General features: G+C 40.0%; 45 protein-coding genes and 2 pseudogenes (1 of these 47 running past the window's edge). 31 read left to right on the top strand and 16 right to left on the bottom strand.

The window, feature by feature from the left end:
* A protein-coding gene (locus H3001_RS06715; RefSeq protein ID WP_181214466.1) for a PliI family lysozyme inhibitor of I-type lysozyme crosses the window boundary here: on the top strand, window positions 1-151 show its end. 470 nt of this gene lie to the left of the window's left edge; 151 of the gene's 621 nt are visible here — the last part of the coding sequence; its start codon lies beyond the left edge, outside the window; its stop codon occupies window positions 149-151.
* Between the two features lie 132 nt (window positions 152-283).
* On the opposite strand, the gene H3001_RS06710 is transcribed toward H3001_RS06715, so the two are convergent.
* Window positions 284-2,812 carry a serine/threonine-protein kinase gene (locus H3001_RS06710; protein WP_181214465.1) on the bottom strand — a complete coding sequence of 843 codons (2,529 nt, stop codon included), beginning with the start codon at window positions 2,810-2,812 and terminating at the stop codon, window positions 284-286.
* A gap of 398 nt (window positions 2,813-3,210) precedes the next feature.
* Between H3001_RS06710 and H3001_RS06705 the strand changes: the two genes are divergently transcribed.
* Both H3001_RS06705 and H3001_RS06700 read left to right on the top strand, forming a co-directional pair.
* Window positions 3,211-3,951, top strand: a complete 741-nt coding sequence (locus H3001_RS06705; RefSeq protein WP_181214464.1) for an NADAR family protein — start codon at window positions 3,211-3,213, stop codon at window positions 3,949-3,951.
* Window positions 3,952-3,988: 37 nt separating this feature from the next.
* Window positions 3,989-5,056, top strand: coding sequence for a leucine-rich repeat domain-containing protein (locus H3001_RS06700; RefSeq protein WP_181214463.1), 1,068 nt, complete (start codon window positions 3,989-3,991; stop codon window positions 5,054-5,056).
* A gap of 251 nt (window positions 5,057-5,307) precedes the next feature.
* Here H3001_RS06700 and H3001_RS06695 read toward each other — a convergent pair whose 3' ends face one another.
* The 3 genes from H3001_RS06695 to H3001_RS06685 form a co-directional block, all read right to left on the bottom strand.
* Entirely contained in the window at window positions 5,308-5,811 is a 504-nt protein-coding gene (locus H3001_RS06695) for a hypothetical protein (protein ID WP_181214462.1), read from the bottom strand.
* 168 nt (window positions 5,812-5,979) lie between these two features.
* A complete protein-coding gene (locus H3001_RS06690; RefSeq protein ID WP_181214461.1) occupies window positions 5,980-6,696 on the bottom strand; it encodes a WG repeat-containing protein in 717 nt (238 codons plus the stop codon).
* Window positions 6,697-6,811: 115 nt separating this feature from the next.
* A complete protein-coding gene (locus H3001_RS06685) occupies window positions 6,812-7,960 on the bottom strand; it encodes a LacI family DNA-binding transcriptional regulator (protein ID WP_246368515.1) in 1,149 nt (382 codons plus the stop codon).
* A 74-nt stretch (window positions 7,961-8,034) separates the two neighbouring features.
* Between H3001_RS06685 and H3001_RS06680 the strand changes: the two genes are divergently transcribed.
* The 20 genes and pseudogenes from H3001_RS06680 to H3001_RS06590 all read left to right on the top strand — a co-directional run bounded on the left by H3001_RS06680 (window position 8,035) and on the right by H3001_RS06590 (window position 36,319).
* Entirely contained in the window at window positions 8,035-9,411 is a 1,377-nt protein-coding gene (locus tag H3001_RS06680; protein ID WP_181214460.1) for an MFS transporter, read from the top strand.
* Between the two features lie 45 nt (window positions 9,412-9,456).
* Window positions 9,457-10,503: an NAD(P)-dependent alcohol dehydrogenase gene (locus tag H3001_RS06675; protein ID WP_181214459.1), complete on the top strand. Its 1,047-nt coding sequence runs from the start codon at window positions 9,457-9,459 to the stop codon at window positions 10,501-10,503.
* 29 nt (window positions 10,504-10,532) lie between these two features.
* A complete protein-coding gene (locus tag H3001_RS06670) occupies window positions 10,533-11,420 on the top strand; it encodes a carbohydrate kinase family protein (protein ID WP_181214458.1) in 888 nt (295 codons plus the stop codon).
* Between the two features lie 607 nt (window positions 11,421-12,027).
* Entirely contained in the window at window positions 12,028-13,236 is a 1,209-nt protein-coding gene (locus tag H3001_RS06665) for an AAA family ATPase (RefSeq protein WP_032945678.1), read from the top strand.
* 12 nt (window positions 13,237-13,248) lie between these two features.
* A complete protein-coding gene (locus H3001_RS06660; RefSeq protein WP_032945676.1) occupies window positions 13,249-13,821 on the top strand; it encodes an RloB family protein in 573 nt (190 codons plus the stop codon).
* 35 nt (window positions 13,822-13,856) lie between these two features.
* A pseudogene (locus tag H3001_RS19420) lies at window positions 13,857-14,132 on the top strand (MobV family relaxase); the annotation flags it as partial.
* Window positions 14,133-14,273: 141 nt separating this feature from the next.
* Window positions 14,274-14,483 (top strand): helix-turn-helix transcriptional regulator, encoded by a 210-nt coding sequence (locus H3001_RS06655; RefSeq protein WP_032945672.1) that lies wholly within the window; start codon window positions 14,274-14,276, stop codon window positions 14,481-14,483.
* Between the two features lie 125 nt (window positions 14,484-14,608).
* On the top strand, window positions 14,609-16,984 hold the full coding sequence (locus tag H3001_RS06650) for an N-6 DNA methylase (RefSeq protein ID WP_032945671.1): 2,376 nt from the start codon (window positions 14,609-14,611) through the stop codon (window positions 16,982-16,984).
* Window positions 16,965-17,954 carry a hypothetical protein gene (locus H3001_RS19415; RefSeq protein ID WP_223805067.1) on the top strand — a complete coding sequence of 330 codons (990 nt, stop codon included), beginning with the start codon at window positions 16,965-16,967 and terminating at the stop codon, window positions 17,952-17,954. The genes H3001_RS06650 and H3001_RS19415 overlap by 20 nt, the downstream gene beginning before the upstream one ends.
* A gap of 22 nt (window positions 17,955-17,976) precedes the next feature.
* A complete protein-coding gene (locus H3001_RS06640) occupies window positions 17,977-20,556 on the top strand; it encodes a type I restriction-modification system subunit M (protein WP_117597251.1) in 2,580 nt (859 codons plus the stop codon).
* Window positions 20,557-20,562: 6 nt separating this feature from the next.
* Window positions 20,563-21,771, top strand: a complete 1,209-nt coding sequence (locus tag H3001_RS06635) for a restriction endonuclease subunit S (protein ID WP_181214457.1) — start codon at window positions 20,563-20,565, stop codon at window positions 21,769-21,771.
* 92 nt (window positions 21,772-21,863) lie between these two features.
* A complete protein-coding gene (locus tag H3001_RS06630; protein WP_246368514.1) occupies window positions 21,864-22,634 on the top strand; it encodes a GIY-YIG nuclease family protein in 771 nt (256 codons plus the stop codon).
* A gap of 2 nt (window positions 22,635-22,636) precedes the next feature.
* Window positions 22,637-24,571, top strand: a complete 1,935-nt coding sequence (locus tag H3001_RS06625; protein ID WP_032946559.1) for a DUF262 domain-containing protein — start codon at window positions 22,637-22,639, stop codon at window positions 24,569-24,571.
* On the top strand, window positions 24,561-27,155 hold the full coding sequence (locus tag H3001_RS06620) for a DUF262 domain-containing protein (RefSeq protein WP_181214456.1): 2,595 nt from the start codon (window positions 24,561-24,563) through the stop codon (window positions 27,153-27,155). The genes H3001_RS06625 and H3001_RS06620 overlap by 11 nt, the downstream gene beginning before the upstream one ends.
* Before the next feature lie 16 nt (window positions 27,156-27,171).
* Entirely contained in the window at window positions 27,172-31,497 is a 4,326-nt protein-coding gene (locus H3001_RS06615; RefSeq protein ID WP_032946555.1) for a type I restriction endonuclease subunit R, read from the top strand.
* Between the two features lie 74 nt (window positions 31,498-31,571).
* Window positions 31,572-32,615 (top strand): helix-turn-helix transcriptional regulator, encoded by a 1,044-nt coding sequence (locus H3001_RS06610; protein ID WP_032946553.1) that lies wholly within the window; start codon window positions 31,572-31,574, stop codon window positions 32,613-32,615.
* Window positions 32,616-33,731, top strand: a complete 1,116-nt coding sequence (locus H3001_RS06605; RefSeq protein WP_032946551.1) for an HNH endonuclease — start codon at window positions 32,616-32,618, stop codon at window positions 33,729-33,731. It begins immediately after the preceding gene.
* 3 nt (window positions 33,732-33,734) lie between these two features.
* A complete protein-coding gene (locus H3001_RS06600) occupies window positions 33,735-34,958 on the top strand; it encodes a nucleotidyltransferase domain-containing protein (RefSeq protein WP_032946549.1) in 1,224 nt (407 codons plus the stop codon).
* Window positions 34,959-35,375, top strand: a complete 417-nt coding sequence (locus H3001_RS06595; protein ID WP_032946548.1) for a hypothetical protein — start codon at window positions 34,959-34,961, stop codon at window positions 35,373-35,375.
* Between the two features lie 638 nt (window positions 35,376-36,013).
* Window positions 36,014-36,319, top strand: coding sequence for a helix-turn-helix transcriptional regulator (locus H3001_RS06590; RefSeq protein WP_032946547.1), 306 nt, complete (start codon window positions 36,014-36,016; stop codon window positions 36,317-36,319).
* A 58-nt stretch (window positions 36,320-36,377) separates the two neighbouring features.
* Here H3001_RS06590 and H3001_RS06585 read toward each other — a convergent pair whose 3' ends face one another.
* The 10 genes from H3001_RS06585 to H3001_RS06540 all read right to left on the bottom strand — a co-directional run bounded on the left by H3001_RS06585 (window position 36,378) and on the right by H3001_RS06540 (window position 45,030).
* A complete protein-coding gene (locus H3001_RS06585) occupies window positions 36,378-37,160 on the bottom strand; it encodes a PRTRC system ThiF family protein (RefSeq protein ID WP_032946546.1) in 783 nt (260 codons plus the stop codon).
* A complete protein-coding gene (locus tag H3001_RS06580; RefSeq protein WP_032946545.1) occupies window positions 37,157-37,858 on the bottom strand; it encodes a prokaryotic E2 ligase family D protein in 702 nt (233 codons plus the stop codon). The genes H3001_RS06585 and H3001_RS06580 overlap by 4 nt, the downstream gene beginning before the upstream one ends.
* 5 nt (window positions 37,859-37,863) lie before the next feature.
* On the bottom strand, window positions 37,864-38,973 hold the full coding sequence (locus tag H3001_RS06575) for a hypothetical protein (protein WP_032946544.1): 1,110 nt from the start codon (window positions 38,971-38,973) through the stop codon (window positions 37,864-37,866).
* Between the two features lie 36 nt (window positions 38,974-39,009).
* On the bottom strand, window positions 39,010-39,231 hold the full coding sequence (locus H3001_RS06570) for a PRTRC system protein C (RefSeq protein ID WP_032946542.1): 222 nt from the start codon (window positions 39,229-39,231) through the stop codon (window positions 39,010-39,012).
* Between the two features lie 45 nt (window positions 39,232-39,276).
* Window positions 39,277-40,299, bottom strand: a complete 1,023-nt coding sequence (locus H3001_RS06565; protein WP_032946540.1) for a PRTRC system protein E — start codon at window positions 40,297-40,299, stop codon at window positions 39,277-39,279.
* Between the two features lie 18 nt (window positions 40,300-40,317).
* Complete coding sequence (locus H3001_RS06560; RefSeq protein WP_004294135.1) at window positions 40,318-40,527, bottom strand: hypothetical protein; 210 nt, start codon at window positions 40,525-40,527, stop codon at window positions 40,318-40,320.
* Between the two features lie 18 nt (window positions 40,528-40,545).
* Window positions 40,546-40,761 carry a hypothetical protein gene (locus H3001_RS06555; RefSeq protein WP_032946538.1) on the bottom strand — a complete coding sequence of 72 codons (216 nt, stop codon included), beginning with the start codon at window positions 40,759-40,761 and terminating at the stop codon, window positions 40,546-40,548.
* A gap of 292 nt (window positions 40,762-41,053) precedes the next feature.
* Window positions 41,054-42,823 (bottom strand): DNA topoisomerase, encoded by a 1,770-nt coding sequence (locus H3001_RS06550; RefSeq protein WP_117597249.1) that lies wholly within the window; start codon window positions 42,821-42,823, stop codon window positions 41,054-41,056.
* Between the two features lie 75 nt (window positions 42,824-42,898).
* Entirely contained in the window at window positions 42,899-43,159 is a 261-nt protein-coding gene (locus tag H3001_RS06545) for a DUF4099 domain-containing protein (protein ID WP_117597247.1), read from the bottom strand.
* Between the two features lie 53 nt (window positions 43,160-43,212).
* A complete protein-coding gene (locus H3001_RS06540; protein WP_118308662.1) occupies window positions 43,213-45,030 on the bottom strand; it encodes a DUF3945 domain-containing protein in 1,818 nt (605 codons plus the stop codon).
* Between the two features lie 670 nt (window positions 45,031-45,700).
* On the opposite strand from H3001_RS06540, the gene H3001_RS06535 reads away from it, so the two are divergent.
* The 8 genes and pseudogenes from H3001_RS06535 to H3001_RS06500 all read left to right on the top strand — a co-directional run bounded on the left by H3001_RS06535 (window position 45,701) and on the right by H3001_RS06500 (window position 55,950).
* On the top strand, window positions 45,701-46,312 hold the full coding sequence (locus H3001_RS06535) for a TetR/AcrR family transcriptional regulator (protein ID WP_004294130.1): 612 nt from the start codon (window positions 45,701-45,703) through the stop codon (window positions 46,310-46,312).
* 129 nt (window positions 46,313-46,441) lie between these two features.
* Window positions 46,442-47,257, top strand: coding sequence for a class I SAM-dependent methyltransferase (locus tag H3001_RS06530; protein WP_004294129.1), 816 nt, complete (start codon window positions 46,442-46,444; stop codon window positions 47,255-47,257).
* 16 nt (window positions 47,258-47,273) lie between these two features.
* Window positions 47,274-47,891: a class I SAM-dependent methyltransferase gene (locus H3001_RS06525; protein WP_004294128.1), complete on the top strand. Its 618-nt coding sequence runs from the start codon at window positions 47,274-47,276 to the stop codon at window positions 47,889-47,891.
* 7 nt (window positions 47,892-47,898) lie between these two features.
* On the top strand, window positions 47,899-49,674 hold the full coding sequence (locus H3001_RS06520; RefSeq protein WP_118420477.1) for an ABC transporter ATP-binding protein: 1,776 nt from the start codon (window positions 47,899-47,901) through the stop codon (window positions 49,672-49,674).
* Window positions 49,667-51,400: an ABC transporter ATP-binding protein gene (locus H3001_RS06515; RefSeq protein ID WP_004294125.1), complete on the top strand. Its 1,734-nt coding sequence runs from the start codon at window positions 49,667-49,669 to the stop codon at window positions 51,398-51,400. The genes H3001_RS06520 and H3001_RS06515 overlap by 8 nt, the downstream gene beginning before the upstream one ends.
* Window positions 51,401-51,402: 2 nt before the next feature.
* Window positions 51,403-52,323, top strand: coding sequence for a cation diffusion facilitator family transporter (locus H3001_RS06510; protein WP_118308664.1), 921 nt, complete (start codon window positions 51,403-51,405; stop codon window positions 52,321-52,323).
* Between the two features lie 9 nt (window positions 52,324-52,332).
* Window positions 52,333-54,686: pseudogene (locus H3001_RS19760) on the top strand (ATP-binding response regulator).
* Window positions 54,667-55,950 (top strand): sigma-54-dependent transcriptional regulator, encoded by a 1,284-nt coding sequence (locus tag H3001_RS06500; RefSeq protein ID WP_181214455.1) that lies wholly within the window; start codon window positions 54,667-54,669, stop codon window positions 55,948-55,950. The pseudogene H3001_RS19760 and the gene H3001_RS06500 overlap by 20 nt, the downstream one beginning before the upstream one ends.
* 3 nt (window positions 55,951-55,953) lie before the next feature.
* Here H3001_RS06500 and H3001_RS06495 read toward each other — a convergent pair whose 3' ends face one another.
* Both H3001_RS06495 and H3001_RS06490 read right to left on the bottom strand, forming a co-directional pair.
* Window positions 55,954-56,367: a hypothetical protein gene (locus H3001_RS06495; protein WP_004294120.1), complete on the bottom strand. Its 414-nt coding sequence runs from the start codon at window positions 56,365-56,367 to the stop codon at window positions 55,954-55,956.
* A 294-nt stretch (window positions 56,368-56,661) separates the two neighbouring features.
* The coding region (locus H3001_RS06490) for a TraM recognition domain-containing protein (protein WP_246368513.1) at window positions 56,662-57,671 on the bottom strand (1,010 nt) is incomplete at its 5' end.

Raw genomic sequence — 57,671 nt, 5'->3', positions numbered from 1 at the left:
TGTAGAAAACACCTTCTGTCAGCGTTTCCCGATTTATAAAGAAGGAGACAGTAATGCCAATCCGACAGGAGGTACTCGGCAGATACAGTATAAACTGGTGGATGGAGAAAGTGGCAGAATATTGAAAATCGATAAGGTAATGGATTTTTAAATGTGAATCTGAACGTAAATGTCTTAATTGGTTAATATATAATGGTATTATTCTATACTTGTCGGGAATACCTACGTTTTCCCGACAAGTATTTTGCTATTTGAACTTTTCCGGAAGGAGTCTTATGTGTCTTCACAGATTCAATAATTTCATAAATGCTGATATCGATTGCGGACGTTCCTCCCTATTAAAACTTATGGCTTTGCCAATGGCATTCCAGGTGGTTTCTGACACTTCATCGGGGCATTTTTCATCTTCGAATTTAAAAGTCGTAGAAGGGGCATCTCCGACCAGCATAAAATACAGGATGGCCCCTAAGGAGTAAATGTCAAAGGCAGGGGAAAAGTCGTGCAGGCTCTGTATCTCGGGAGGGGTATAGCCGTTACTGCGTACCAGCAATAAGCTTGTCTCCGACTTTTCATCCTCATGAAACAAATGTGCCGTACCGAAATCAATTAATACGGCGCGGTTGTCGTTGTCTTCGTCAATCATGATGTTTGAGGGTTTTACATCCAGATGATTCATGTGGTTTTGGTGCATTATATCCAGTGCCGAGGCAATCTGTGATATGATTTTTAATGATTCTTTCTCGTCCAAGGTGCAAGACTCGGTCCGTTCCACATACTCTTCGAGTGTACATCCTTCTATGTATTCCATCACATAATAACATGTCTTATGCTCATCAAAGGCATCGTACACATTTACGATATGCGGGGAATCTGTAAATTCCTTTATCCGGTTTGCCTCACCCATGAATTTCCGGAGAGCCTTGCTGATTTCTTCGGTATGATCCAGGGGAGTGATGACATCCAACGTGTTTTCATCACGTTTCTGTATGTTTTTTAAAAAGAATTCTTTGACGGCTACTTTGGTCTTGATTGTTTTCCGGCTGTCCTGGAGATACCAGGTAGCTCTGTAGGTTTTTCCGAAACCTCCTGATGACAAACTTGATTTTATTTGGTAGGTATGCTCTTTCAGCCAGCATCCCTCCGGTAAAAAGGTCGCTTTGCTTTGCGATAGCAAATCTGGATCATATCCATACGACAGGACCTCATTGCGTATTCTTTTTCTTTTCTCTTCATCGTATAATATTTTCTGGCGTGCAAGGGTCGTTTCATTGTCCGGGACCAGTATATATAGCGAGAGAAACATATTTACGGCATCGAGTGGGGAGTCAAAGTAATTAAAAGAGCTCAGGGGAAAAATCTGCCTGATAAAATAATCCTTATGTAACTCATTTGCCAGATAGCAACTGTCTACCAGAAGGTTGTTGATGTCAAAAGTTTCTCCCAGTTCATAATGCGGCTGTTCCTTCGCTGAAACTCTGTAAAGGCATGGCTGAAATTCATGCTTATTACTCAGATTAGCCACCAGCATATCTTCTCCCTTTTCTCTTGTGGAATTGTTTATGTATGGATTTTTTAAAGGATTATATCTTGTCCAATGTGGTGAAACAAGGTTGGGGGCTGTGTAGTCTAACGGATGATAAGTCAAGATCTCTTTTAATCTTACGAGTCTCATCCCTTTGGTTGCTGAAGGGCGGTACTTTTTACGGAATTCCTCAGCTAAGTCGAGCCGATAATCTTTTTCTTTCAGTTTGTCTGTGTCGAATGTGTATATTCTTGAACTGTTGCGTATGTATTTCTGTAAATCTGGGAGTTTGATCGGTATGTCGTGCATGTCTACCAGCCTGACCATGCTGCTCCACTTTCTTGCCTTATCTATTAATAGCAAAGATTTATTACTTGATAGAATCACGACTCTGTCTACATATCCACTTTTGAAAAGTTGCTCCTTGGTCTCTTTATATACGTTGTAATACCAAAAACCGTTAGAAATGATGCAGGCTGCTTTTCCTTTGTTCTTCAGAAGATCCAGCAAGTCAACAAACACTTTCTTGTAATCTGTTCTTTTACGGGCCGTAATGGCCTGATAGCTTAATACGTCATTCTTAAAATTGGAGGAGAAGTCTTCGCACCAGATAAGAAACTGGAAGTTTTTAACTTCGGGATATTCCTCCGGGTAGAGAGCATGTGCTGCTTCACTGTGTGCCCAAAGTAGTTGGAACAGATGCAAGTTGATTTTATCACTACTTCCACCTACGAAGGTGCAATTTTCTGGGAGGAAAGAAGGGAAAGCATGAAATCCCAACATTGGATTAAATATGCTGCCATTAGGCTTCATCCAGTTAAGAATAAATTGCAGCAGTACCAGCCGGTCATTATTGCACATCCGGTCGTTCTTGAATATGTCGTTAAACAATTTCTCATTGTGCAGGAGTAATAAACAGAAGTCCTGATAGTATGCTTTCCCGGCAGTCTGGTACAGGCTATTCAACAGGTGAATAATGTGCCTTTCATCTTCCAACAATCTGTCAGTTACCTCTTCGTTGTCATAGATAAATCTGTTTCTTAACGTTTTAAAATACAGTACAGCATCCATACAAGGAAGGGTTGTGCTGGAATAATATTCTTCTTTCTTGATAGAGGCATTGTCCAGTTTCTCTTCCGATGCCAAATACCATAGGGATATTATATAGCATAGTGCTTCTTTTTTCCGTTCGGTATTGGACAGGTATGAATTGATGTTCTTGAACAACTGTAAGAGAAGGTATTGGATGTCAAGATTAGTTGGGGCAAGTTTATTATCATTGTTTATCATAGTTGTCTATTTGTTAATAAGCGACACGAAGTTACAATTTAATTTAGAATATTGCCTTTTATAGGAAATTTTTATGAATTCAGTTGAACGTATGTGTATGAAATTAATGGCATTTTATCTTTCCAATGGTTAATTTTGTACAATAAATCAGGAAATTAACCTTACAATTCAATGTTCTGTAAATGATATTAGAGATGAGCCATCCGGCAGTTGCAGGCAAAAGTACTACGAAGGCTTGACTCTGTTTAGAAGATTCTATATATTTAATAAATCTTTGTAGTAGCGGCAGCGTGTTTTTCTTGATGTCATCAAACAGACTACAAGATATCTGATTCATTTTATTGCATGAATTGTATAGATATTTTAATGGTTTATCACTTAGATAATCGTTATATACAATGAAGAAAGAAGATATTATATTGGGACAGTTTGAAACGTACAAGGCTTCGTCAAAGGTATGGAGCTTCAAGCGGGTAGATGATATTGTGCATGGGTTCAATCTGAAGTTGAGCAATATGGTAGGCTGTTTTCCCTTTGAATATGCAGGACGTGTATGGAGAGACAGTGAGCGACTGTATCTTTGTGGAGAATTTTCTCATAATACGGAAGCGCACAGACAGATTCAGTCACAGATCCTTTCTGCAAAAAGTGGATATGCTGCAAAACGCTTTTATAAAACTCCGAACAAGAATTCGGTTCGAAGCGATTTTGAAACATTCAAACTTCAGTGGATGTTGCATTGCGTGTGGAAGAAGTGTGAAGGAAATGCAGACTTCAGGAAATTGCTGCTCTCGCTTCCCTCAGATATTATACTAGTGGAAAATACAACGACTGATAACGGGGGAAGTGCCGGGTGCTGGGGATGTAAAAATAAGAAACTGGTAGATGAGCGGAAAGTTGTCGAGAAACAACTCCGGGAGCAATATAAAGGGTTGTCTAAGAAAGGAATCGATTATCTGGTAAACATCGAGACTAATAAAATTGATGACATTGGTGAATGGTCCGGACAAAACAATATCGGTAAGATTCTTATGATATGTAAACATTGTCTGGAGGACGGAAGTCTGCCGGATATTAATTATGATATCCTGAATTCATCGAGAATATACATTTTAGGTGATTTACTTACAATGGATTAGAAAATCCTATTTATTGATATAATTAAGATTTAAAAATATGTTGACAAAAGAAGATATTAACAGAATTTCAGGTGTTGAGTTGGAACAGCTTGACGGGTATAAGAAAGTTGTTGAACTGTTTGGTGAGGAGGTGGATGCCTTGCCAGCTGGGCTGAACTTTTTGGGGCTCTCCTTGAATGATTGTCCTTTATTGACCCAATTGCCGGATGATTTGCCTATTCAATATCTTTCTGTTATGGAATGCCCTAACTTAAAGCATCTGCCGAAGGATTTGGAACTGGCCCATTTATATTTGTTTGATTCCGAAATAGAGGCTATACCTGAAAAATCTTCTTGTTTTGCAGCCCTTGTATTGATTGACTGCCCGTATATCAAGCATTTGCCTGCCGGTTGTACAGCCGTTATGAATGATGTTACTTTGGATAATTGTCCCAATATTGCCACTCTTCCTGATTTGGAGATTGTACATGGAGAATTCTGTTTAAGAAACACTTCGGTTACTTCACTCCCTGAGGAACTCAAGATCGGGGGGCGTTTGTGGGTTTATGATACTCCGATAGAAACTTTGCCGGCTACTATCAGGGTAGGGGGTGATATTCTGTTGAACGGATGTAAAAAATTGAAGTATTTGCCGAAAGGACTTATGGTGAATGGAGATTTAAACTTATCGGATTCTGCTCTTGAAGAACTTCCTAAGGGATTGATTGTGAAAGGAAATTTAAATATTACTGACACCGCTATCAAAACTTTACCTGAGGATATGATTGTAGGAGGAAACGTGATTGCTTCAGAAGGTATGTCAGAGGGCCTTGCTGTGAATCACAAGGTTCCTGGTAATCTGGCTGAACTGATTTGGAAAGACAGCGGTTATATCTATGCGAACGAACAGTTATACAGAATAATAGCTAAAGAGGACAGGCATTGGAAGGTAGTTTCCTCTTTCATGAATATTTATCTGATACGTTATGGTCATGATGATCTGATTGACCGGAATATACTCTATCTCGTTCCGGATAACAATCCTGAAAGCCATGTGTATGGAGTAGGAAATACTTTGTCTGAGGCTTATATAGACTTGTTGTTGAGAACCTCAGACAGTTTGTGATGACAATGTCTCCATGGATGGAAATGCAGGTAGACAGCAAAGCTTGTATAGATATTAAAAAAGTCAAATGCCGACTTTTGAGTTGGTTGGCATTTGACTTTATTTTCTTTTGCGTTGTAGCATCATAGAATCTTTTGTGCGGGTAGAATGTCTTTCTAGGCATCAGCCCTTCTTCTACTTTCGTATGATTTGCTTAAAGTTAATCATATGGTTTTCCGCTGAATTATATTGGCCGATGATTTTGTCGTTTCTCATGATGTCCCATCCCACCAATGGTTCTCCTTCTTCAAAAGAGGTACATGAACCAGATCACCGCATTCGAATTTTGTATTAACTGTTTGTAAAACCTTATAGTTGAAATGCTTATTCCCTTGATATTCCATACGGATTTCCCGGTCCGGACCGTAATGCACTTCCATGATGTCTCCAATGTTCATAGGCATACTTTTCGTATTGAAGACAATTTCAGAGACAACTTTTTTAGGGCGTGGTTTTAATGTATCTTTTTGAGTTTCCAGTTCTTCCCAACTGTCGCATCCCAAAAAACGGGCAATGATGTTACGGGTCGTTGAAGAGGTCTGGTAGGGTCGTCCGGTTTCCTTGTTTATTAACTTCGCAAATACTCTTTTCCAAGTGTTTATGTGTAAAGGAATGGTATCAGTAGTTTTGGCTACATGATCGCTGAACAGTAGGTACTGGTTGTCGTTGATCGGACCTTCTGTATTAAACCTGAAGGGGCGTTTTGCGTATTTCATGTCACAGTTAAACTGTTCAATGAGTAAAAGTTGGATGTTCTTGGATATGCATTGTTTCATATAGTTCTGACGGCTGAATTAATGTACGTAAAGGTATGAAAAATCTTGAAATGGTAAATCGTAAGAGGAAGAGAAAAGCCTTTTTCCTGTTTCTCTTCCTCTTACGATTTAATCATCGATACCGAAACTCAAACAATGAGTATTATCAAATGTCTCTTCGTTATCGTCTGGAATGAAAACTCCTTCGTTGCTGACGTGCCCCCATTGGCCATTCAGACTGACATGGACGAATTCGTTCTCGTCTGCTGTAATTTCTTCGTATACAGGAGGTAGGTAAAGTCCCCAACTGGTAACGAGTCCGAATTTCTCGTCCTTCTTGAAAACGATAATGTCGTTTGAAATGTTATAAATCAGATCCATTTCACAAGGCACAATTTCCTTTCCTTTGGCAGTCAGCAGGCCAAACAGGCGTTTACCATCCACCTCCTTGATACAAGTATAAAAGCTGGTATAATGTTTGCACACTATCAGGTCGTATATAAAATCACAAAGTGGCAGACCGCTTCCGTTGGTAGAAACCAGAGCGAATTTTCCTTCGTCGTTCTGAGCAGCTACCGGTGCACCTCGTTTAATGGTGTAGCTGTACAATTCCGAATAGTTGCTATAAATAGCAGGAACAAGAATCTTCCCTGTGATATCCTTTATGCCCAGCTTCCCGTGTTCTTCATAGGTTTGATCGAAGAGATCGTATTCATTTTCTATTTCATAATACTCCTCCTGAAGCTTATTGGCTTCGTCGTATTTTTCTTCCGCAAGATATTTGCAAACTGTGTCCAATAGATAATTAAGGCGATTGACAATTTCAGGAGTTACTGTTTTTTTCATGTCTATTATTTTTTTTGTGTGGTACAAAGGTAGATAAAAGGAATCAACTATGCCATTAATTTCATACATCTCCATGCATCCTCATACATTTGATCCTGTCTGTCGGGGATACATTTTATTCCGAACGGTTTCTCGTAGACTCCCTATATACCGCTTCGGTATCCAGTACGACAGTCGTATGGGGCAGAGATGGGTTTTCCAGCTTTTCAATGATAATTCTTGAAGCTGTTTCAGCCATCTGTTCCACGGGCTGCTCCACTGCCGTGATAGTGGGATGGACAAGCTTGCACAAATCAGTCCCCGACATGCATGAGACCGCTACCTCTTCTGGAATCCGGATTTGTTTCGATTGCAGATAATTCTTGGCTCCCAATGCAGACATCTCCGTAAAACTGAATATTGCGTCAAAGGTTACTCCATGTTCCCATAACGTCTTTGCAGCTCCGTATCCACTGTCAAAATCTACTCCGCCTTCAACCAGAAATTTCTTGTCGAAAGAGATTCCAAACTTGTCAAGAGCATCTTTATATCCCCTGATTCTGTCAAATGTGTTTTGGATATATGGAGGACCGGCAAGATGTACAATCTGTTTTCTTCCCTGGCGAATGAGATGTTCTACCATGAAAAAGGACTTTATGTAATCGTCAATTTTTATCTGTGAGGTCTTGAGCTCAGCAACCGTTCTGTCGAAGAAAACCATGGGGGTACCTTTATCCATAATCCGTTGATACTCGCTGAGATTTATATGGTCATGGCACACACTGATCAGTATACCGTCTACCCGATAGTCTTCCATCATTTTCAGATTCATCTTTTCTACATCGGGGTTTTCATGCGATTGTGCCAGCATCACCCGGTAACCCGCTTTATTAAGGTGCTGTTGGGCAAACGTGATAAAGTTGACATAGAAGGAAGTGATCATCTCGGGGACAATGATTCCAATGGTACGGGTACTTTGCTGCCTGAGGTTTACGGCCAGTTCATTGCGTTTATAGCCCAGTTTGTCGGCCATTTCGAGGATTTTCGTGCGTGTCTCCTTGCTTACATTCTGACTATCGCCGCGTAATGCCCTTGAAACTGTAGACTTGGAGATTCCAAGTTCACGGGCAATATCCAATATGGTAGCGTATTTCATCATATCATTCTTGTGCTTGATAAGTTTTCGTACAAATATACGTTTTTTTGACGAACTGTCATACAGAATGGGAACGGTTGCGGAAAATGGGAACGGTTGCGGGAACGGTTGCGGAATTTTTAATTTCATTTTCCCTCTTTTTGCCTGTGCGGAAGCCTTACTTTTGAGTCAGAAAAACAAAAAATCGAATACTTATGACAAGCATGAACAAAAAATCAGATTCGTTTCAGGTTCCGTTTATCAGCAAGATAGCTTACGGAATGGGCGATGTTGGATGTAACTTTAGTTGGATGTTCGTAGGAAATTTCCTGATGATTTTCTACACAGATGTATTTGGCATCGGCATGAGTGCAGTAGCCTCCCTGATGCTTTTCTCACGGTTTTGGGATGCCATTAACGACCCTATCATTGGCGGCTTGTGCGACAAGACTAAAACCCGATGGGGAAGATACCGGCCTTGGCTGCTGTTCGCAGCTCCCATCACGGCCCTTATATTGATACTCACTTTCTGGGCACATCCACAGTGGAACGATACTTCAAAGATTGTGTATATGGCCGTCACCTATTGCTTGCTTGTGCTTGGATATACGTGTGTGAACATACCTTATGGAACACTCTGTGGGGCGATGACACAGCACATGGACGAAAGGGCACAAATCGATACTTCGCGTTCGGTCAGTGCAATGATTGCCATTGGTATCATTAATATTATTACCATACCTCTGATCAATACCTTGGGAGACGGAAATGCACAACGCGGCTATTTGCTGGTAGCCGTACTTTACGGAGTGGTCTTTGCAGCCTGCCACATTTTCTGTTTTGCAAAGACAAAAGAAGTGGTCGAGGTTCCTGTAGCACAGAAATTCCCGTTGAAAGTACAACTCAAGGCAATCCTGAAAAATAAACCCTATTTGCTGGCGCTCATTGGACAGATTCTCTTTGGGTTTATCCTTTACGGACGAAATGCGGACATGCTTTATTACTTTACCTATGTTGAAGGTAATGCCGCACTTTTCTCGGCCTATTCACTGGCTATTATCATACCTTCTATAGTCGGTGCAGCCAGTTTCCCATATGTGTTCAGATTGACAAAGAACAAAGGATGGTCTGCCTCTGTATTTGCCTTCGGAACGGGCGTTACGATGGTGGCCTTGTATTTCTTCAGTGCAGTAACTTCTCCTGTCGAGTTCTATACATTCGCTGCACTTTCTCAGTTGTTCTTTTCCGGTTTTAATACAGCAATATATGCCATTATTCCCGACTGTGTAGAATATGGAGAATGGAAGACAGGAATACGCAATGATGGATTCCAATATGCATTCATCTCCTTGGGAAACAAAGTCGGGATGGCTTTGGGAACTTCCTTTCTGGCCTTGGTGCTGGGTATGAATGGATATGTATCGAATGCGGTACAGAATGAAGAGGTAATCTCTATCATGCGCCACTCTTTCAGTACCATTCCAGGAGCCTTGTGGATACTTACGGCCGTAGTATTGATTTTCTATAAGCTGAACAAGAAAATTTATAACCGTATTGTAAGGATAGTGAAATACCGGATATTGAAGAAGAAACAGAAATAACCTTGAATAGTAGAATTGAGTATAAACAGTTAAATAACAAAGAGTATGAAAAAGATGATGAAAGTTGCCGTGATGAACGGTATTGGTAAAATGGGATTCGTAGAACGTGAAGTGCCTCAGCCTGCTGATAACGAAGTGCTGGTGAAACTGGAATATGTAGGAATATGTGGATCGGATATGCATTACTATGAAACAGGTCGTATCGGCGACTATGTAGTGGAGCCTCCTTTTGTCCTGGGCCACGAACCGGGCGGTGTGGTCGTGGAAGTCGGTAAGGACGTAAAGCATCTTAAGGTAGGGGACCGGGTGGCATTGGAGCCTGGAAAGACTTGTGGACACTGCGAGTTTTGTAAAGAAGGTAAATACAACCTTTGTCCGGATGTCGTATTCTTTGCTACTCCTCCGGTGGATGGAGTATTTCAGGAATACGTAGCACACGAGGCTGCCTTGTGTTTCAAGTTGCCCGACAATGTCGATACGATGGAAGGTGCCCTTATTGAACCGCTTGCTGTTGGCTTTCATGCAGCCAACCAGGGAGGGGCTCATGCCGGACAGACGGCTGTAGTATTCGGAGCGGGCTGTATCGGTCTGGTTTCGATGATGGCACTGAAGGCAGAAGGAGTTTCGAAGGTATATGTGGTAGACATCATGCAGAAACGTCTGGACAAAGCCATGGAACTTGGAGCTACAGAAGTAATTAATTCAATGGATACGGATGTTATGGCAGAAATAGCCCGACTGACGGAAGGTAAGGGAGCTGACTTAATTATTGAAACAGCTGGTATGGAGATTACTACTCGTCAGGCGATACATATTGCCAAGAAAGGAGCTGCGATTGTACTTGTGGGGTATTCGAAAACTGGTGAAATGACATTGCCGCTGAGTCTGGCTCTCGACAAGGAACTGACGTTCAAGACTGTTTTCCGTTACCGGCATATCTATCCGATGGCTATTGAGGCAGTAGCGTCAGGCAAAGTCAACCTGAAGGGAATCGTTTCTAACGTCTTCGATTTTCATGATATACAGAATGCCATGGATAAAAGCATAAGCGATAAGGCAAATATCGTGAAATCAGTTGTCAAGATAGGATAATAATTTTCTGAAACATACATACCATGATCATGAGAAATACAATAATCGGTATTGGTGAGGCACTATGGGATGTCTTACCCGAGGGAAAGAAAATCGGAGGAGCTCCTGCAAATTTTGCTTATATCGTATCACAGTTTGGATTGAGAAGCGTGGCTGTAAGTGCATTGGGAAATGACGTTCTAGGAAAGGAATTGCAGGCCAATCTTGATGAAAAAAAGTTGGAATATATATTGCCAGTCGTTCCGTTTCCTACCGGAACCGTACAGGTATTCTTTAATGCTGAAGGGATACCTGTATATGAAATCAAGGAAAATGTAGCGTGGGACAACATTCCTTTTACTGAGGAGTTTGAACGGTTGGCACAGAGTGTCCGTGCGGTCTGTTTCGGTTCACTGGCGCAGCGGAATGGAGTATCGCATGATACGATTAACCGCTTTTTGGATGCGATTCCGGATGAAGAGGGAATCTATAAAATATTCGATATCAACCTGCGTCAGCATTTCTATACTCCTGAACTTCTCAACAAATCAATGATGAAATGCAATATTCTGAAAATTAATGATGAGGAACTGGAGGTGATTAAGAAATTATTCGGATATTCCGATACAGATGCAGAAGCAACCTGTCGGAAATTACAGGAAACGTATGGCTTGAAAATATTGATTCTGACTTGTGGCACTAATGGAAGTTATGTGTTTGCTGAAGGCCATCCTTCGTTTATCCCAACTCCCAAAGTGGAGGTCGCAGATACGGTTGGGGCGGGGGATTCTTTTACGGCTGCATTTGTAGCTGCCTTGCTGAACGGTACGTCCGTTGTCCAAGCACATAAGTTGGCCGTAGCCGTTTCTGCTTATGTCTGTACGCAACATGGGGCAATGCCAGTGCTTCCTAATCGTTTGAGATCGATGGATGTATGAAAAGATTATATATCATTGAGGCTGTCTCATTTTGAGACAGCCTCTTATTCTAAATGGTTATAGTTGGTTATGGCTGTTTACAAGCCATTACTTGCCGATGCAGTAATTGCAAGTTTCTGAGTATCAAATGTTTGGAGCTCTAAAAGGTACAGAAGTCTAATTTCTTGTCATTTTTAGTCATTGTAACTCATTGATTATCAACAAGTTGCACACTGCCACATTCTTTTTGTAAGACAAAGATAATTGTATTTTGTTGAATTTCAAAGTTTTCCAGCAAATAAGTTACAAGAACGAGGTATTTTTTACCCTTTTTTAGTGATATGGCATTTTTATCAATGGCGTGCAATATTATGCAAATAGAAAACGTATTTTCGGGTTGTATATAAATCTTTGTTAAGTGAGATAATACGAAGACTGATGTTAGCTTGTATCGATTTTTTATATTAATGGGTGGACTGATGTTCTGATTTAATGATTATATTGACTACGGGTGCAATAAATTCGATAAAAGAGTATTAGTTTTTGATTTTTGCATAAATGATGTAAATATTGAAATCTAATTTGCAAATATAGATATTTAGTTATATATTTGTAGAAAAACAATTATATGATAGCAGAAATTAGATTTAAGAATATGTTCTCATTCAGAGACGAGGCTATATTAAGTTTTGAAGCTGATAGAAGTAAGGATATGGAGTCATATCATGTTGTCGAATTGGGGGGTGATGTGAGACTATTGAAAGTGGCTGTCATTTATGGAGCAAATGCTTCGGGTAAAAGTAATATTATTAAAGTTTGTGATTTTATCAAGTCATTCATTACTTATACCCCACTTAATAAGGCAGAACAAATTCAAATAGTCCCGTTTCTCCTGAATAAAACAAGTTCGAGGCAGTTATCTGAATATTCGATTTCGTTCTACTTGAAGAATGAGGAAAAAGCAGTTCGTTATGTCTATTCTGTAGCTTTAGACAGATGGCACGTAGCAAAGGAAAGTCTAATCTATTATCCAAGTCAACAGCCTGCTACTATATTTGAAAGAAATACTGAGAATAACGTATCGGTTATTAAATTTGGACAGAAGATCAAAATGTCGCAATCTGTCAAAGAGGAAATAACATTGAAGTGTTTGCATAACATGTCAGTTTTTGCTGCTTATATGCAGGTAAATACACATATTGTAGAATTAGAGGCAGTTCTTCAGTATCTAACCAATCAGGTTATGCCGGCAATTGTGCCTGCATCATCTTTAAGTCGTTATGCCGAAGAATCAATCAAGAATGAGTCTGCAAAAGATTATATTTTGAGATATCTACAGGAAGCTGATTTCAATATTTCAAATATTACTTCCAAAGAACAGGAAACACATAAGGGTTCGATCAATTATACTATGTATCAGCATAAAGTTTCATCTGATGATGGTAACAATGATTATTATGAGTTCCCGGAACTGTTTGAATCGGACGGTACTATCCGTACGTTTGGCTTGGCCGCTCAAGTGCAAAAGATTCTTGAAAGAGATGCTTTTCTTGCAGTTGACGAGATTGAATCCTCTCTTCATCCGAAATTGATAGAATACATCATTGAACGTTTTCTAAAAGAATCAGAGCAAGCCCAGTTGTTGCTCACTACACATTATGATGGACTATTAGGAGAAGAAGATTTGCTTAGGAAAGATAATGTTTGGTTTACTGAAAAGAATCCGGACGGATCAAGTGTGCTGTATCCTCTAACAGATTTCAAAGGATTGAATAGGATTAGTTCTCTCCAAAAGGCATATAAATTTGGTAAATTCGGTGCAGTTCCTAATCTATAATCATGTACTTTTATGAGAAAAGCAAGAAAAAATACAGCGACCAGACAGGTTATTCATATCGTTGGTGAGGGCTTGACTGAATTATTCTATTTCAGTCATTTGAAAAAAATACTTGGTTATAGATATTCTATTTCTCCTCGTTTATTTGAAAACAATAGTATTGAAAAAATAGATAAGAAGATAAAGGAACTTCTAGATGAAGATGTCTTTGTAATATGTGTTTTTGATGCAGATGTTAGCAGGCGTTCTGATGCGGAAAATAAAAAAATGGTGTCGCTCAAAAAGAAATATGAAAATAATCCCAATGTGATTCTCTGTGATAGCTTACAGTCAATAGAATATTGGTTTTTACTACATTTTGAAGATACGTGTCGACATTTTCAAGATTCAGCAGCTACAGAAAGAGCATTAAAGCAATATCTGCCAACATACGATAAAACTCGAAAATACCTTGAGAAGGATAAATGGGTTAAAGAAATGCTTGCTGATTCAAAAATGGATAGAGCATGTGAACTAGCCGAAAAATATAAAGGTAGAGATTCTTATAGTGAGATTTATAAGGCGATTAAAAAAGTTAGTGAATAAAATGAAAGAAGTTGGAAGGGAGCAAAGATAGGTAAAATGAGGATTCTACTAACCATTATGACAAAATTAGGATGAAGTTTAATTTTGAAATAGGCCATGATGGAAAAATATATCCGTTGGGATATCATTCGAAGTTTCTTAATGTCAGATTGCAGAAAAGACTTTCTGAACTTGGGTGGAAGCCATTTATGCCTAATAGTAAAATTCAGTCGAATTGTTGTACTCAATTCTTTTTTGGCGATAACCATGACTATATACTTCAGATGTTTTTCTGTAGGCAGATTGTAAACCTAGAAAAGAATGCTAGTTCAAGAGGAGATAAAAGGATATAGTTTTTGAATTAATAATGAACTATACACAATTTTATTTGTCATACATGTACTTTATTGTATTATTATTTATTAGATTGAATTTTTTTTCATTATTTTGCCTAGTTGTAAACACATAAAGATATGGCTAATAAAAAAATTAATAGAATCAAGGTAATGCTTGCTGAAAAAGGGAGAACTAACAAATGGCTTGCAGTACAAGTAGGAAAAGATCCTGCAACCATCTCTAAATGGTGTACTAATGCAGCACAACCCAGTTTAGAAATGTTGCTGCAAGTAGCCAAAGTATTAGAGGTTGAAGTCAAAGATTTGATTCGTGAACAAGATGAATAACAACAGATACAATTTGCTAAAACAAAAACTTATATAGTTTTTCGGGAACTATGCAGAATGTCTGCATTCTTTGTTCACACCTTTGCAATTGTTAACTGATTGTTGTACTTAAAATAGATTCAGAAATGATGAATGTGAAAGAAGCTATTCGTAATAATTTGATGGTTGAATTGGATAAATGTCTCAGTTCTCTAATTCGATATGATGTAGATTCATTAATGCCCTTGTTTTATGTTTTATGCGCACATCATGAGGGTCATCTTGTTTCAATTGTAGGCGAAGGAAAGTCATTGTTCCATGGTAAAATGCACATTCAGCCAATCGAAATTGTAGATGGATATGAGTCTCCTCTTTTGAAAGAGATAAGGAATTCTGTTAATCCAAGCTTCTTTGAAGGTCAATCAGCGGAAGCTGTGTTCCAGTTTTATTCAATGTGTAATGAATACATAAATGAATTCTATCAGGATATAATAGAACACATTATTTCTGTTTACACGTCAAATGCTGGAAAATATTCTGGCGTAAGTGTTACTACTCAAGAAATAGCCCAATTAATGGGTTATTTTATTACTGATTGTGCTCCAAGAAGAGTATATGATCCATGTGCTGGCCTTTGCTCTTTTGCTATTCTCCCAGAGTTGAGCAAAATAGAGTTTGTTTGTTCTGAATTGAGCAATCGTACAAAAGTAATTGCAGATATTCGATTGAATGCAGCTGGCAAGCAACTTGAAATTAATCAGGAAGATTGTACTTTTAATTGGCGTGGAAATTCAAATTGTGATTGCCTTGCATCAGAATTGCCATTTGGCCTTCGTCTGAATGATAGGAGTTTGGATGAACGTCGTCCTTTGTTATTAGAGGATTTCGTAATTGGTAAATTCATCGAATCAGAGAGTCTTTCTTCAGCAGTTCTATTAGTATCAGCTTCAACTTGCATTCGTGGAAACAATAAACATATCAGAAAGACCTTGTGTGAAAAAAACTATGTGGATGCTGTTATAAAGTTGCCAAGAGGGGTTCTTTCATATACAGGAGTTGATTCTGTTATTCTTGTATTGAAAAAACACCGATATACAAAAGATATCAAATTCGTATATGCTGATGATTGCATTATTTCTGATGGAAGAAATAAAAAGTTGAACTATCAGGCTGTTATTGAAAGATTAGAAAAAACAGAAGGCAATCAAATTGGAGTTGTTAGAGTGGAAGAAACATATTCGCATGATTTTTCGCTTGATCCAGTGTATTATCTGCATAATATGATTGAGGTGCAATCCGGTCAAACACTGGTTAAATTCAGAGACATGACAACTCAAATACGTGGAGAAAGGAGATTTGATGATGTGACTGGAAGAGTTTTACTTTCAGAGCATCTTTGTGCAAGCATTACTGAATTCCACACTAGAAGTATTGATATTAACTCAATCGAATTGGTAAATCCAGACCGATATGTTAAAGTGAGCAACAAGTGTGTGATACTTAATATGACGGCAGATAAGTTCTATTACAAGAATGATAATGATCCATTGTTTGTAAGTCCAAATTTCTCTTGTTTTGAAGTTAATGAAAATATCTGTTTACCAGAGTATTTGATACATGTCCTATTAGATAACAAGCGAATTAGAGAAACTTATTCTCAAGGGATTATCAGTCGTGTTAATTACAATGAGTTGTATCTCCCTATTTACACGAATCTAAGAAGTCAAAGACTGATTGTTGAGAGAATATATCGTCAGGAGCAAAATGAGCTTAAAAAGAAACTTGAAAAGCTTCAAGTTTTGAGTGGCAAATCTTCTGATCTAATTCATAACTTAGGCATCACATTCACAAAAATGAGTGCAGCTATAGCTGTGCTTAGAAAAGAAAATGCGACTTCTACTCAAATTGATTCCCCAGTAAATGTATTGAATGATAACATTCAGTTTGCATTACGTCAGATTAATTGTACTGGTACAGACTTTAGCCACGTAAAGCCGGAGTTAGAAAAAGTTAATCTGTACAAAACAGTATCTAATTATATTATGGCTTGGAAAAACTTTGGGTACAAATCTTTTGATGTGGCCCCAATTAAACTGAACGTCTCTGAGGATACCATGGTAGAAATTGATAAAGATCTATTTTTTACCATGCTTGACTGTATCTTTATTAATGCCCACCAACATGGTTTTAATAAAAGGTATAATTCTCATAACAAGGTAATCATAGACCTTCAGGGGGTATATGCTGATAACAATAAATATGTTATGATTGGAATCTCAAATAATGGAAATCCTTTGACAGATGGCTATAGTATTAAAGATTTTGTTGAAAGAGGTAATGTGGGTTTAAACTCATCCCAAGACGGTCTTGGAGGTAATCATGTCATGGAAATAGCACATCATTTTGGTGGAAAGATATCCATTGTTAGTGAATCAGAGTGGCTTTCATTCAATGTATTGCTACCTATTTATTTAACATCTGATGATACAAAATTTATTGAATATGGAGGTGAATATATATAATGTAATATGGGCAGATGATGAATGCGCAACCCTAAAGCAGGATGAACTTATTCGCAAGGTATTCAATGAAAAACGCATTGAAGTACTTGAGTATGTCCCTACATCCACAGCATTGCGAAATGCTTTAGAAACCTATAAAGATGAAGTTGATGCTGTAGTTGTAGATGGAAACTTTAGTAAAGAGGATGTTGATTATTTAGAGTCTGATGATATAAGTGGATTGATACACACTGTATCTTTTTTGGAACTCTATAATACGAAAAGGGATATACCTTTTTTTCTATATACAGCAAGAAAGATTCTATTGCAGGATATCTGCAAGAACAGAGAGCTAGATTATTTTACGACAACCAAACGTTTGATTCAAAAAGGCGATATAGAATTGTTGGCAGAAAAGATAGTTTCAACAGTTGACCACATTCATTCCATTGAATTTATGGTCAAGAAGAAATATAAAGCATTGCTGAATATGGCCAAAAGGGTAAATGATGATTGTAGTGAAAATCTATATCAATTTTTATTGAATGAAGCACGCGATGTTGAGTATAATAGGAGTATATCCATGTTTAATGATTTACGAGGTATTCTGGAGCAAATTATGGATTTGTGTAAAGACAATAATATTATCCCTATAGAAGTAAGCACATTAAATGCTTTTAAATTTTATTGGAGCCAATATGGTTATAAGAACAACAATTTGGTCTATAAGCCGAACGAGTCTATCATGCCTAAAGCAATATCTCACACCATAGGGAATCTGATAGATGTTACGCAAGATGGTTCACACAAAAGAGTTGATTTAAATTTACAAATTTCAGAATATGTAACTGAAGCCCAGTCTCCTTTCATGTTTAGGTCTTGCCTTTATCAAGTAATGGATGTTGTAAGATGGTATAGCGAGTTAATAACTAAATTGACTGAAGGTCAAATAAATGGTCAAAACTTGTATAAAATCACTAGAATAAATTAATTAGTAAGTAAAAAGTAAATATATGAATAAGCAGCAACTTGCAAATAAAATATGGGCATCGGCGAACAAGATGCGTTCGAAGATCGATGCCAACGAATACAAGGATTATATCCTTGGTCTTATTTTCTATAAGTTTCTCTGTGACAACGAGGAGCAATATCTTCGTAAGGATGGATGGACTGACGAGGATATGCCTTTTCTTGTTGAAGACTATGAAGATGCTAATGCAAAGGATACTATTGAGTACTGTAAGAACAATATCGGATACTTTATCGAGTATAAGTATCTGTTCAGTACATGGTTGAAGCCTGATTCTATGTTTAATGTGGCAGACCTGAGTGCTGCACTTAACAATTTTGACCGTTTGGTAAGTGCGAACTATCGCTCTGTCTATGAAAAGATCTTTTTGACTTTGCAAGCCGGTCTTAGTAAACTTGGAGAGAATCCAGCTTCGCAAACTCGCGCACTAAAAGACCTCATAAAACTCATTAAGGATATTCCTACCGATGGCAGTCAAGACTATGACGTGCTTGGCTATGTTTATGAATATTTGATTGGTAACTTCGCCGCCAATGCAGGCAAAAAGGCTGGTGAGTTCTATACACCACACGAAGTAGCTATACTTATGTCGGAGATTGTGGCAGAACACCATAAGGCAAAGGAAACTATCGAGATTTACGACCCAACATCTGGTTCTGGTTCGTTGCTTATCACTATTGGCAAGTCGGTTGGTAGGCATATCGAGGACAAGAATAAAGTTAAGTACTATGCACAGGAGCTGAAAGAGAATACCTATAACCTCACTCGAATGAATCTTGTGATGCGTGGTATCAAGCCAAACAACATCAATGCTCGCTGTGCAGACTCGCTTGATGAAGATTGGCCTGTACAGGCAGGCGATATGAGCAAGCCTCTTTATGTAGATGCTGTGGTCAGCAATCCTCCATATTCTCAGCATTGGAATCCTACTGATGCAGAAATGGACTCTCGTTTCAAGGATTACGGTGTGGCTCCAAAGAGCAAGGCTGATTATGCGTTTCTGCTCCATGAACTCCACCACATCAAGCCTGACGGCATTCTCACTATCGTTCTGCCTCATGGCGTACTTTTTCGAGGTGATCCAGAAAAAGATGTTGATGGCGAGGGGAAGATTCGTAAGAACCTCATAGAGAAGAACAACATCGACGCTATCATTGGTTTGCCTGCCAATATCTTCTTTGGCACTGGTATTCCTACACTCATTATGGTGCTGAAGCAGCATCGTGATAATGATGATGTACTAATCGTTGATGCTTCAAAGGGATTTGTAAAGGATGGCAAGCAGAACAAACTGCGTGCTTGCGACATTAAGCGCATTGCCGATACCGTTCGTGATAGAAAGTCAATCCCCGGTTTCTCTCGTGCAGTATCTCGTGACGAAATCCGTCAGAATGGTTACAACCTTAACATCCCCCGTTATGTAGATTCAAGCGAAACTGCTGTGCAGTATGACATCTACGCTACTATGTTTGGAGGCATTCCAGAGAGTGAGATTGATTCGCTCGAAAACTATTGGCAGGCATTACCATCATTGCGTGGCGAACTATTCCAAAGAAATGAAGATGACAGTCCATACGCAAGCGTGAAGGTGGAGAGCATAGCTGATGCTATCAACGAAAATGCAGACGTAAAAGCATTGAAACAGTCGTTTGTTGATGCCTTTGCAGGCTTCGAGGATATGCTTCATGATCACCTTATCACCAATGTCATGTCTGTAAACGAAATGAAGGAGCAGGATGCCATTGCAGAAGAAATCTTCCGCCGCCTACAATCAATCGCACTTGTTGATAAATATACCGCATATCAAGCATTGGCAGACAACTGGCAGACAATTGTCAATGACATTGAGACAATCCAAACCGATGGTATGGAGGCGGTTCGTGCCGTTGAGCAGGCTTATAAGATAAAGAAGGATGGTGATGACGAAGTCGAGGTTCCAGACGGACTTAAAGGGCGTATTTTGCCATTCGAATTAGTGCAGAGTGTGAAATTCCAGTCAGAACTTGATGCTATTGCTCAGATGCAAGCAGAAGTGGACGAATGTGTCTCAAATCTTGAGGATGCACCTAACAATTTCACTGAAGAGGAAACTACGGTATATCTTGAGGATGGCGACAGTCCAAAGTTGAACAAGAAGAAGATTACAAGTGATGCCAAAACCAAGGGAGATTCTATTGAACCTGAGACAAAGGCAAAACTCAAGGAGATTGTTGCTCTTTGGGACAAGCAAAGCAAGACAAACAAGGCTATCAAGGTGGCAAAGGCTGATTTAGAGTCTAAAACAATTGATACCATACAGAATTTGACAGATGTAGAGGTGGACGAATTTTTGCATTTGAAGTGGGTTACACCTATTTATGATGCAATAAAGCAAACTCTTGAATCCGAAATATATACTTTGAGCAAATCTTTAGTATATCTCTGTGGCAGATACGAAACAAGTTATAGAGACATCAATTCCCACATTTCTATCAATGGCAATATAATATCTTCGATGATTGACCAATTAATGGGTTCAGAATATGACATTAAGGGTTTGAAGGAATTACAATCTTTGTTATAATCACATATGGAAGAAATGACAAACATAATACCATCAATGAGATTCGATGAGTTTAAGTATTCTTGGAAGGTAACAACCTTAGGTGAAATAACTCGTCAATATAGGGAGTCTAACAAGAATGTTCATCATCAGAATCTTTTGTCATTGAGCTATGGCAAGATAGTGCGCAAGGATATAGAATCTAAAAAAGGACTTTTACCTGCTTCATTCGATACTTATCAGATAATAAAGAAAGATATTATCGTTTTTCGAGTGACCGATCTTCAAAATGACAAGAAAAGTCTTCGAGTTGGCATATCCGAAGAAGAAGGCATCATTACACCTGCTTATGTCTGTGTGGAGTGTGATACTAGAGTTGTAGATCCGCATTATCTCTACACACTGCTTCACTATTATGATGATATAACCAAAGTCTATTATAAAATGGGTGATGGTATGCGCCAGACATTGGCTTATTCCGACCTCAAAGAATTGAAGGTGTATTTGCCAAATTTTCCTGAACAACATAAAATTGTTGAGTGCTTTGAATTGCTAGACAAGCAAATCCAAATATCATCAAAAAAAATAGCATCTCTCCGACAAATGAAGACTGCTTCTCTTCATGCAATGTTCCCACAAAAAGGTGAGACAAGGCCTAGAGTTAGATTCAAAGGATTTGAAGATGAATATTCTTCAATGACAGCCAACGAATTGTTCAAGACCTTCGACGAAAGGAACCATCCAGAGCTTCCTGTACTATCAGCATGTCAGGATATTAGAGGAATGGCTCCTCGAAGTGAAAGTGGATATGATATTTTCCATGATAAATCAAACGAGGTGACATACAAGCGTGTGTTGCCAGGTCAGTTCGTCATCCATCTTCGTTCATTTCAAGGTGGCTTTGCACACTCGTCCGTTGAAGATATTTGTTCTCCGGCATATACAGTATTCGGTTTCAAGGAAGATGACAAACACGATGACTATTATTGGAAGTACATCTTTATGTCTAAAGCTTTCATTGATCGCTTGAAACTGATTACTTATGGTATTCGAGATGGTCGTTCAATCAGTTTTAAGGAGTTTATGGAAATGGACTTTGTTTTCCCTTCTTATGAAGAGCAGAAACAGATCTCTATTTTCTTCCGTACCATCGACAAACAAATATCTCTCGAAGAACAGAAACTAGAATCACTAAAACGCATCAAATCATCGTGTCTTGATAAGATGTTTGTTTAATCAAAATATTCAACATGGGCAAGACTATAACAACATACTTGATTGACGGAACGCCAAAGGGAGTGCAAACCGTCGTGATAAGCAACCGCACAATGATTGCTTATAATATACCCCGTACACGCATAGACATTTTGCGAGAAGATGAACGTAAAGAATTGCGTACGCCGGCTTTGTATATACTAATAGGTGAAGAAGAGAGCGGAAATCCGAAAGCTTATATCGGTGAGACCGAAAACTTTGATAAGAGAGTCCGTGACCATATCAATAAGAAGGATTTCTGGCAAAGAGCTTTGGTATTTGTCTCGCTTGCCCATGACAAGACAAAGGCTGACGTGCAGTATCTTGAAAAGAGATCTGTGGAGCTTGCACTGAAAGTCAATCAGTATACGCTGGATGAGAACAAGCAGAATCCCAAAAATCCTACTTTGACAGAGTCGCAAAGAAGTACCGATGACGAATACTTTGAAGACATCCGCTTCATCGTGTCGTTCATGGGTTATAACATCTTCGAGAAGGCTGAAGTAACAGACAAGTCGCCTATGTTCTACATCGTAGAGAATGGAATTCTTGCCAAGGGTATCTATAATGATGGAGGCATGACAGTATTGGAAGGAAGCAAGATATGTGTGAAAGAAAGTGCTAAGTTCAGACACCCAGAACAGAGAGCAAAAATGCTCAAAGAATGCCGTTGTGAACTGGAAGACGATTTCTACATCGTAAAGCGTGCTAAGTCATTTCCATCACCAAGTGGAGCTGCAGTATTCTGTCTCGGTCGTTCTTCGAACGGTTGGTCAGCTTGGATAAGCAATATTGATAAGAAGAAAGCTAAAACATTAAATCAACTCTATAGAAACAAAGAATAGCTATGAGTAACACTCAATACACATCAAACTCTAACTTCTGCCCAAAACCTGTTGCAGAGTTAATCACGACAAAGTATCACTTTGTCATCCCTTCCTACCAGCGTGGTTATCGTTGGGAGGAAAAACAGGTTATTGACCTATTGGAAGACATTTGTGAGTTTGCTAAACAGGATAAAGAAGATAGTTATTACCTGCAGCCACTCGTCGTAAAACCTTGCAAGTGGACAGATACTGATGGCGTACAGATTGATGCCTGGGAAGTTTTGGATGGGCAGCAACGTTTAACCACCCTTAGATTGATATTGATGTTCATATTTGAATATGGTTTGATGCCTTTGGAAAAGAAGATATTCACACCCGATAAGATTTACAATCTGACCTATACTAATCGCCCTCAGTTGGATTTTGAAAACCCCAAACCTCAAGACAACATAGACAGTTACTATCTGGCTGTTGCCAAGAATGTGATTGAGAAATGGTTTACGAATCACATCTATGACGGGGTAATGAATTCAATCAAAGACTGTTTACTTCTTCCTAATAATAGCAAGCAAGTAAAGTTCATTTGGTATGTGGTTTCAGAAGAGAAGCAAGCCATTGAAAGCATACAGGTTTTTAACAGACTTAACAAAGGAAAAATCAGTCTTACAAGTTCAGAACTTATCAAGGCATTGTTTATCATGGATAGAAATATCCTATCTAATAACGATCGGGTCGAAGCTGACAAACTGGCATTGGATTGGAACATCATGGAGCGTCAGTTTCAGGATGATAAGTTCTGGTACTTTATTAGCAACAACAATGATAGTCATCAGACGAGAATAGATGTATTGTTTGACTTTGTAACAGAGAAACCAACTGACCACGCGGATAAAGATTATTCGTATCGTCTATTCCAGAACCTATATGACTATTGCAGAGCGCAAGAACGTAAAGATGATTCTGTAGAACTTAAACAACTATGGAAGAAACACGGTATTGACAACATGCGTGCTGCTTGGGAGTATGTCATAAAAACTAATGACAGGTTGATTGCCTGGTACGAAAACAACTTATACTATCACTATGTTGGTTATCTGGTAAGTGTTGGCAATCAACCTCTTGATATCTATAACAAGCTAGAAAACGCCAAGCAACAGTTTTCTGGAAGAGAGTGGACAAATGATGATACCGAGAAAGAGTTCCATAAACTAATTATGGATAGTTTCAAAGACAAAGGTAACTATCTCAACGCAGCCAGCATTGACGGTTTTGAATACGGCTCAAAGTATGTGTTCCGTCTATTGCTTTTGTTCAATGTAGAGACAAGCCGCCAGAAGGGACAGCGCTTTGCATTTGACTCATTCAAGAAAGAAAAATGGGACATTGAACATATTGACTCTCAGAACAACGCATCATTGGTTGAACACGAAGACCGTTTGCGCTGGTTGAATAATGTGGCTTATATTCTTGGAATAGAATCAAAACTGAATGAAAGAAAGGCAACAGCAAAGCCACTTTACAATAAATGCATGGATTTTATTCCAAAGTATGAAGCTAATCTTAGGGGAACTGGCATTGACAAACAATACACCGACTTCTGTAAAGAGGTACTTGAATACTTTTCTGCTGGTGATGGTGCAATAAAGAATAAGGATAGCATAGGCAATCTGACATTGCTTGATTATAAGACTAATAGAGAGTATCAAGATGCACCATTTCCATATAAGCGCCACTGCATTATCCGCGAAGATAAGGCCGGAAAACGCTTTATGCCAATAGGTACACGAAATGTATTCTTGAAATACTATTCGAACTCTAATACAGAATCATCCTTCATAGATGCAATGCGATGGAGTATGCCTGACTTTGATGGCTATCTAAGGGAGATACACAACACGGTTGATGTTATCTTCAATGTGTTTAACTCTAATTCTACAGAAACTTATGAGCGATAATATAGATAAAATGTGTTTCGCAGATCTTATTAAGAAAGGTAAGATACGCATACCACAGATACAACGTGACTATGCACAGGGACGTAAGAACAAAGAGGTGAAGGAAATCCGCAACCATTTTGTACGTAGCCTTTTGCTTGTAGTAACAGGTAAGAAGGCTGAAACACAACTTGACTTTGTGTATGGTAGTGATAGAAAAAACGCTTTTGAACCTCTAGATGGTCAGCAGCGTTTGACTACCTTGTTTATCCTGCATTGGGTGTTAGGCGTCGATTTGCAGACAGCCGAAGGTGAATCTATATTGATATATGAGACTCGTAATACCTCAGAAGCGTTCTGTAAAGAATTGGTTCACCATAATGCAAAGCAATTTGTGAATGAAGCTGCTGAAAAGACAAAAGAGTCAAAGAAAAAAACTGATGAAGAGAGAAGTAAACCAGAAGAGCAGCGTGATGCCTCAAAACTGAAGGCACATATCTATACACCATCTGAAATTATCCAAAATAGAGATTGGTTCCAATGGGGATGGCGTTTTGATCCTACCATCAACTCTATGCTTGTAATGATAGACACTATCTGTGAGCAGATGGATTGGACGTTGGATTTGGATGCTTGTCAGGCTAGATTAAACAATATCACCTTTAATCATCTTGACTTGGGCGAGATGGGCATGTCTGATGAGTTGTTCATTAAGATGAATGCAAGAGGGAAGCTTCTTTCTGATTTTGACAAGTTGAAATCTACACTTGAGGAAGAAATTCAATTGCAGCAAGGAGAAGTAAATTGTGATGGTAAGAAACTTGCTGATTCATACATAGAACATGCTTGGCGTGAGAATATGGATGGAAAGTGGATAGATTTGTTTTGGCAGAAGTATGCAAGTGCAGTTATGACGCAGATTCCTTCTGATGATAATAAAAAAGAAAGACTTGCCGCTGCAAAGGAAACTGAAAAAAGATTGAAGATATTTCTGTTGCGTATGATTGCAATGCAGTTGTTTGCAAAAGTACCTAGCATAGATTTGTCGAATGACTTTGAGAAACCAGATGATGATGACGAGGAAGCAATGCGTCTATATGAAATCAGAAAGAATCGTATATATAATTTGCATGAAACCCTGTTTGAGTCTTCATATAATGTTAATGAATCAGATCTAGATGATTTGTTAATCGCATACCAGAATTATCTCGTTGACTGGAGAAGTAGCGACAGCAATATATTGCCTAGTTATTGCACAATCATTGATTTCAGAGAGCTCATAAATGATATTAACTTATGGATTATTGATAAAGGTGAAGGGCAATATACGGATGTAACAACATTATTGCCTCTGGATTCGTTCTTCGATAACAATGACTACACCTATTTCTCTCATTTAGTTGGCGATAACATTAGTAATGATACCCTTGCCACATTGTATTCATTGCAATGCTTCCTGAAGCTCTACCCATATAGGTCCGACTCGGAGGCTTGGTGCTTGAACTTTGAGGAATGGACACGTATGTCTCGAAACGTATTTAAGTTCGATAACAATACTGACCGTATCAATAAACGGAAGGATGCTTCGGATGCATTTGGAGCTGTATTCAGTATGGTTTCGGATATGAAGCGCTATCATGAAGATAATGGTATAGACCTTTATGAAAACAATGCTGCAGTATTGTTATTTCTCAAACAACTTAATCACCCATACAAGGGTATTGACAATAAGTCTTTGGAGGAAGAAGAGGATAAGGCAAAATTGCGACTTATCGACAACGAAGGTATTATTAATGTTTCCTGGACAGATGCAATAAGAAATGCTGAAAGAAATCCATATTTATGGGGACAAATACGATGTCTGTTACATTGGGCAAATGGTAACCTGGAAACATTTATTGGTTATTCTAATTGCTTGACAAAGTGGATAAATCTTGATAGACAATGGGAAAAACAAGAACTGTATTATAACGCTATGTTATGCTTACAGCCGGATTGCTGGAAATCGAAGAATCGACTCTATGAGTTTAATAGAGACCGAGACAACAGTATGAAGCGTTATTTGCGAGAGGAACCAGAATTTGGTGAATCTGTTCGTGTGTTCATAAAAACATGGATAGATTGGAATGATCAAGCAACATTTGAGGACTTCTGCAAACACATAGTTGAGTCAACCAGCAACATAGGATGGGTAAAGTATTTCAAACAACGTCCTCATATTATTTGGGAATCTCGAAGAAAGAGATTCTATGAAGATAAAGGACATATAATTTTTGCTCAATTACAGTCAACAGATAGCCATTGTTTAGACCCAATACTTATATATATCAAGACACTTGCTACTGATGTATTTTATAATGAAGAAGAAAAAAAATTGATGAAAGATGTAACTGTAGAATTGCAAGACTCAAAATCTCTTGGTTCTCATGGTTTGCTTATAAGCATACCTAACCACAACTGCGAGATTCGTTGGGGTGATGGCATAGGTGACTATGTCATTACAGAAGATGACACAACATCAATAGTTAATGACATTGATGTACTTGTGTCAACAATGAAACTAACGATAGAGCGATATAAAACAGAATACTATAATCATTTATGATAAGCAGAATTTAAATATGGCTAACGATAATACTCAATTCTTCATCAAGGAACTTGCATTTGAGCAGGCTCTTGCCAATCTTCTTCACACCAGTCATGGATGGGATGGAGGAATCATGATGAATCCAACAGAGGAAGACCTTGTACAGAACTGGGCGAATATCCTCTATGATAATAACCGCGACATTAACCGATTGGGCAATGCACCTTTGACAAAGACAGAGATGCAGCAAGTGATTGACCAAGTGAACATGTGTGCTTCACCATTTGAGATGAACCGTCTTATCAATGGTGGACAGGTTATAATAAAGCGTGATAATCCAGCAGATGCAAATAACTGTGGCAAGGAGGTATATTTGAAAATCTTTGATGCACAGGAAATATGTGCTGGTCAGAGCCGTTATCAGATTGTACGTCAACCTCGTTTCAAGGCTTCTCATCCATTGGGAGGCGAACGTCGAGGCGATATAATGCTACTTATCAACGGTATGCCTGTAATCCATGTGGAATTGAAACGTAGCGGAGTGGATGTGACACAAGCAGTCTTCCAGATTAAGCGTTACACTCACGAAGGTGTTTTTTCTAGTGGTATCTTCAAATTAGTACAAATTTTCGTGGCCATGACACCCGAAAAGACTTTGTACTTTGCTAATCCAGGAGCAGAAGATAACTTCAAACCTGAGTTCCAATTCCATTGGGCTGACTTCAATAATATGGAAATAACTGATTGGCGTATTATTGCTAGTCAATTATTGTCAATCCCTATGGCACATCAGCTTGTGGGTTACTATACTATAGCAGACGAAAAGGACAAGATGCTAAAGGTGCTACGCTCATATCAGTATTATGCAGCTAGCAAGATAAGCGATGTGACTCACCGCACAAACTGGGATACTCACCAGCATCGTGGTGGTTATATCTGGCACACTACAGGATCAGGTAAAACCATGACTTCATTTAAGAGTGCTCAGCTCATAGCAAATTCTGGTGATGCAGACAAGGTGGTATTCCTGCTTGACCGCATCGAACTCTCAATACAGTCTTTGGATGAATACCGTGGCTTTGCTGGCGATGATGATAGCATACAGGATACTCAGAATACAGCTATACTAGTCAGCAAGTTGAGGAGTATCGATCCTGATGACCGACTGATTGTAACATCCATACAAAAGATGTCGAACATCAATGTGCAGAACGGCATCGCTCAGAGCGAGATAGATGCAATCGGACGTAAACGATTGGTTTTTATCATTGATGAGTGCCATCGTAGTGTATTCGGAGGTATGCTTATTGGTATCAAGAATGCTTTTCCACGTGCGTTGCTCTTTGGTTTCACAGGGACACCAGTCTTTGAAGAAAATGCACATAACGAGATAACTACAGAAACACTCTTTGGTGACATGTTGCACAAATACACAATAGCAAGTGGTATTCCTGATGGCAACGTACTGGGATTTGATGTGTATCGAGTAAACACATACGAAGATGATGAACTGCGTGAAAAGGCAGCTTTTGCACAACTCGGGGTTCATTCCATCGAGGAGGTAGATGAGGATGAAGAAAAGAAGAAGGTGTATAACAAGTTTATTTCTGAACTACAGATGCCAGATACATATAATGATCCAAAGACAGGAAAGTTGACACATGGTATCGAGCACTATCTGCCAAAAGATATTTATCAGCAACGAGTGCATCAATTAGCTGTAGTACAGGATATTGTGGCACATCGTGAGCAGGCAAGCAAGAATGGCAAGTTCCATGCTATCCTTGCCACACAAAACATTCCAGAGGCTATCGCATATTATAAACTATTCAAGGAACTATACCCATCGGTAAATGCCGTAACTGTATTTGACAATAATATCGATAACAGTGATGAAGGTATTGCTAAGGAAGATGCTATACTGGAGATGCTTACCGACTATAACGCTCGCTATCAAACAACCTTTGCATTGGCAACTTACGGCAAGTACAAGAAGGATGTAGCTAAGCGTTTGGCACATAAGAAGCCTTACTTGGGTATAGAACATGATCATCAACAACAGATTGACCTACTTATCGTTGTAACACAGATGCTGACTGGTTATGACTCAAAATGGGTGAACACTTTGTATGTGGACAAGGTGATGAAATATGTGGACATAATTCAGTCGTTTTCACGTACCAATCGTTTGTTTGGACCAGACAAACCGTTTGGTATCATCAAGTACTATACTTTTCCATACACAATGGAGCAGAATATAGAAGATGCTCTTGAAGTATATGTGGACAGACCTCTTGGAGTGTTTGTGGATAAACTGGAGCAGAACCTTGATAGCATCAATCGTTATTTCCTGCACATAAGTGATATCTTTAAGTCTCATAACATTCAGAATTTCTCAAAGTTGCCTGATACTCGCGAAGACCGCAATATGTTTGCCAAGGACTTTGTGCAGATGACTCGTTTGCTTGAAGCTGCAAAATTGCAAGGCTTCCTTTGGGAGAAGACTGAGTATGAGTTTGAGCATGGTGATACCTACACAAAGGTAAAAATGGAGATTGATGAATCAACATATCTTACCCTACTACAGCGTTATCGCGAATTGTTTGAGTCAAAGCCAGGAGGTAACTCTGAGCCTACAGAGTTTGACTATCCAATCGATACCTATATCACAGAAACAGGTACAGGAACTATTGATGCCGAATATATCAACTCAAAATTTGTGAAGTTTGTCAAGAACCTCTATATGAATGGTCCAGGTAGTGAACTGACAAAAGAGGCTTTGAAGGAATTGCACAAGACGTTTGCCTCACTCTCACAGCGTGACCAGCGTACGGCAATAGTGGTTTTGCATGACATAGAGAGTGGTGATCTTCACCTTGAGACAGGAAAGACCATTCAAGATTACATTGCAGAGTACCAGCTTCGTGAGCTCCACAAGCAGATTATGATACTTGCAGAGGCTACAGGCTTAAACTTCAGTCAGCTTACCCATATCATGGGACGTGACGTGACAGAACAGAATATCAATGAGTATAACCAGTTTGAGAACCTTAAACTGACTCTTGATGGCGTGAAGACTCGCGCTTTCCTCGAAAAGATAGAAGGTACAACAATTCCACCTCGTATGGTACGGCCAAAGGCTGACAAGATGCTTCGCGATTTCATCCTTGACGGAGCAAAACGAGAAGCCATCCTGAAGGCTTATCTTGGCGTAAACGTTGATGTTAAATCGGAAGCTGAAACATTACCAGAAGAAGTTGTGACTGTTACAGCAGGGAAAAACTCCGAAGTAGAGACTGGTTTCAATTTGGAAACTGTAAGAGATAAGATAGAAGAGATATTGACTTCATGCATCCCTTCATTGTTGCCCCACATGCGTTCAAAGAAGGAAATTATAAATAGTGTATTCTATGTAATCAATACCAAGTCGATTGACTCTCTTGACGGTGTGGACATTTTCATTCAGAGAGCATTTGAGAATCTATATGCTAAGAAGTCTACACTAGTGGATAAGCATATCGCATTCAATCAGTTAGTGACAAAGTTTGAGGCGTATCTTAAAAAGCTTTACTACCTTATCAATGGTAAAGAACTTTCTGCTCGTAATGAAGGTGACACTCCTTCATGGAAGGATGCGCTCTATGCTCACAAGTGCTTGTGGAACCTGCGCTGGAGCACAGACGAAGCCAAGCAACAGCTCTATAAGTGGTTGTTATTGGTGAAGGGCTGGCGCAACGAAGAGTCTCATATTTCTCCAACAGCTTCAGAGCAGGAGGTAGATACCGCACTCAACATAATCCTTACCATGTATTTCTACGTAACGGGTTCGTCAATAACTGCCCTAGAAGCTAATGGACACGATATTTCTGGTTCTGATACTCCTGTAGAAGCAACAAGTAAAATTGTAGATTTTACTCCTTATCATATGAATGATGAGACTCAAATTGCAGCAGAACCAGAAGATATAAGAAATCTGCCAGAAGAAACACGGATAGATATTCTCAGAAAGAGTATAATACAACTTTTAGGTTACACCCCTAAAAAGTCGCCGTTCACAAAGCAACGTCACTGGATTGCAATTTATCGTATTGCTGCTGACATGGGATTTATTATTGATGGCGATTATGCTTATTTCAAGTCAATTATTGACAATATGGAGATTGAGACACTGAATGTTCCTCTGACAACTGCATATTTAGAGAAAACTGTCAAAGGTTTGTATGCAACTAATATTGAGGATTGGACCAATGAAGGGCTATCCTCAAAAGAACTAGCAGAATATGAAGAAATTAAGAGTTGTGCAGATGCTTTTTCCAAGGTTGTTGTGAAGAATATTCCTAAAAAAAAGAGTTCTAATTGATTTTATTTGAAAGAGTGCAGAAAGACTGCACTCTTTCTGCATAATTTTGCCATATAAATTAAAACAATGAGCTTATGCCAACAAATAAAAATGCACAATTAAGATATCAGGTGCTTGACAAATGTTTGAGCAATTGGTCAAGACGTTATTACATTGAAGACCTTGTTGACGCATGTAATGAGGCTCTTTATCTGTATAATGGCGAAACTAAAGATGGAGGTGGGGTTAAGAAACGTCAAGTTCAAGAAGATTTGAAGTTCATTGAAAGTGAAGAAGGTTATGCAATGTTGATTGATGCTATTCAGGATGGACACCGTAAATATTACCGTTATCACAAAAAAGGTGCTTCTATCAAAAAACAGCCTATAAATCAAGAAGAATTTGACTTGATACATAACGCCTTGATTCTCCTAAAACGCTTTGAAGGTGTACCACAGTTCGAATGGTTAGATGATTTGGAGAAAAGGCTCTACACCACCAGCAAACTAGGTGAAACTTTAGATTCGGTTGTAAGTTTTCAGTATAATCCGTATCTCAAAGGTATGGACACGTATTATAAACCAATTTTTGACTCTATTGTAAATAAAAGGGTTATCGAAATAGTGTATCATCCATTTGGTAAAGATGCCAGAACTATTGTTATAACTCCTTACTTTCTGAAGCAGTACAATAACAGATGGTTTCTCATAGGAAAGCATAAAGATTCGGAATACCTATCCAATTTTGCAATAGACAGAATTGAGGGTTTTAAGGAAACATCTAAATCCTACGAGCCACTTGCCGAGGATATAGATTTCAAAGAGTATTTTAGCGATGTTGTTGGTGTCTCACTAAGTAATGCACCTGTTGAAGAGGTTATTCTTAAAGTCAGTAATCGAGCTTACGGATATATTGTGACAAAACCGTTGCATGAGTCCCAATCAACTGTCTCAACCCCAATGGAAGATGGTTACTGGCAAGTCACACTCAAAGTTCAGAATAATTATGAGCTTCGTTCTCTGCTTCGTTCTTTTGGAGAGCAGATTGAAGTTATAGCACCTGAATCTTTGCGTAAAATGATGAAAGATTCAGCAGATGCAATGAGCCGTATGTATAATGACAATAAAAGCGAAGATTAAATGTCAAAAACAAATATACCCCAAAAAGTAATGCGATTGTTGTGGCTCAGGGCTGCAGGTCGATGTGAGTTTGAAGGATGCAATAAAATCCTTTATGAAGGAGATATAACGAAGGAGTATGGGAACTTTGGAGAACTATGCCATATCATTGGAGATTCGCCAAATGGTCCTCGTGGTGGTGAAAAATCAGAATCATTGGCACAGGATATAAATAATATAATATTGTTGTGTCCTGCTTGTCATAAAATAATAGATTCAGACCCTGAGAAATATACTATAGAGATTGTGGAAGGGATGAAGAAGCGTCATGAGGACAGAATTCGTCTCGTGACTGGTATAGCGAACGACAAAAAGAGTCATGTAGTTACATACTATAGCAAAATCGGGAAACATCTTCCCGACTTCTCGTTCAATACTATCTCTTCGGTCTTATTCCCAGTATACTACCCAGAGGCAAGTTCTGCAATAGAGATTAGTATGAAGGGAAATGTCATGAAGGAATCTGATCCGAATTTTTGGGAGATAGAGGATAACAACCTGCAGGCTGCATTTGCCTACGAAGTAAAACAACGTATTCAGTATTCAGAAACAAAACACATTTCATTATTTCCGTTTGCTGATATGCCATTGTTAGTAAGACTTGGGACGTTATTTAATGACATTCGCGAATTGAAAGTATATCAGCCACATCGTGACACCAAGAAATGGGAATGGCAGGAGAGTGGTGATGAGAACATTGAGTTTAGAATTATCGAACCAGCAGAAAAGAGCAAGCAGCCTGTTCTTGTGTTTGCGCTGAGTGCTACAGCTATCACGGAGAGAATTAGAACATTATATTCTAGCCAAGATGTTTCAATATGGACAGTTACATGCACTAATCCTAACAATGATTTTTTAAAGACAGAAGCAAAACTTAATGAATTTGCAAGTTTCACTAGAGAGGTGCTTGACAAAATAAAAGCATCATCAGCCTATAATGAGATTTTGGTTCACATGGCCATGCCTGTAGCGTGTGCGTTTATGCTCGGTCACGTTTGGATGCCCAAAGCTGACATGAAACTAATACTGCACGACTATTATAATAATACCGAAAATAGAGCAATTATAATTGAATAAGATATGAGAGAATTAACAACAGAAGAACATAAACAATTCAACGAAATTTTTGAGAATTTAGGTGCGTCTTTGGATGTGCCTGAATCAAGATATGACGAGCTGGTAAGCAGCTATCAGGCTGTAGGCAAATTCCTTGGAGACGAATCTTCCCCGCTAGCTCCATATAAGCCTGAGATTCAACCACAAGGTTCGTTTCTACTAGGAACGATGATTACTCCAGTCAATGAGAACGATGATCTTGATATTGACTTAGTGTGTGAGTTGATGGAAAAGCATCCTGACTGGACTGCGGAAAACTTAAAAGCAAAAGTTGGCGAAAGACTGAAGGTTTCAGAACGATACAAGAAGTTATTGGATGAAGAGGGGCGTCGATGTTGGACACTTTTATATCGTAAAAATTCAGAAAACGCAAGCGATAAATATCACTTGGACATCCTTCCATGTGTAAACAACGAGAAGACACGCCTTCGGGAGCAATATTTCAGTGTGTCAGTAGGGCAGGTTGACAAGCTTGCTCTCCGTATTACTGACAGGGAACTCTCTAACTATAAATATGAGACAGATAGTAGTAAATGGCTTAAGAGCAATCCGTTTGGTTATGCCAAATGGTTTGAGGATAGGTGCAGTGTATTGACTCGTAGAACAGTTTTGTTTTCCGAAGCTAAAGTTGGCAATGTGCCAGCATATAAAGAGAAGAAAAGTCCTTTGCAACGTGTTGTACAGATACTTAAACGTCACCGTGACTTAATGTTTAACGGCGATGAAAACAAGCCAATCTCTATTATTATCACAACACTAGCAGCACGTGCTTACAACAAGGAAACAGACGTTCTTGATGCGTTGGTAAACGTAGTCAACAGTATGGAGAGATATATCGAACGTGAACCAAATACCGGTCTGTGTATTGTGCGTAATCCCGTAAATCCTGATGAGAACTTTGCCGACAAATGGGTAGAAACACCGCAGAAACAGTTAAACTTCTTTGCATGGTTAAAACAAGTAAAGCAAGATGTGGAGCAAATCATTGAAAAAAGAGGTGGTTTGCAATTAATTGCTGAGTCTATGAACAAACCTTTCGGTAGAGATGTAGTGCAGCGGACTTTTAGTGCAATTGCCGACAATCAACGTAAAAACAGAGATAATAACGTATTAAGAGCTACGATAACAGGTGCTTTAGGAACTATTGGTACGGTTGTGAAAGCTCATACATTCCATGGAGACGAATAAATGCAAAGAGAAAAGAAATTTACAAAAATACAGCAGAAGGCTTTTTTGCAACAAGCATATCCCAACGGACACTTCTATGCAGAAACTCCAACGAGTTTCTGCTGGAAGTATTCCGTGCAACCATCTTCTTTAAGTGGAACTTATCAATTCAAGATTTGCTACAAAGAAGGAAAGCATGTGGATGTGTTTGCTCTAGATAAGTTATCTCTGTGTGAAGGAGAAAAAGGATTGCCACATGTTTATAATACTGATAAGCAGCATCTCTGTATCTACCATCGTCCATCAGAAGAATGGAATGCTTCGCACAAAATAACAGAAATTATTCCCTGGATTTCAGAATGGTTTTACTATTATGAAAATTGGCTTGTTACAGCCAAGTGGCTTGGAGGAGGAATCCACAGAGGAAAGAAAGAGTGATATTGTATTTTAAGTATAGTAATAAGAGGCTTCTAATATCCACTCTAATTGACCAATCGAATTAAAAGTATTTGTTTGTCCACAATATCCTTCCATCATCCCAGTTCGTTTCAAATGGTTCAACTTGTTTTCGCAAATTTTATTGATTAAGGTAAAGTAACAGGAAGCATAAAAGTATCTTATGAAAAATAGGGATTAAGTAAGTGTATTTTATTATTTAACTTAATAATTGCAGTAGCTATTTTTAGTATGTTTGCAGTCATACTAAGAGTTTTTTCTTTGTTATGACTGCAAATATTCTTCCCGTTTTATAGTTTACCACATTCTGTATGGCATTAAATTCTGTACCTTGAGTCGTTATAAAGCTATTAGTAAACCTCTCTTAAAAGCTCAGTTCAAAGTATAATAAGTAGTCGTTATAGAAATGTAAACTTGGTAATAGCTATGCTTTAAATGGTTTACACTTTCGGTTTACAGCAGAAAAATCAAGATGTAAATTTATATATCTGATTAACAGATGTATACAAAATGTTTTTATCTTCTTTATCTGTTTGGCATGTTATTCTCACTATTATGAGTATATACTCTTGAGTGCGCACGAAAAGAGTATCGATTTATTCACTTATAATATTGGAATTATGTCATATATAGATAATGAGATACTCGAAAGACTGATAGGAACCATGGTAGAGGGATTTACTCGCATTGAAAAGAAACTGGACCAGATGAACCGTCTGAAAGAATGTATGAACGGAGACAGACTGCTTGATAATGTGGATTTGGCAGAACTCCTTGGTGTGTCACAAAGAACTTTGGCACGTTACAGGCAAGAGGGCAAGATTAAATATTACTCGGTGGAAAAGAACGGGAAATCATTCTATCTCGCCTCAGAGATACAGAGTTTCCTTCTCCAGCGAGGTAAGAACATAGTAAATAATAAGTAGCAAATAGAATAAGTGACCGTATTCTGATGGAAAGATGATACATACGGTCACTTATGCATTATACCGGGATTGCGGTCACTTTCAATGTTTCCAGATTTACATAGGCACCGCGATATAGTGTTTTTCCTTCCTTGAACATTTTCCATAATATGTCACATCCGATATGTGCCAGTGTGGAGTTAATGAACAAATCCTGTTTTTCCAGGGCTTCCGCCAGAGAACAGCTTGGTCCCGATTCTTTTTCTTTGATTTTCGCATAGTCCACTTCTTCGGTGATGACATTCATTTTAGGCATGGGAATATATTCCTGTGAAGAAGGTTGGAGAACTTTCTCACGTACCGTCCCGATGATGACTTGTCCTTTTGTCTGGCTGTTCCCGAAATCCATCCAGTATATGGGAGCCGAATGGTCACTGAAGTTTTCTTTGCGGACTTTCTTCAGGAACTTCCAAAGCGTAAGACGTGAACGAATATTATCCGTACAGGTAATGATGATATTTGCTGTGCTGTCTTCAGAAAAATTCCTGGTAGGAAAACATTGCGGTTCGGTAGTCCATGCGTATCCGAAGAAACGGTTGATGCGTGTGACAAGTGATACGGCCTTGTTCAGTCCCAGTTCCGTCTCACTGAAAAGCTGGCGTCCTATATTGGCCTGGCTTACCGTATCGGGATCGAATACGGTGACATGCAGTCCGGGATGGCCCAATGCCTGAAGTGCCATGCTCATGCGTGCCAGATTGGTTATCACTTGTGAGCCGGTACCTCCGGCTCCGATGACAAATACCGTTACCGGATGACGCGGATTGAGCAGGTAGCGGTCGGTAAAATGTATCTTTTTCATGGAAGTATGTCTTTAAGTTTTTTATTCATGGGCTTGAGTTCGTTCATGTCGAACGGATTGTTTCTTATGTTCTCGGTGACGATGACAAGATTTGAAACGGTAGGATTGACATTTCCTCCCAGATGGGAGAATTCAGTCAGCCAGAACCGTTTTTCCCAGTATTCCAGCAGGGAAAGGAAAGTCGGATTCTGTGGCTTTTCCAAAGAACTGCTGCCAAGGCAGACACTTGAACCGGTCACGTTGAAGAACGGGGCACGGAACAGCGGAGTCGTCTCCACCGGACGTTTTCCCTTGAAGGCGAACACGTCCATGCTTCCGTTTTTTACATGGTAGACAATCCCCGGCAGATTGAACATGCCGTCCTGTATATTGAGATCCTTGTGAAAGAACATCTGTCTCTTTCCGGGCGGATTGTACCAGATATATTCCTCCTGTCCTTTTTTCGGATTGCAGGCCAGCATGTTTTCAGGGACTCTGCCTGCCGGTATCCCACTCATTTCTTCCGTATAGGATTCCAGCAGGGTATTCATGAATTCGTATGTGACGGGGATACCTGCCCCCATCTGTCCGCTTTTTCCGATGGGACGCAATTCTATGAAGTACTTGGTATCAGAATTTCTTCTGTCTTCATACTTGTAGGCTATGATAGCCGCCTTCGGCACCATCATTTTTTGAATATTTTGGGTCAGTTCATTCATGATGTTTATAAATTATAGGTAACATGTTCTACAAATTTCTCAAACCATTTTGAGAACCGTTCCGGATAATTCTCTGGTCTGAACAGTTTTTCAGTTTCCGGTGTGATGAAGGTAAATGATACGGGCGTCTGATTATATGTTTCCTGACAGTCAGTACTGAAACAGCTTTCCATGTCTTTGGTAACCGTATCCGTGATGGAATATGTAAGCAGAATCTGATATTCGAGCGGTGGCGGTTCGAAATCCCTTTCCTTTTCGCTTGCATAATCATAGTCATAATTCAAGATATAAGGGCTGTCCTTTGCAATCAGGGACATCCCTTCAGTAATCAGTTCCAAAAGTCTTTTTTCCTTATTGCTGGAAGGATTGTAGTTGTGGATATGTTCTTCAAGATTCCTGCAGAAAGCCCTGGAGTGCATCCGGCACAGCTTCCTATGGATTCTCCCTTTCTCATATGACCTGAAGAGCTTTTCCTTTCTGTACAAATCCTTTTTCTCATCCTCATCAAGCTGTTCAAAGTCCACATAATCGATACAGACTTCCGACATCTCAAAATAAGGGGTATCGGTTATATCCATCATCCTGTGATACTTGATGAACCGTCTGATGAACTCCAGTGTGATCCTTTTGATTTCACCTTTCAGTCTTTCCGTAAAATCTATCGGTATCAGGAACAGGGTGTAATCAGGCCATTCATGGAAATGATAGATACAGAACTGGAGCCTGTCACCGACAAGTTCCAGATTCACATGATGAGATACTATGGAATCCAATGCATTATATAGCAGGCATATTTTTTCTCTTATGGAAGTCCTGCCTACAGGATGGTATGGCAGCTCCACATCCAGGAGCTGCGCATACTTTATGGCTGAACGGTACAGGAAATCAAGATTCTCTTTGGTGGTGACATTTACCGTTACATCCCTGTCATTCTCAACATACAAATCGGGAGCGATGGAAGGTATTCTCGTGTTCAGAAAACCATGAGGCTTTCTGCAGGAGGGAGTCTTCTTTTCTTTCTGTTCCTGATGCCCCGGCTTATGTCCGTATTTTCGAGTTCCGATATGATAAGTCTGGCTAAATTTTTCAAAGCCCGTTCCGTAAGTTGTGTACATGGTTTCTTGTCTTTACGTTGTTCTTTTTTCATGTTCTTACCCTTTTACTCCGATAGTGGTCTTGAATTCATATACTGCCCGGTCGTCTTCGATTTCCGGTCCGTGTACGGTCGCGGTGGTCAGTTCCGGATAGTTCATTGAATAGAAGTCCATCACTTCAGTCGGAGACATGTTTACGTTCGGATCGTCCAGTACGGTTTCCTGACTGTTCTTCCTCATTTTGAAGACTCTTTTCATTCCTTTAATTTCCAGTGCCATATTGTTTATAGTTTATTGGTTTTACAAGTCATTTATTTTTATATATCAGCAGTATATCATTTCTACCTGTGCCTCGTCCTTCATTCGGTACTCAGCCGGAAAATCCGGATATTCCGCATACGGGTCTTCTCTTAGAAGCTCCCTGTCATTTTCGTCTTCCGGATCGAAGCAGAATGTATCATGGGCTGCCGGTGTAGTCTGGTATTCCCGTCCGTTTCCGTTCTGTACTTGTACCGTTCCGTTCGGTATATGACCGTTTGTCGGCTGCCGTACCTGCTGCTGCGGATATGGCTGCATTGTAGCTCCTTGCGGCATACCTGTTCCTTGCATTACGGGACGGTTTGGAGCAGGTTGGATATATGCTCCGTTCGTTCCATATACCGGTTGAGGCATTTCCTGTGGAATCTGTTGTGGAGCAGGCTGCATGACAGGTTCAGGATTCATAGTATGGGTCTGTTGCTCCGGGAATATGCTTGTTTGCATACCGGGCTGTGGCTGACCGTTCATGCTGCCTTGTGGTTGGGGAATTACCGGCGCCGATTCCTCTGCCATACCGAACAGACTTCCTTCGCTGGCCTGTTTCTGTACTTCCTGCATCTTTTCGTCAATCTCCTTCTGTTTTTCTGAAGGAGCCAGCACCCGTGCCTGTTTCAGCCATGTCATTGCTTCGGAGAACCTTTTTGCGGCAGTTGCTTCATCAGCCTTCTTGAGGAGTTTTTCCATCTTTTCCCGTTTTTCCCTGGCTTCCTTTGATTCGGCCGGTATTGTTGGAGCCTTGGATGATTTGGCCTGTGATGTAGCCTTTTCTGCCTGTTTCTCGAAATTTTCCGCATTGACAAGCAGTCCCTGTACCTTCTGTATCGGTTGGAGTATGGTCTGCAGGAAGCCCATATCCAATTCTGCCGGTGTTCCGTTTACGACCAGTGGCACCATGTTTTGCCGCGTATCTTCTTTCAGGCTGTTCCGCCTTGGCATGACTGCCACACTCAGGTTGTTGTCCACTTTACGGATATTGATATTCAGATCCGTACCTGCTGTAATCATCTGATAAATTGATTGAAAAAACATAATTGAAAAATTTTATGGTTATACATAAGTTTCCTTGAAGAATTCTTTCAGGACATTCTCTCTGTCAGGATTGCTGGAAATATCACGCAGAGATTCCAGATAATAGCCGATGTTTTTAGGCTCATCAACTGTATTGGGCAGACGTCTTTTGACTGGTCTGATATGTTCACTCTGTGGCCATACAGCCGGCATGACAGGAGCAGAAGATATACATGTACTTGTTTTCATATCTGTTGGTTTTATTGGTTAGAAAAACAGGAGTCCGACAATGAAAAAGATAAATGCTATCCTTACAATCAGTAGAAGAGCTCTGAAAAGAAATCCTATGATTCCTCCGGTGAGCAGGAGCATTGCAATCATACCTGTAGGCATGATACCTTTGTCTGTCAGCATAAGTATTCCGATAACCAGTACCAGGGTTACCGCATGCTTGCTGATACTTTCGATAATCTGTAGTTTCATAATCCTTAATTTTATGAATGAATAATCCCATCGGGATGTGTTTTCCCGATTTTATAGGCCTCCGGCCTCTTGGATTGCCTTTTTGCGCAAGGCCTGGCAGGAAAAAATACCGGAGCGTAGCGAGGATGATTTTTTTCTGTCCAGCCAAGCCCTTGAGGGCAGCCTTGCGGCAAAAGGCAGGCAATCCAAGACCTTTGCCGCTTAAAAGCGGAAAAACAGATTCTTTTCTGTACGGATACAAAAAAATGCAGACCTTCCGGCCTGCATTCTTATGGTTATATTGATATGGATGTTATTCTTCTTTTGTGGAATAGGTATTGAAAATGTCATCAGTCATTTCCTTGGCGAGAGTCCTGATCCTGTTCAGGAAGTCCTGTCCGGTTATCATTCCGCTTTCAAGTCCGGCCAGCTGTTTTTCCCAGTCTGCGGTGAGTGAAGTATCCGCAATTTTCTTTCCACGGATGGTTTCGTAGGTGAACATGCCTTTCGGGGTCGGAACGATATATTTCCCTGAATAACGGATATACTTACGGTTAACCAGTGTACGGATGATATTGGTACGTGAGGATACCGTGCCCAGTCCGTTCAGCTCCATGTATTCCACCAGTTCTGCATCCGTGAACGGATCTACCGGCAGCTCTTTTTTGTGTACCATGTTGCATCCGCATACATTCAGAGTATCACCTTTCTCCACTTCGGGGAGTTCTTTGACGGAATATCCCGATGTCGGGATCATGTCGTAACGCATGAACACGTCATGCCAGCCGGCTTCAATGATTCTTGTTTGTTCGGCCTTGAAATGCTGTGCGGCACAAACCGCTTCAACATTTGTCGTTTCTATGCGGCATGGAGCCATGAATGTTTCAAGCATCCTTCCGGCTACAAGTCTGTAAACCTGCATTTCCTTTTCGGACAGATTTCCGGGACGGATACCTGTAATGATGATGGCATGATGTACATTGGCTTTTTCTGCGCTTATTACGTGGCGGGACAAATTGGATATGTCAATACCTCCAGTTCCTTTAGCTGCAGGGAACAGCTCCCATGATAGCAGACACGCCATGATTGGTGGAAGCGAGTCAAACACATCCTCCGTCAGATAACGGCTGGAAGTCCGCGGATAGGAAATCAGTTTCTTTTCATAAAGAGACTGGGCGATGTCATACACCTCTGATGCGGTAAAACCATAGCGGATGTTCGCTTCCTTCTGAAGCTGTGTCAGGTCAAGCAGATCCGGTGGAAGTATTTCCTTTACGCTGTGACTGATACCTGTGATCTGTGCCTGATGTGCCAGCTTGCAGTCCTGAAAAAACATTGTTGCGGATTCTTTGTCGGGAAGATCCTGTGTGCGGCGCATCTTGAAGAGAATGCCGTCCTTTTGCAGGCTGATGTAGATGGGCCAGCTGTCCGATGAAATATGGTTCTCCCTTTCACGGTAGCGTCTGCTGATGGCAGCCAGTACCGGTGTCTGCACCCGTCCGAGGGAATTGTTGCCAAGGCCAGTCGCCTTGCACATGGCATAGCTGGCGTTGATTCCGAGAATCCAGTCCGCCTTGTTGCGGCTGTCGGCAGAAAGGAACAGGCTGTCGTAGCAACTGTCCGGCTTCAGGTTTTCCATGCCTTTACGCACAGACTCGTCGGTAAGAGAGGAAATCCACAGACGGAAGCAAGGCTGTGTACAGTTCAGGTATTGATAGACATAGCGGAATGTCATTTCCCCGTCACGGCTGGCATCGGTAGCCGCAATGATGGTATCGCATGCCTGAAACACTCTCTCGATTACTTTAAACTGGAGCACGGCATCAATGTCCGGTATCCATCCGTTCTCGGTGCGTGTATGCCGTACCATCAGTTCAAATTCGGACGGGATGAAAGGAAAGTCATTCCGTTCCAGCTTCTGGGTTCCGTAGTCCTTCGGCATGGCCAGTGACAGCATGTTCCCGAAAGTCCATGTAACCATGTAGCCGTTTCCTTCCACATATCCGTTTCTTACTTTGGTTGCACCGATGATTCTTCCGATTTCTTTTCCTACACTTGGTTTGTCTGTTAATATGGCAATCATGATAAATTCTGTTTTTATATCTTTCCATACGGACTTACCGTATGGAAAGAGAGATGATACATTATGGATTCTTATTTATTCACCTGAAGGGTTGATACCGTTTACGCTGATGACCGGATTTCCATTCTCGTCTTCAATCAGACTGAGTGTGGCGTCCATGGTCAGTGAAAATACAGGAGTCTTGATTTTTATGGACATGACATTGGTTTCCTCTCCCTGAAGGAGCAGGTCCATGTTTCCGTCCTTTTCAATTTGCGATCTGCTGATACCTATCGATTCCAGTTTCTCCCAATCGATTTGTTCAGCCTTGTAGATATGATGATTGTTCTTGTTCATGTTCTTTCCTTTTTTAGTAGTTGATGATTTGAATGATTTGAATCCCGTTCTGGTCAGACAGCTTGTTTTGCACCTTTTTTCTGCTCCTGTTGCTGGGTATTGTCAGTCTGTGAGGCACGCTGTGAGGTATTGCGGCGTACATCCGGATTTTCCTGGAAATATTGCAGCTGTCCGGTGTTTGCGTTTACTTTCAGGTAGGAATCGAACGGTTTGCCGTTTGGGCCTTTCATACCTGTTACGAGGATAGCCTTTCCGTCCTGAAGATTTGCTCTTTCCTGTGCCGAGAGCAGGTGTCCGTAAACCTCAGCCGGGATGGTAGGTGCCTGGCGTTCGTTGAAACCGTCCGGAGTTCTGGAATACTGTGGTCTTCCGCTTGCCAGGTCCAGCTTGACGAATGACGAGAATTCCTCACCTTTACGGTTGATCATGTTCTCAAGATAGATGGGCTGTCCTTTGCGTAACGCTTCCTTGTCTTCCGGTGTGAGTTGTACCGAACAGATTTCCTTCGGTATGTAGATTTCTCCCGTTTCCGGATTGTGGCGTGTATATTGGAGACCGCCTGTTACCTTATCCATGGTAACGAAGGAGGAAAACAGTTCGCCGTTTTTTCGTTTCATATCCTCTACAAGGATGGTGTGGCCTTCGTTTAACGCTTTGAGCTGCATGGGGGAAAGCGGTACACCGCCAAGCGTCTGCTGGTTGAAAGCCTGGTCTTTCGGGAAAATAAATTCGATGCCTCTTCTTTCCGCATTGTATTGCAGATTGGCATTGAATTCCTTGCCTTGATTGGATTTCATGCCATCCACGAATATCTGTTCACCGTTTTTCAGTTTCTGAATTTCATCCGGAGTCAGAGTCACACCTTTGATTTCATTCGGGATATAGACATGCTCCTGTCGTACGGCTACCAGTTCGTTGGTATTCTTGTCGATGGAAATCAGACACGGCTCTGTCGTGTTGCCACGCAGGTTAAGGTCAGCCACGCGTCCCATGTTCCCGCTCTCACGCAGGTTCTTCTTGTCCTCTTCCGTGAAGATATGTCCGAAATAAGGACGGTCCAGTTCCGGTTCTTTTCTGATACCGTGGATGCCCAGCATGACCTGCCCGCCGTTGGATATGAACGAAAGGCGTGCATCGAGCTTTGCGGTCAGTACCCCAGGAATGTTGAGTGTCAGCGGCATGGTTCTGTTGGTCTTGTATCCTTTCAGCATGCTGTCCAGCTGTCCGGACTGCTCCAGCATTTCCTTGGATATGCCGAACTTACCCAACTCCTCCCAGTTAATCATGTTCTCGTTGTAGCGGTACGTGGGTGTCTGCTGGCGTTGCGGTTCCTGTTGTTCGCGCCCCTGTGCGGCAGCTTCCACCTGTGATACCTGTTCAGGCTGAGCCTGCGTTGTCTGTTCCTGCTTCTTTGCCATTGTTGTTTCCTCCTCTTTTGTTTGACTGTTTTTCTGATTGTTTACTTTCGGTACGATTTCATAGCGTTTCAGAAACTCCTTTACCGCGTCTGTCTTCTTGCCTTCGGCCAGGTCCTTGAGGGCCTGTTTGTTCTGCTTGTAATCATTGAAGGTCATGCGGATAAGCCTGAAATGCGTAGGTTCCTTCAGCTGGCTCCAGAAGTTCTTGATAAAATTTTCGAGAATACTCGAATTCTTGTCGAATTTCAGGAATGAGTTTTCATTCTTCTCTTCCGGTGTAACCGTCTGATAATTGCCTTTCTCGTCTGCCTTGCTGACCACTCCCAAACCCTCCTTGGGGTCATTCTTGTTATGTACCAGCAGAAGCTCGTCAATTTGTTCCACATAAGGCTTTTCCGGTTTCTTTGTCCGGCCTTGCCTTTTTCCCTTGCCTGGACTGTTTTCTTGTGCCATAATCTTTTGTTTTGAGTGACTACTTGATTTGTTTCACAGTCCAAATGTAAGATGATAAATTGAGTAAACATTTGATTTACAAACGGATGGCGTTAGATGTCATCAGGTGTCATCAAATGTCATACGAAGGATAGGAAAGAATGCAAAAACAGTTGGAAAAAAGAATGAAAGGAAGTAGGAAGAGTATAAGTAAAAGCATAGCTAAGCCACCGGACTATGCAGATCGGAGGGAGCTGAAATCCCTGTATTATTTCGGGAGTTGATAGGCAGGCTATGTTTTGTTATTTGGGAAGGTGGATTTTCACAGTATTTGTGAGGTCATATATGGAATATAAGGATAGCCGCCTTTGATTTACGGCTATGCGTCACGTCGGTCGCAGTTAATCCCTGTAATCTTTCCTTTAATTCTAATCCGTTTGCCGCCGCATTCTTTTTCAGGTGAATTTTCATGGCGTAAGCCATAAAGAAAATTCTCCTGAAAAAAGGAATAAATGCGGCTGGCAAATCAGGATTGGGATTTATCTTTGATGGAGGGGATAACTACAAAAATATCTTATATGCATGTTGTTTTTCTTTCCTTAATTCTTCTGAAAATACCTAAAAATAGGTATTGCCAAGGTAAAGTAAAACCTGTAGATTTGTACCATCAAATAGGAACAATGTTCTTTATATGCAAATTTTAAAAGAAAACATACGGGATTGTATATTGAAAGTAGCCAGACAGCAATTTGAACAGAAAGGTTATTCCAAGACTTCCATGCGTGAAATAGCCGAATCGGCAGGAGTTGGTGTCGGGAATATCTATAACTACTTCACGAACAAAGATGATTTGTTTCGTGAGGTAGTGCGTCCGGTATTGTACGCTTTGGAAGCCATGTTGCAAGAGCATCACGGCATACGGGGAGAGGATATTATGATGATGAGATCGGAAGAATACCTGAAATCCTGTATAGACGAATATGTTTCGCTAATTGACAAACATAGTGCATTAATGAAGATTTTGTTGTTTCATGCGCAAGGTTCTTCGTTGGAGTGCTTTCGCGAAAATTATACCGACCGTTCTACCGAATTGGTCAAAATCTGGTTCGCGTCTATGCAGCAGAAGCATCCCGAAATCAATACTGCTGTGTCCGATTTTATCATCCATTTGCATACGGTATGGATGTTTACAATGTTCGAGGAACTGTTGATGCACTCTGTACCCCGACAGGAAATGGAGGCTATTTTACATGATTATATTTTGTTTGAAATTCAAGGTTGGAGGGCAATCATTAAGATATGAGATACAGACAACGTAAATATGAAAAGACAGCTGTATTAGGACGGCTGGAAAGGAGGAAATCTTTACAGAGATTTCCTCCTTTTTTTATGAACAAATCTGAATATTGTTCACTATTAAATACTTAAAGATATGAAACAGAAACATGAGTTTAAGAGCATCGTAGCGGAAACACTACTTATTCCGTTATACATGCGGGCAAAAGAAAGCCATCGAGACAATCCCATTTTGAATGACAAGACTGCGGAACGGCTGGCTGATAATTTGGAATATGATTATTCCAAATTTGATGGGGCGAAACTGAGTGAAGTGGGATGCGTGGTGCGAGGATGGTATTTTGATCATGCTGTACAGCAGTTTATCAAGACTCATCCAAATCCGGTCGTGGTGAATGTTGGCTGTGGGCTGGATACCCGTTTTCAGCGTATCGGAAACGGAAAAGCTATTTTTTATGATATGGATTTGCCAGAAGTCATTTCGTTACGCCGAGAATTGATACACGAACAACCGGGCAATGTCTATATAGCGGCATCCTTGCTGGAAACCGACTGGATGGACGACTTGCTTCGGAAGCATCCCCGTTCGGAATTTATTTTTATTGTGGAAGGAGTTCTGATGTATTTTTATGAGAAGCAGGTAAAAGCCTTCCTGCATCACGTGGCAAGACGTTTCGGGGGAGGTGAACTGTGGTTTGACGTATGCGGTACTATGATGAGCCGTCATGGAGTAAAACCAGATTCACTCCGTGAACATAAGGCTCAGGTTCGTTTTGGCCTAAATAACGGACATGTTATTGAGAAATGGATACCTGAATTGCAACTTATTGAGCAAGCCAACTATATGAAGTTTTTCCGTTCACGCTGGGGATTATTCTTTGGTTATGTATTGGGGCGGATACCTTGGTTATGTTTTAAATTTAGTTCAATGTTGGGATATAAAATAATATAAATAAATCAATCGGTTTATGAAAAATAAATTTTTAGTTAACAAATTATTGCAAAACACCCAGAATCCACAAGGTTTTTTAGGTAAAATGATGTTGTTCGGTATGAACTGTGGTCATGCACGGCTGGCTGAATGGGGAATGTCACATCTTGAATGGCAGGCAAACTGGGTAGTGCTTGATATCGGTTGTGGGGGCGGAGCTAACATTACTGAAATACTTCGTCGCTGTCCTGATGGTATAGTTTATGGATTGGATGCTTCTAATGAAAGTGTTGTTTTTGCACGGAATAAAAACCGTAGGATGTTAGGAAGGCATTGTTTTATAGATGAGGGACGGGCTGATTTACTTCCTTATTCAGACATGACGTTCGATCTTGTTACAGCATTTGAGACTGTTTATTTTTGGGGGGATTTATCCGTTGCTTTCAGAGAAGTAATCCGGGTATTGAAACCTGGTGGACTTTTCATGATATGCAATGAAATGGCTGACCCGACAAATACCATGTGGACAGATCTTATTGATGGGATGAATATACATACCATTGAAGAAATGGAGTCTTGTTTATTGTCTGTTGGATTTAATGAAGTAAAAGCAGATAAAAAGAAAGAGAATATATGTATAGTTGCGAGAAAATAATATAATAATGGGAACTTTAAAAAAATTACAGGGTTATATGGGACAGCGACGGATTCTTTTTCCTTTGTCCCTCATTCTGTCGGCTCTTAGTGCGTTGGCAGGATTGGTGCCGTACATATTGATATGGCTTATTGTAAAAGAATTACTTGTACCGGAAACTACTTGCAATACGGATATGATGGTTTATGCCTGGTGGGCAGCTGGTTTGGCCGTGGGAGGTGTTTTACTTTATTTTGCTGCATTGATGGCTTCACATCTGGCTGCTTTTCGTGTGGAAAGCAATATCCGGCGTGATGCGATGAAACGTGTAGTAGCTATGCCGCTCGGTTTTTTTGATCAAAATACATCCGGACGTATCCGTAAGATTATTGATGACAATGCCAGTATTACACATACTTTCCTGGCCCACCAGTTGCCTGATCTGGCGGCTACGGTATTGATGCCTCTGTTGACTACGGTACTTATTTTTGCTTTTGACTGGCAGTTGGGATTGGCCTGTCTTGTCCCCGTACTGGTAGCGATGGGCTTAATGACTTACATGATGAACGGAAATGGACGGGAATTCATGAGTAAATACATGACTGCGCTGGAAGAAATGAATACGGAAGCTGTAGAATATGTGCGTGGTATTCCTGTAGTAAAAGTATTTCAACAGACCATTTATTCTTTTAAGAATTTTCATCTCAGTATTATGAATTATAATAGAATGGTAACTGCATACACACGTATGTGGTGTCATCCTATGACATTCTATACGGTAATTATCAATGGCTTTGCCTTCTTTCTGGCTCCTGTTTCCATACTGATGATAGGGCGTGGAGATGAGCCTGTATCAGTACTAGTAGATTTCTTCCTCTTTATTCTGCTTACACCTCTTTTTTCACAAAGTATTATGAAAAGCATGTATCTCCAACAAGCTACGGGGCAAGCAGGAGAAGCGATAAACAGGTTGGAAGATTTACTGAATTATGAAGTGCTGAAAGAAGCGGTTAATTCACAAAAGCCCAAACGGTTTGATATAATGTTCGAACATGTTTCTTTTTCTTATCCGGGTACCGGACAAAAGGTCATAGACAACATCAGTTTTAAACTTCCCCAAGGTCAGACTTATGCTCTTGTGGGGGCTTCCGGCAGTGGAAAAACGACAATAGCCCGTCTGCTTCCACGCTTCTGGGATGTGCAGGAAGGTCGGATTAGTATAGGCGGTGTAGATGTACGGGATATTTCTAAAGAGTCATTAATGGACAGTATTGCCTTTGTTTTCCAGCAGGCTCATCTTTTTAAAACGACCTTATGGGAAAATCTCATTTACGGCAAATCAAATGCTACAAAAGAAAAAGTAAACCGTGCGATTGATGCGGCACAGTGCAGGGAAATTATAGACCGTTTGCCGGATGGATTGCAAACAAAAATTGGGGCTGAAGGTACTTACTTGTCTGGTGGTGAACAGCAGCGTATTGTACTGGCACGTGCCATTCTTAAAAATGCGCCTATTGTGGTACTTGATGAAGCTACGGCTTTTGCCGATCCGGAGAATGAGGTACTTATTAAACATGCTCTGAAAGAATTGACTCGTGGAAAAACTGTTCTGAAGATTGCTCACCGCTTGTCAACTGTAGTTGATGCTGACCGTATTCTTGTAGTAGATAATGGGAAAATAGTAGAAGAAGGAACTCATCAGGAGCTCTTGGTAAAGAAGGGAATTTATGCGGCAATGTGGAATGAATATAACCGTTCCGCAAGCTGGACTATTAGCAGAAAGGAGGATAATAATCATGATTAAAACCATACAACGACGCTTTGCCCTGTCATACCAGGGAGCTAAAGATTTTCTGAGAGGTGTACTGTTTACTACACTGTTGGATCTGGCACTGATGCTGCCAGCTGTTTATGTTTTCCTGTTTTTGGATGATTGGCTGAAACCTTTGCTTGTTTCCGAAACGTCACCTGTTCATGGGTTATTTTACTATGGATTGCTTGGTATAGGTTTTATGGGAGTAATGTATGTGATAGGCTTTTTCCAGTATAACAGTACTTTTACTTCGGTCTATGACGAAAGTGCAATACGCCGAGTGTCATTGGCAGAGAAGTTACGTATATTGCCATTGGCTTTTTTCGGAGAGAAGAATCTTTCAGACCTTACAGCTACCATTATGGATGACTGTACGGACATGGAACATACTTTTTCACATGCTGTTCCACAGCTATTTGCTTCTCTAATTGCGATCTTGTTAATTTCAATCGGCATGTTTTTCTATAACTGGCAGTTAGCCTTGGCTCTTTTCTGGGTAGTTCCGGTAGCAATGGCGTTACTTATATTTTCTCAACGAAAAATGAGAATGGGTAATCGTGAGAATTATCAGAACAAACGGGCAGTAAGTGAAGCTATTCAGGAAGGATTGGACAATATACAAGAAATAAAAGCATATAATCAAGAGACAAACTACCGCCAGACCCTTACCAACAAGATTGACTCCTACGAACAGGCACTGACCCGTAATGAACTGTTGCTTGGCGTATTGGTGCATGGAGCTCAAAGTTTGCTTAAGTTAGGCATAGCTTCTGTTATCATAGTTGGAGCTGATATGCTTTCAACAGGCAGGCTTGATCTTTTTGTTTATCTTATCTTTCTTGTCCTTGGTTCCCGGGTTTACGCTCCTATAGATGAGGTGATGAACAACCTTGCTGCCCTTTCTTATCTTGATGTACGTATTCGACGTATGCGCGAGATGCAGGACATGCCTGTTCAGCATGGAACAACAGAGTTCACGCCTGAAAATTTTGACATAGTGTTCAATCATGTAGATTTTGCTTACGAAACGGGCAAGCAAGTATTGCATGACGTGAGTTTTATTGCTCGTCAGGGTGAAATTACAGCATTGGTAGGTCCTTCTGGGAGCGGTAAAAGTACAGCCGCTAAACTTTCCGCGCGTTTTTGGGACATAGGACAGGGGGCAATCACTCTTGGTGGAATTGACATCAGCAAGATAGAGCCGGAAACTCTACTACGTTATTTCTCTGTTGTCTTTCAGGATGTGGTTTTATTCAATGCATCTGTTATGGATAATATTCGTATCGGTCGCCGTGATGCAACGGATGAAGAAGTCTTGCGTGTGGCACATTTGGCACAATGTGATGAATTCGTAACCAGGATGCCTGACGGATACCGTACTATTATCGGAGAAAATGGAAATACACTTTCCGGAGGTGAACGTCAGCGTATTTCTATAGCCCGTGCTTTACTTAAGGATGCTCCTATCGTTCTATTGGATGAAGCTACGGCATCACTTGATGTTGAAAACGAAACTAAAATACAAACGGCGATTTCAGAACTTGTGCGTGACAAGACGGTCCTCATTATTGCCCATCGTATGAGAACTATTGCCAATGCGGATAGAATTGTGGTATTGAAAGACGGTATGGTAACAGATATAGGCACTCCTGATGAGCTTATCCGAAAAGAAGGATATTTTAAACGCATGATAGAGTTACAAATGAAAAAAGAATAATTATGGAAATTTATCATCATATACATTGTTCGGGACATGGTCATCATAACCATGTCCCAGCTACAATCAACAATATTATATTGTTTTGTGTAGTCTTGAATCTTGTTTTTGTCATATTTGAGGCTATTATGGGGGTTGTATATAATTCTGTAGGCCTCTTATCGGATGCCGGACATAACATGAGTGATGTGTTCAGCCTTCTTCTTGCATTACTTGCTGTACGTATTGTTAAAATACATGGTAATGCCCATTTTACTTATGGTTACAAAAAAGCGACAGTTCTTATATCCTTATTGAATAGTGTCATTCTGTTAGTAGCTGTAGGAGCTATAGTTATAGAAAGTATATACAGATTTAAGAATTCAGTTCCGGTATCAGGAATCGCTGTAAGTTGGACTGCCGCAGCTGGAATTATCATTAATGGATTGACGACGATATTGCTTATGAGACAGAGAAAGCATGACTTGAATATGCGTGGAGCTTTCTTGCACATGTTGGCAGATACGGTAGTATCAGTCGGAGTTGTTATTTCAGGTATTATAATCAGTATTAAAGGCTGGATGTGGATAGATCCTGTCATCAGCATATTGATAGCCAGTGTTATTATGTTCTCAACAATCAGTTTATTAAAAGAAAGTCTGTTCATGTCAATGGATGCAATCCCAGAGAATGTGAATATAGAACATATAAAGAGCGAAATAAATAATATGGATTATATTTTGGAGTGGCATCATTTACATATATGGCCTATAAGTACAACAGAAAATGCGGCAACGCTTCACATTGTAATTAATAGTATGAATGTAATGCATGATGTTAAACAGAATTTGAAAATATTATTTGCCAACAATGGTATAAGTCATTGTACTATTGAGTGTGAACTTCCCAATGAATATTGTGATGATAGAGAATGTTGTACTTAGAAGATAAATATGAAAACAGATAAAGGTTTCTTTACTTTTAGAAAGATTAGTTTGTCTTTGCATAAGAAAATATTATTAAGCTATTTATGTCTTCTCATTTTAACTTGTGGACTTGTTTCAATTATATTTGTAGAGAGAGCTAAAGTCCGTGAATCAGAGAGGATATTAAAATCGATCAATACAGTCAGAAGAAGTATTGATGATGTTCATTTTGCGATAATACGTCTTTGTACTAAAGGAGAATCAGTCATTTCATGGGATAATTCTGATTTTAATATTTATCATCAATATCGTCTTTCTGTAGATAGTCTTTTACAGGATATGAAGGTTAAATGTAGCGGATTTGTCCTTCCTCATCAGATAGATTCTTTATGTGATTTGTTGTATAAAAAAGAAATAAACTTAGGGTATATAATGAACACTGTAAAAAGTAGGGAAAAGTCAGACAGCATTTTTGCTAATAAACTGCCTGTTATAGCAAAAGAGACAGTCCGGATGAAAACAATAAGTCAGAAAAAGAAAGGAATTGCTGGCTTGTTTGGGAAAAAAGAGATTGTTCAGATTCCATATTATACAAATGAATTACGTACATTTAATGACAAGCTAATATTTGAGATTGATAAACAAAATGCTCAAGTGGAAACATACATGGATAGTTTGCGTTTACAGAACAAGTTATTAAATAATAAATTATATGACTTTGTCTCTTTTTGGGATTGTCAAATTCAAAAATCCTTTACCGAACGTAACATTACACTTTCTGAAGCTTGGCAAAGTTCTTTTTATCAGTTTATTGCTGTAGTTTCTATTGCTGTAGTTATACTTATTATTTTTTTTTAATTATTCGTTCTGATTTACGTAATGAAGATAAGATAAAATTGAAATTACGGCAGGTGATAAGTGAAAATGAGAATTTACTTGAGATGCGTAAGAAAATCATTCTTACCGTTTCACATGATATTCGAGGTCCGCTTGGTAATATCCATAACTGTGCCGATTTGGCTACCGAAACACGCCAAAAGAAAAAACGTGAGATATATTTGGATGATATTCGTCATTCCTGTCAGCACATCCTTCATTTGGTCAACGACCTGATGGATGCTTATCGGATTAATGAAGCCGGCGACTTGCGTAATGATACCCCTTTTTATCTCAACCGTTTTTTAAAACGAATTTCAGATGAGTTTTCTCGTAAAGCAGCCTCAAAAGGTCTGATTTTATATTCGGAACATAATGGCTCAAATGTAACTGTAAAGGGTGATGCAGATAAACTCGAACAGGTACTGGCGAATTTGCTTACAAATGCTATCAAGTTTACTTCCAGAGGAAACATCAATTTCCATTCAGAATATTCAGAAGGAAAACTGCACATTGAAATCAGGGATACCGGTATCGGTATGGATAAGGAAACATTGAAAATAATATTTGCTCCATTTGAGCGTGCCGCACAGAATGTCAATTCTGAAGGTTTTGGTTTAGGGCTTTTCCTTACCAAAGGATTAATTAAAGTTTTGGAAGGAAAAATGGATGTGGAAAGTGCACTCGGTAAAGGAAGTGTGTTCAGACTAGAACTTCCTTTGCCTGAAACGGATGAATTAGTTGATGAAGACACCCCAGATCATAATGCAACAACCATATTGCCTAAGAATGTTCTTGTAGTGGACGATGATCCTATACAACTGAAAATAGCGGAAGATATGCTAGGGCGTAGAGGTATATCCTGTAAAACCTGTATGAATGTAAGTGAAGTAGTAACCGCTCTTGAAAATTTTGAATATGATTTGGTCTTGACGGATGTACAAATGCCTGATACAGACGGATTCAGTTTGTTAAGACTGCTCCGCAATTCGGATATCGGCAATTCAAGAACTATTCCTGTTGCAGTCATGACTGCCCGTGGTGACGGCAATTCCGGAATCTATGAAAAAGAAGGATTTGCAGGCTGTATTTATAAGCCTTTCAATATCCACGGATTGCTTGCTTTTTTATCTACAGTCATATCTCAGAGACAAGCTTCAGTTTCCGGAAATTTTGAGTTTTCCAGTTTATTAGAGAATACGGATGATTATTGTCACATGCTTTCTCTAGTCGTTATGGAATCTGAAAAAGAATTGAAGGAGATGGAATCAGCTGACAGGATAACCGACCGTGAGACCATGAGGAAAATAATACATCGGATGATGCCGGTATGGGAAATGCTCGGGAAAGACAATATCTTACGTGATTTTCAAAGGATACTGCATGATAGTGATATTCAAAATGAAACTGTTCATGAACATGCAATACAGACTATGGAGTGGCTTAAAAAATTAATAAAAGAAACAAAAAATGAGCTGAAAAAATATGAAAATTCTGATAGTTGAAGACAATATAATACTTTGCGGCATGATTGAAAAATGGCTGCAGAAGGCCGGTTACGAAGTATTGGCAGCTATAGATGAACCAGGTGCACGTAATATTCTGAAGAAAAACGAAATCAATCTTGTATTGGGAGACGTACGCCTGCCGGAAGGTGACGGTATCAGCCTTTTGGAATGGATGATGCGTTCTAAGATGGAAGTTCCATTTATTGTCATGACAGATTATGCCTGTATCAAGGATGCAGTCCGTGCTATCAAACTCGGCGCTAAGGATTATTTGCAAAAGCCTGTTCATCAAGAGCTAATGATAGAATTAGTACATAGTATGCTTAAGCAGCCTGTTATTGTACGTAAAGAGCGTTCTTTTGTTGAACGTACCAGTGAAGCTGCCAGAAAAGCCGCTTCACTTGCCCGTCGAGTGGCACCTTCGGATCTTTCTGTTATGATACTCGGTCCGAGTGGCAGCGGTAAGGAAGTGATAGCCCAGATGATACACCGTTATAGTGACAGACGTGACAAAGCTTTTGTTGCCGTCAATTGTGGAAGCATACCTAACGATTTGCAGGCTTCAGAATTTTTTGGTGCAGTCAAAGGAGCTTTTACAGGAGCTGTTGCTGATAGGAAAGGGCATTTTGAAACCGCTAATGGAGGAACCTTATTTCTGGATGAAATCGGTAATATGCCGTATTCCATGCAGATTCTTCTTCTGCGTGTTCTTCAGGAGAAAGAGTTTAACCCGGTAGGAAGTGATAAGGTGAAACGTACGGATGTACGTATTATTTCTGCTACCAATGAGGATATGAAAAAAGCGGTAGAGGAAGGTCGCTTTCGCGAGGACTTGTATTATCGTCTTGCTGAATTGGAAATTTTGCAGCCAGCACTTAAAGAATGTAAAGACGATATTCTCCCGCTTGCCGAGTTCTTCAGAAAAGAACATTCCGGTAGAATACGTATCAAGAATGAGGGATTTACCGAAGAAGCGAAAGCATGTATGTTGGGGTATGACTGGCCGGGTAATGTACGGGAATTAAACGCAAAAATCAAACGTGCAGTAATTGTTGCAGATAATGCATTATTGGATGTCTGTGATTTGGGACTGGAAAATGTAGATTGTAATGATAATCCGGATATTCGTATCATTCAGGAAAAGGAAAGGATACGAAATCTGCTTGATAAAAATCATGGTAATGTCAGCAAGACAGCAGCGGAACTCGGTTGCAGTCGTACAGCCCTATACAAGAAAATGAAGAAACTTGGTCTGAAGTAATCTTTATTCTTTAAGACGGTATACTAGTCTGCATATATTGTTTCGGAATGTTTTGGACTCACGCAAAGTCCATTGTCCGAATTGAATTTTTCCGGTTATGTTTTTCCCGCTTTTGTATGATATTGGAAGCAGGTAAATGACCAGTTCATCTGCGAGTCGGAAGAGAAATACTCCACCAGCATATTCGGCACTTTTTTCGTCCTGTACTTTCATAAAAAAGGTACAGTTATTGTCTCGTCTCTCTTTTGCATCCATCAAATCAAGCATGCCGTAATGCGGATACATGTTGAATGTAGCCCGCTCTTCCCAATAAGGGAAGCCGTTCCGGTCTGTCCTGAGCCATTCCATCAGTATCTCATTTTTGTCCGGCAGAAAACCGTCCAATGTGACGGGCATAATAATCTGTACTTTTGCCATACCTCTGCTATTAAAAATAAAAGCATGAAACCCATGCTTATTTCGAACAGAGGCTCTGACAAAGCCCAACACAGAAACTCGCATGGGCTCACGCTATAGGGTATAGCATAAGCCTCACGCAATAGCCTCCGTGTTTTTGAATTTGTCAGATTCCTGTTCGAGACATCTTGCGACTTATGTATATAATCGATGGAAAACATCCCGTAATCCGTCGTTATGTTCTATTTGAAATCCAAAGATAAAGAATGTTTGCTGAAAATCAAACTGATTCAAGATTTATTTGTCATTCTGTATCTATTCAGTTTTTCTTTTATCCTCTTCTGCACTTTCTATTCCCAGCCGTTCACATAGTTCCGGGTCGTTCTTTATACGTTCCATCTCATCGTTAATGATAGCCTGGGCATCCGCCTTTATCTGGTCATAATTACGCTGTATCTGCTGGAGCATGATGTCATTCCCTTCACTGTCCTTGAACGTGTTGATAACCGGGATTTTTTTATAAGCCTTTTCTTCCGCACTTACTTTGGCATGGTCCACGATAATTTCCGCATGGAAAATCTTTTGGTCGATTTTCTCACCGAAATTGTCCGACACGGAACCGACAAACGTACCCTGTGAAAGATTGGAAATCTTGGATGCAGGAATCAGGGAGTCCAGCTGGGTATTGATTGATGTGGAAACATCCTGACGGTTGATGGATATGGACTGCCGTTTTTGTAGAATCTTACCGAAGCGTTCGGAAAGTGTCTTGGCCGTTTCACCGACCACCTGTCCACTGAATATGTTGCCGACTGTATTTTGAATCACCTTGCTCTCCTTTTCACCGTAGTCACGATTAAGCTGGCTGAAGTCCTGAAATCCCAAACAGACCGCCACCTTGTTGGAACGTGCCGTTGCAATCAGGTTGTCCAGTCCTCGGAAATAGATGGTTGGAAGCTCATCTATAATGACCGTGCTTTTAAGTTGCCCTTTCTTGTTTATCAGTTTGACGATTCTGGAATTATACAGTCCGAGCGCAGCGGAATAGATGTTCTGGCGGTCCGGATTATTGCCCACACAAAGGATTTTAGGCTCTTTCGGATTATTGATATCCAGAGAAAAATCATTGCCTGTCATGACCCAGTACAGCTGTGGAGAAATCATTCTGGTAAGCGGAATTTTCGCGGAAGCTATCTGGCCATAGGCTAAGCACCCAGCGCCTTGCCATTTGTTACAATGGTAGGTTTCCAAGCACTCGCCTCCGAACCGTGCATACAGGTCTCCCCGTACACGGCTCTCCACCTTATCATTCAGTTTAACTTTCC

The organism is Phocaeicola faecicola (assembly GCF_013618865.1).
Lineage (GTDB): Bacteria > Bacteroidota > Bacteroidia > Bacteroidales > Bacteroidaceae > Phocaeicola > Phocaeicola faecicola.
The sequence above is the reverse complement of the archived record's forward strand: the minus strand, read 5'-3'. Positions and strand labels throughout refer to the sequence as shown.

Excerpts from the sequence above, each read along its gene's own strand:
- H3001_RS06710 (WP_181214465.1), bottom strand. The coding sequence starts at position 2,812 with ATGATAAACAATGATAATAAACTTGCCCCAACTAATCTTGACATCCAA.
- H3001_RS06705 (WP_181214464.1), top strand. The coding sequence starts at position 3,211 with ATGAAGAAAGAAGATATTATATTGGGACAGTTTGAAACGTACAAGGCT.
- H3001_RS06700 (WP_181214463.1), top strand. The coding sequence starts at position 3,989 with ATGTTGACAAAAGAAGATATTAACAGAATTTCAGGTGTTGAGTTGGAA.
- H3001_RS06695 (WP_181214462.1), bottom strand. The coding sequence starts at position 5,811 with ATGAAATACGCAAAACGCCCCTTCAGGTTTAATACAGAAGGTCCGATC.
- H3001_RS06690 (WP_181214461.1), bottom strand. The coding sequence starts at position 6,696 with ATGAAAAAAACAGTAACTCCTGAAATTGTCAATCGCCTTAATTATCTA.
- H3001_RS06685 (WP_246368515.1), bottom strand. The coding sequence starts at position 7,960 with ATGAAATTAAAAATTCCGCAACCGTTCCCGCAACCGTTCCCATTTTCC.
- H3001_RS06680 (WP_181214460.1), top strand. The coding sequence starts at position 8,035 with ATGAACAAAAAATCAGATTCGTTTCAGGTTCCGTTTATCAGCAAGATA.
- H3001_RS06675 (WP_181214459.1), top strand. The coding sequence starts at position 9,457 with ATGAAAAAGATGATGAAAGTTGCCGTGATGAACGGTATTGGTAAAATG.
- H3001_RS06670 (WP_181214458.1), top strand. The coding sequence starts at position 10,533 with ATGAGAAATACAATAATCGGTATTGGTGAGGCACTATGGGATGTCTTA.
- H3001_RS06665 (WP_032945678.1), top strand. The coding sequence starts at position 12,028 with ATGATAGCAGAAATTAGATTTAAGAATATGTTCTCATTCAGAGACGAG.
- H3001_RS06660 (WP_032945676.1), top strand. The coding sequence starts at position 13,249 with ATGAGAAAAGCAAGAAAAAATACAGCGACCAGACAGGTTATTCATATC.
- H3001_RS06655 (WP_032945672.1), top strand. The coding sequence starts at position 14,274 with ATGGCTAATAAAAAAATTAATAGAATCAAGGTAATGCTTGCTGAAAAA.
- H3001_RS06650 (WP_032945671.1), top strand. The coding sequence starts at position 14,609 with ATGATGAATGTGAAAGAAGCTATTCGTAATAATTTGATGGTTGAATTG.
- H3001_RS19415 (WP_223805067.1), top strand. The coding sequence starts at position 16,965 with ATGGAGGTGAATATATATAATGTAATATGGGCAGATGATGAATGCGCA.
- H3001_RS06640 (WP_117597251.1), top strand. The coding sequence starts at position 17,977 with ATGAATAAGCAGCAACTTGCAAATAAAATATGGGCATCGGCGAACAAG.
- H3001_RS06635 (WP_181214457.1), top strand. The coding sequence starts at position 20,563 with ATGGAAGAAATGACAAACATAATACCATCAATGAGATTCGATGAGTTT.
- H3001_RS06630 (WP_246368514.1), top strand. The coding sequence starts at position 21,864 with ATGATTGCTTATAATATACCCCGTACACGCATAGACATTTTGCGAGAA.
- H3001_RS06625 (WP_032946559.1), top strand. The coding sequence starts at position 22,637 with ATGAGTAACACTCAATACACATCAAACTCTAACTTCTGCCCAAAACCT.
- H3001_RS06620 (WP_181214456.1), top strand. The coding sequence starts at position 24,561 with ATGAGCGATAATATAGATAAAATGTGTTTCGCAGATCTTATTAAGAAA.
- H3001_RS06615 (WP_032946555.1), top strand. The coding sequence starts at position 27,172 with ATGGCTAACGATAATACTCAATTCTTCATCAAGGAACTTGCATTTGAG.
- H3001_RS06610 (WP_032946553.1), top strand. The coding sequence starts at position 31,572 with ATGCCAACAAATAAAAATGCACAATTAAGATATCAGGTGCTTGACAAA.
- H3001_RS06605 (WP_032946551.1), top strand. The coding sequence starts at position 32,616 with ATGTCAAAAACAAATATACCCCAAAAAGTAATGCGATTGTTGTGGCTC.
- H3001_RS06600 (WP_032946549.1), top strand. The coding sequence starts at position 33,735 with ATGAGAGAATTAACAACAGAAGAACATAAACAATTCAACGAAATTTTT.
- H3001_RS06595 (WP_032946548.1), top strand. The coding sequence starts at position 34,959 with ATGCAAAGAGAAAAGAAATTTACAAAAATACAGCAGAAGGCTTTTTTG.
- H3001_RS06590 (WP_032946547.1), top strand. The coding sequence starts at position 36,014 with ATGTCATATATAGATAATGAGATACTCGAAAGACTGATAGGAACCATG.
- H3001_RS06585 (WP_032946546.1), bottom strand. The coding sequence starts at position 37,160 with ATGAAAAAGATACATTTTACCGACCGCTACCTGCTCAATCCGCGTCAT.
- H3001_RS06580 (WP_032946545.1), bottom strand. The coding sequence starts at position 37,858 with ATGAATGAACTGACCCAAAATATTCAAAAAATGATGGTGCCGAAGGCG.
- H3001_RS06575 (WP_032946544.1), bottom strand. The coding sequence starts at position 38,973 with ATGTACACAACTTACGGAACGGGCTTTGAAAAATTTAGCCAGACTTAT.
- H3001_RS06570 (WP_032946542.1), bottom strand. The coding sequence starts at position 39,231 with ATGGCACTGGAAATTAAAGGAATGAAAAGAGTCTTCAAAATGAGGAAG.
- H3001_RS06565 (WP_032946540.1), bottom strand. The coding sequence starts at position 40,299 with ATGTTTTTTCAATCAATTTATCAGATGATTACAGCAGGTACGGATCTG.
- H3001_RS06560 (WP_004294135.1), bottom strand. The coding sequence starts at position 40,527 with ATGAAAACAAGTACATGTATATCTTCTGCTCCTGTCATGCCGGCTGTA.
- H3001_RS06555 (WP_032946538.1), bottom strand. The coding sequence starts at position 40,761 with ATGAAACTACAGATTATCGAAAGTATCAGCAAGCATGCGGTAACCCTG.
- H3001_RS06550 (WP_117597249.1), bottom strand. The coding sequence starts at position 42,823 with ATGATTGCCATATTAACAGACAAACCAAGTGTAGGAAAAGAAATCGGA.
- H3001_RS06545 (WP_117597247.1), bottom strand. The coding sequence starts at position 43,159 with ATGAACAAGAACAATCATCATATCTACAAGGCTGAACAAATCGATTGG.
- H3001_RS06540 (WP_118308662.1), bottom strand. The coding sequence starts at position 45,030 with ATGGCACAAGAAAACAGTCCAGGCAAGGGAAAAAGGCAAGGCCGGACA.
- H3001_RS06535 (WP_004294130.1), top strand. The coding sequence starts at position 45,701 with ATGCAAATTTTAAAAGAAAACATACGGGATTGTATATTGAAAGTAGCC.
- H3001_RS06530 (WP_004294129.1), top strand. The coding sequence starts at position 46,442 with ATGAAACAGAAACATGAGTTTAAGAGCATCGTAGCGGAAACACTACTT.
- H3001_RS06525 (WP_004294128.1), top strand. The coding sequence starts at position 47,274 with ATGAAAAATAAATTTTTAGTTAACAAATTATTGCAAAACACCCAGAAT.
- H3001_RS06520 (WP_118420477.1), top strand. The coding sequence starts at position 47,899 with ATGGGAACTTTAAAAAAATTACAGGGTTATATGGGACAGCGACGGATT.
- H3001_RS06515 (WP_004294125.1), top strand. The coding sequence starts at position 49,667 with ATGATTAAAACCATACAACGACGCTTTGCCCTGTCATACCAGGGAGCT.
- H3001_RS06510 (WP_118308664.1), top strand. The coding sequence starts at position 51,403 with ATGGAAATTTATCATCATATACATTGTTCGGGACATGGTCATCATAAC.
- H3001_RS06500 (WP_181214455.1), top strand. The coding sequence starts at position 54,667 with ATGAAAATTCTGATAGTTGAAGACAATATAATACTTTGCGGCATGATT.
- H3001_RS06495 (WP_004294120.1), bottom strand. The coding sequence starts at position 56,367 with ATGGCAAAAGTACAGATTATTATGCCCGTCACATTGGACGGTTTTCTG.